This is a genomic window from Shewanella sp. M16 (assembly GCF_018224605.1).
In the GTDB taxonomy this organism is placed as follows: domain Bacteria; phylum Pseudomonadota; class Gammaproteobacteria; order Enterobacterales; family Shewanellaceae; genus Shewanella; species Shewanella oncorhynchi.
Genome location: NZ_JAGTUL010000024.1, coordinates 1 through 57,671, shown reverse-complemented (window position 1 = coordinate 57,671; position 57,671 = coordinate 1). Strand labels below are relative to the sequence as shown.

General features: G+C 46.0%; 43 protein-coding genes, 1 pseudogene and 1 riboswitch (1 of these 45 running past the window's edge). Of the genes and pseudogenes, 16 read left to right on the top strand and 28 right to left on the bottom strand.

Annotation, left to right across the window (positions count from 1 at the left end; translation table 11 throughout):
* The 3 genes and pseudogenes from rpsA to aroA all read right to left on the bottom strand — a co-directional run.
* Window positions 1-501: pseudogene (gene rpsA / locus KFE26_RS15945) on the bottom strand (30S ribosomal protein S1); its annotated part reaches 1,170 nt to the left of the window's first position; the annotation flags it as partial.
* A 98-nt stretch (window positions 502-599) separates the two neighbouring features.
* Window positions 600-1,292, bottom strand: a complete 693-nt coding sequence (gene cmk / locus KFE26_RS15940; protein WP_006081720.1) for a (d)CMP kinase — start codon at window positions 1,290-1,292, stop codon at window positions 600-602.
* Window positions 1,293-1,478: 186 nt separating this feature from the next.
* On the bottom strand, window positions 1,479-2,759 hold the full coding sequence (gene aroA / locus KFE26_RS15935; protein ID WP_212600991.1) for a 3-phosphoshikimate 1-carboxyvinyltransferase: 1,281 nt from the start codon (window positions 2,757-2,759) through the stop codon (window positions 1,479-1,481).
* Between the two features lie 435 nt (window positions 2,760-3,194).
* On the opposite strand from aroA, the gene KFE26_RS15930 reads away from it, so the two are divergent.
* The 3 genes from KFE26_RS15930 (at window position 3,195) to KFE26_RS15920 (ending at window position 7,179) form a co-directional block, all read left to right on the top strand.
* Window positions 3,195-4,385: an amino acid aminotransferase gene (locus KFE26_RS15930; RefSeq protein ID WP_212600990.1), complete on the top strand. Its 1,191-nt coding sequence runs from the start codon at window positions 3,195-3,197 to the stop codon at window positions 4,383-4,385.
* A gap of 375 nt (window positions 4,386-4,760) precedes the next feature.
* Window positions 4,761-6,311: a YjjI family glycine radical enzyme gene (locus KFE26_RS15925; RefSeq protein ID WP_212600989.1), complete on the top strand. Its 1,551-nt coding sequence runs from the start codon at window positions 4,761-4,763 to the stop codon at window positions 6,309-6,311.
* Window positions 6,283-7,179: a YjjW family glycine radical enzyme activase gene (locus tag KFE26_RS15920; protein ID WP_212600988.1), complete on the top strand. Its 897-nt coding sequence runs from the start codon at window positions 6,283-6,285 to the stop codon at window positions 7,177-7,179. Before KFE26_RS15925 ends, KFE26_RS15920 begins: the two co-directional genes overlap by 29 nt.
* Here the strand turns inward: KFE26_RS15920 and KFE26_RS15915 are convergent.
* The 3 genes from KFE26_RS15915 to gyrA form a co-directional block, all read right to left on the bottom strand.
* Entirely contained in the window at window positions 7,176-8,096 is a 921-nt protein-coding gene (locus KFE26_RS15915) for a LysR family transcriptional regulator (protein WP_212600987.1), read from the bottom strand. The genes KFE26_RS15920 and KFE26_RS15915 overlap by 4 nt on opposite strands.
* A 357-nt stretch (window positions 8,097-8,453) precedes the next feature.
* Window positions 8,454-9,545 carry a 3-phosphoserine/phosphohydroxythreonine transaminase gene (gene serC, locus KFE26_RS15910; RefSeq protein ID WP_131524063.1) on the bottom strand — a complete coding sequence of 364 codons (1,092 nt, stop codon included), beginning with the start codon at window positions 9,543-9,545 and terminating at the stop codon, window positions 8,454-8,456.
* 134 nt (window positions 9,546-9,679) lie between these two features.
* Complete coding sequence (gyrA, locus tag KFE26_RS15905; protein ID WP_212600986.1) at window positions 9,680-12,430, bottom strand: DNA gyrase subunit A; 2,751 nt, start codon at window positions 12,428-12,430, stop codon at window positions 9,680-9,682.
* A 385-nt stretch (window positions 12,431-12,815) separates the two neighbouring features.
* Between gyrA and ubiG the strand changes: the two genes are divergently transcribed.
* The 5 genes from ubiG to yfaE all read left to right on the top strand — a co-directional run bounded on the left by ubiG (window position 12,816) and on the right by yfaE (window position 18,659).
* Window positions 12,816-13,526 carry a bifunctional 2-polyprenyl-6-hydroxyphenol methylase/3-demethylubiquinol 3-O-methyltransferase UbiG gene (gene ubiG, locus KFE26_RS15900; protein WP_212600985.1) on the top strand — a complete coding sequence of 237 codons (711 nt, stop codon included), beginning with the start codon at window positions 12,816-12,818 and terminating at the stop codon, window positions 13,524-13,526.
* Window position 13,527: 1 nt separating this feature from the next.
* Complete coding sequence (locus tag KFE26_RS15895; protein ID WP_212600984.1) at window positions 13,528-14,199, top strand: HAD family hydrolase; 672 nt, start codon at window positions 13,528-13,530, stop codon at window positions 14,197-14,199.
* A gap of 502 nt (window positions 14,200-14,701) precedes the next feature.
* Complete coding sequence (gene nrdA, locus KFE26_RS15890) at window positions 14,702-16,990, top strand: class 1a ribonucleoside-diphosphate reductase subunit alpha (protein ID WP_212600983.1); 2,289 nt, start codon at window positions 14,702-14,704, stop codon at window positions 16,988-16,990.
* Between the two features lie 74 nt (window positions 16,991-17,064).
* Entirely contained in the window at window positions 17,065-18,195 is a 1,131-nt protein-coding gene (nrdB, locus tag KFE26_RS15885) for a class Ia ribonucleoside-diphosphate reductase subunit beta (protein WP_028759863.1), read from the top strand.
* Between the two features lie 38 nt (window positions 18,196-18,233).
* A complete protein-coding gene (yfaE, locus tag KFE26_RS15880; protein WP_028759862.1) occupies window positions 18,234-18,659 on the top strand; it encodes a class I ribonucleotide reductase maintenance protein YfaE in 426 nt (141 codons plus the stop codon).
* Between the two features lie 335 nt (window positions 18,660-18,994).
* Here the strand turns inward: yfaE and KFE26_RS15875 are convergent, their stop codons facing one another.
* Complete coding sequence (locus KFE26_RS15875) at window positions 18,995-21,013, bottom strand: NADPH-dependent 2,4-dienoyl-CoA reductase (RefSeq protein WP_212600982.1); 2,019 nt, start codon at window positions 21,011-21,013, stop codon at window positions 18,995-18,997.
* A 165-nt stretch (window positions 21,014-21,178) separates the two neighbouring features.
* Between KFE26_RS15875 and sppA the strand changes: the two genes are divergently transcribed.
* Both sppA and ansA read left to right on the top strand, forming a co-directional pair.
* Complete coding sequence (sppA, locus tag KFE26_RS15870; RefSeq protein ID WP_212600981.1) at window positions 21,179-23,026, top strand: signal peptide peptidase SppA; 1,848 nt, start codon at window positions 21,179-21,181, stop codon at window positions 23,024-23,026.
* Window positions 23,027-23,163: 137 nt separating this feature from the next.
* Window positions 23,164-24,177 carry an asparaginase gene (gene ansA, locus KFE26_RS15865; RefSeq protein WP_006086774.1) on the top strand — a complete coding sequence of 338 codons (1,014 nt, stop codon included), beginning with the start codon at window positions 23,164-23,166 and terminating at the stop codon, window positions 24,175-24,177.
* Window positions 24,178-24,482: 305 nt separating this feature from the next.
* On the opposite strand, the gene KFE26_RS15860 is transcribed toward ansA, so the two are convergent.
* The 11 genes from KFE26_RS15860 to KFE26_RS15810 form a co-directional block, all read right to left on the bottom strand.
* Window positions 24,483-24,764 carry a YeaC family protein gene (locus KFE26_RS15860; protein ID WP_113940384.1) on the bottom strand — a complete coding sequence of 94 codons (282 nt, stop codon included), beginning with the start codon at window positions 24,762-24,764 and terminating at the stop codon, window positions 24,483-24,485.
* Entirely contained in the window at window positions 24,761-25,078 is a 318-nt protein-coding gene (locus KFE26_RS15855) for a hypothetical protein (RefSeq protein ID WP_028759858.1), read from the bottom strand. The genes KFE26_RS15860 and KFE26_RS15855 overlap by 4 nt, the downstream gene beginning before the upstream one ends.
* A 12-nt stretch (window positions 25,079-25,090) precedes the next feature.
* A complete protein-coding gene (locus KFE26_RS15850; protein ID WP_105252564.1) occupies window positions 25,091-26,218 on the bottom strand; it encodes a M14-type cytosolic carboxypeptidase in 1,128 nt (375 codons plus the stop codon).
* A 226-nt stretch (window positions 26,219-26,444) separates the two neighbouring features.
* Entirely contained in the window at window positions 26,445-27,125 is a 681-nt protein-coding gene (locus tag KFE26_RS15845; RefSeq protein ID WP_028759856.1) for a response regulator transcription factor, read from the bottom strand.
* A 223-nt stretch (window positions 27,126-27,348) separates the two neighbouring features.
* Window positions 27,349-29,925 carry a TonB-dependent siderophore receptor gene (locus tag KFE26_RS15840; protein WP_212600980.1) on the bottom strand — a complete coding sequence of 859 codons (2,577 nt, stop codon included), beginning with the start codon at window positions 29,923-29,925 and terminating at the stop codon, window positions 27,349-27,351.
* 746 nt (window positions 29,926-30,671) lie between these two features.
* Window positions 30,672-31,676 (bottom strand): Holliday junction branch migration DNA helicase RuvB, encoded by a 1,005-nt coding sequence (ruvB, locus tag KFE26_RS15835; RefSeq protein WP_028759854.1) that lies wholly within the window; start codon window positions 31,674-31,676, stop codon window positions 30,672-30,674.
* A 47-nt stretch (window positions 31,677-31,723) separates the two neighbouring features.
* Window positions 31,724-32,341: a Holliday junction branch migration protein RuvA gene (gene ruvA, locus KFE26_RS15830; protein WP_006081742.1), complete on the bottom strand. Its 618-nt coding sequence runs from the start codon at window positions 32,339-32,341 to the stop codon at window positions 31,724-31,726.
* Entirely contained in the window at window positions 32,338-32,859 is a 522-nt protein-coding gene (gene ruvC, locus KFE26_RS15825; RefSeq protein ID WP_006081743.1) for a crossover junction endodeoxyribonuclease RuvC, read from the bottom strand. Before ruvC ends, ruvA begins: the two co-directional genes overlap by 4 nt.
* Window positions 32,860-32,979: 120 nt before the next feature.
* Entirely contained in the window at window positions 32,980-33,726 is a 747-nt protein-coding gene (locus KFE26_RS15820; protein ID WP_006081744.1) for a YebC/PmpR family DNA-binding transcriptional regulator, read from the bottom strand.
* Between the two features lie 229 nt (window positions 33,727-33,955).
* On the bottom strand, window positions 33,956-35,734 hold the full coding sequence (gene aspS, locus KFE26_RS15815; protein WP_212600979.1) for an aspartate--tRNA ligase: 1,779 nt from the start codon (window positions 35,732-35,734) through the stop codon (window positions 33,956-33,958).
* Window positions 35,735-35,918: 184 nt separating this feature from the next.
* Entirely contained in the window at window positions 35,919-38,729 is a 2,811-nt protein-coding gene (locus KFE26_RS15810; protein ID WP_212600978.1) for a transporter substrate-binding domain-containing protein, read from the bottom strand.
* A 150-nt stretch (window positions 38,730-38,879) separates the two neighbouring features.
* Here KFE26_RS15810 and cmoA point away from each other — a divergent pair, with 150 nt between their 5' ends.
* The 4 genes from cmoA (at window position 38,880) to KFE26_RS15790 (ending at window position 43,866) form a co-directional block, all read left to right on the top strand.
* Window positions 38,880-39,611 carry a carboxy-S-adenosyl-L-methionine synthase CmoA gene (cmoA, locus tag KFE26_RS15805; protein WP_212600977.1) on the top strand — a complete coding sequence of 244 codons (732 nt, stop codon included), beginning with the start codon at window positions 38,880-38,882 and terminating at the stop codon, window positions 39,609-39,611.
* Window positions 39,608-40,600: a tRNA 5-methoxyuridine(34)/uridine 5-oxyacetic acid(34) synthase CmoB gene (cmoB, locus tag KFE26_RS15800; RefSeq protein WP_212600976.1), complete on the top strand. Its 993-nt coding sequence runs from the start codon at window positions 39,608-39,610 to the stop codon at window positions 40,598-40,600. Before cmoA ends, cmoB begins: the two co-directional genes overlap by 4 nt.
* Window positions 40,601-40,894: 294 nt before the next feature.
* A complete protein-coding gene (locus KFE26_RS15795; RefSeq protein WP_212600975.1) occupies window positions 40,895-42,754 on the top strand; it encodes a M3 family metallopeptidase in 1,860 nt (619 codons plus the stop codon).
* Window positions 42,755-42,957: 203 nt separating this feature from the next.
* Window positions 42,958-43,866, top strand: a complete 909-nt coding sequence (locus KFE26_RS15790) for a LysR family transcriptional regulator (protein WP_105252571.1) — start codon at window positions 42,958-42,960, stop codon at window positions 43,864-43,866.
* Window positions 43,867-44,013: 147 nt separating this feature from the next.
* Here the strand turns inward: KFE26_RS15790 and KFE26_RS15785 are convergent, their stop codons facing one another.
* From KFE26_RS15785 to KFE26_RS15745, 9 genes are all read right to left on the bottom strand, one after another.
* A complete protein-coding gene (locus tag KFE26_RS15785; protein WP_212600974.1) occupies window positions 44,014-46,218 on the bottom strand; it encodes a putative metalloprotease CJM1_0395 family protein in 2,205 nt (734 codons plus the stop codon).
* 5 nt (window positions 46,219-46,223) lie between these two features.
* Window positions 46,224-46,487, bottom strand: a complete 264-nt coding sequence (locus KFE26_RS15780; protein ID WP_212600973.1) for a chemotaxis protein — start codon at window positions 46,485-46,487, stop codon at window positions 46,224-46,226.
* A 102-nt stretch (window positions 46,488-46,589) separates the two neighbouring features.
* Entirely contained in the window at window positions 46,590-47,705 is a 1,116-nt protein-coding gene (gene thiH, locus KFE26_RS15775) for a 2-iminoacetate synthase ThiH (protein WP_212600972.1), read from the bottom strand.
* Window positions 47,702-48,466, bottom strand: coding sequence for a thiazole synthase (locus tag KFE26_RS15770; RefSeq protein WP_212600971.1), 765 nt, complete (start codon window positions 48,464-48,466; stop codon window positions 47,702-47,704). Before KFE26_RS15770 ends, thiH begins: the two co-directional genes overlap by 4 nt.
* A 1-nt stretch (window position 48,467) precedes the next feature.
* A complete protein-coding gene (gene thiS / locus KFE26_RS15765) occupies window positions 48,468-48,671 on the bottom strand; it encodes a sulfur carrier protein ThiS (RefSeq protein WP_212600970.1) in 204 nt (67 codons plus the stop codon).
* A gap of 1 nt (window position 48,672) precedes the next feature.
* The gene (locus tag KFE26_RS15760) at window positions 48,673-49,575 is read right to left on the bottom strand and encodes a HesA/MoeB/ThiF family protein (RefSeq protein WP_409437989.1); all 903 of its coding nucleotides are present in this window, start codon (window positions 49,573-49,575) and stop codon (window positions 48,673-48,675) included.
* Window positions 49,568-51,484, bottom strand: coding sequence for a bifunctional hydroxymethylpyrimidine kinase/phosphomethylpyrimidine kinase (locus tag KFE26_RS15755; protein WP_212600968.1), 1,917 nt, complete (start codon window positions 51,482-51,484; stop codon window positions 49,568-49,570). Before KFE26_RS15755 ends, KFE26_RS15760 begins: the two co-directional genes overlap by 8 nt.
* Before the next feature lie 2 nt (window positions 51,485-51,486).
* Window positions 51,487-53,592: a phosphomethylpyrimidine synthase ThiC gene (gene thiC, locus KFE26_RS15750; protein WP_249195776.1), complete on the bottom strand. Its 2,106-nt coding sequence runs from the start codon at window positions 53,590-53,592 to the stop codon at window positions 51,487-51,489.
* Between the two features lie 201 nt (window positions 53,593-53,793).
* Window positions 53,794-53,892: riboswitch (TPP riboswitch) on the bottom strand.
* 167 nt (window positions 53,893-54,059) lie between these two features.
* Window positions 54,060-55,430, bottom strand: coding sequence for a hypothetical protein (locus KFE26_RS15745; protein ID WP_212600967.1), 1,371 nt, complete (start codon window positions 55,428-55,430; stop codon window positions 54,060-54,062).
* 494 nt (window positions 55,431-55,924) lie between these two features.
* Here KFE26_RS15745 and trhA point away from each other — a divergent pair, with 494 nt between their 5' ends.
* Window positions 55,925-56,608, top strand: a complete 684-nt coding sequence (gene trhA / locus KFE26_RS15740) for a PAQR family membrane homeostasis protein TrhA (protein ID WP_212600966.1) — start codon at window positions 55,925-55,927, stop codon at window positions 56,606-56,608.
* Window positions 56,584-56,730 carry a pentapeptide repeat-containing protein gene (locus KFE26_RS24430; protein ID WP_212600965.1) on the top strand — a complete coding sequence of 49 codons (147 nt, stop codon included), beginning with the start codon at window positions 56,584-56,586 and terminating at the stop codon, window positions 56,728-56,730. The genes trhA and KFE26_RS24430 overlap by 25 nt, the downstream gene beginning before the upstream one ends.
* 55 nt (window positions 56,731-56,785) lie before the next feature.
* Here the strand turns inward: KFE26_RS24430 and KFE26_RS15730 are convergent, their stop codons facing one another.
* On the bottom strand, window positions 56,786-57,349 hold the full coding sequence (locus KFE26_RS15730) for a tRNA-uridine aminocarboxypropyltransferase (protein ID WP_249195775.1): 564 nt from the start codon (window positions 57,347-57,349) through the stop codon (window positions 56,786-56,788).
* Window positions 57,350-57,671: the final 322 nt, after the last annotated feature.

Genomic DNA, 57,671 nt, shown 5'->3' with positions numbered 1-57,671 from the left:
AACGTTGTTACGCTTCTGGTCTAGCTTGATAACTTTGAATTCTAATTCTTTGTACTCTAAGTGAGCGGTGTCGCGAACTGGGCGCACGTCAACTAGAGAACCTGGTAAGAAGGCACGGATACCGTTTAATTCAACAGTGAAACCGCCTTTAACTTTACCATTGATGATACCGATTACAGTTTCAGCATCTTCATAAGCTTTTTCCAGAACGATCCAAGCTTCATGACGTTTCGCTTTTTCGCGAGACAGTTGAGTCTCACCGAAGCCGTCTTCAACAGAGTCAAGAGCTACGTCAACTTCATCACCAACAGCGATTTCTAAAACACCTTGAGCGTTTTTGAATTGTTCAGCTGGGATTGGGCTTTCAGACTTCAGACCCGCGTCAACCAGTACCATACCGTTTTTGATTGATACAACAGTACCACGAACGATAGAACCTGGACGGAATTCCAGAGTTTGAAGGGATTGTTCAAATAGATCAGCAAAAGATTCAGTCATGTTTAGGTTACTTTCTTTATTAAACCACTGTCCGTCCTAGACGTGGAGTCAGTCAAATTATCCGTATCATCCTTAATACGAATACCTATCCGGTGGGCTAACTAGTTAGTGTCGGATAATTTTTGGTTGATAAAGTTAAGCGCAAGCGCTAACACTTCATCAATACCCTTTCCGCTTGTATCTATAATGAGCGCGTCCTCGGCGGGGACTAAAGGAGCCACCGGACGATTCATATCGCGGTCATCACGTTCGATAATTTCACTTAAAAGGCGCTCGATATTAACATCGAAGCCCTTGTCCTGCAACTGATTATAGCGTCTTTGGGCACGCTCTTCAGCTGAGGCGGTTAAATATAATTTTGCCGGCGCACTTGGGAAAACCACAGTTCCCATGTCGCGACCATCGGCAATTAATCCTGGCGCCGTTTTAAAGGCCCGTTGACGACGTAATAACGCTTCTCTCACCCGTGGAAACGCGGCGACTTTTGAAGCGGCATTTGAGCACTCTTGAGTGCGAATGTCGGTGGTGACGTCTTCACCTTCCAATATCACTTGAACCGGATCGGTATCATTGCCTGTTAAAAACTTCACATCGAGATGTGCCGCTAACAGCGTGATCGATTCTTCATTTTCCAGTTCAACGTTATGATGAATTGCTGCGAGCGCAAGAACTCGGTAAATAGCACCACTATCAAGTAGTTGCCAACCTAGATGCTGAGCCAATAATTGACTAATTGTACCTTTGCCAGCACCACTTGGGCCGTCGATTGTGACTACAGGAGCCCGTTCAGACATACATTCCTCCGCAAAAAATAACCATCATCCGTGAGTTCATCAAGTGAGCCCCCGAAAATGAGCGCGCAGCATTGTACAACAAAAGACAAACAAAATCCGTGGATTTTTTATGAAGATTAGCAGCCGCGCAAATACGGCTGACTATTCTTGACATCAATAGTTGTAACAATGACGAAGCAGATTGGCTTAGCCTTGCAGACTCGCAAACTGCTTAAAGTAGTCTGGGAATGTTTTAGAAGTGCAATCAGGATCATTGATAGTAATACCGCAATCGGCAAATGCCAGCATCGAAAAACACATGGCCATACGATGATCATTGTAGGTATCAATTTCTGCGGTGTTAATCACCGCAGGCGGGGTGATTTTAATGTAATCGTTGCCCTCTTCCACTTCAGCGCCTACTTTACGTAATTCCGTCGCCATGGCCGCTAAGCGGTCGGTCTCTTTAATGCGCCAGTTATAGATATTACGAATAACGGTCGTGCCTTTAGCAAATAACGCTGCGGTAGCAATGGTCATAGCCGCATCGGGAATGTGGTTCATGTCTAAATCAACGGCCGTTAATTGAGAGCCACGGGCAATAATATAGTCATCACCCCACTCAATATCAGCGCCCATTTTTTCAAGCACATCGGCAAATTTCACATCGCCTTGAATACTTAAACGGCCCACACCGGTGACTTTGACTTCACCGCCCTTAATCGCTCCAGCGGCGAGAAAATACGATGCCGATGACGCATCACCTTCGACCAGCACTTTACCCGGTGATATATAACGCTGGCCTGCAACAATCTCAAAACGGGCATAGTCATGGTTGATGACAGTTACGCCAAATTGCGCCATCAGGGCCAACGTAATATCGATATACGGCTTAGAAACTAATTCGCCTTTGACATGGATATTCACGCTGCCCTTTGCAAGCGGCGCCACCATCAATAGGGCGGTTAAAAATTGGCTCGATAAATCACCCGCAATCTCAACATCGCCGCCATTAAGACCCGTTGCATTAATCGTCAGCGGTGGGAAACCGTCATTTTTAAGATAAACGACATTGGCACCGAGTTGCCTTAAGGCATCGACTAAGTCGCCAATCGGGCGCTCTTCCATGCGCGGCTCGCCCGTGAGGGTAAATTCGCCTTGGCCTAAGGTTAAGGCTGCGCACAAGGGGCGCATTGCCGTGCCCGCATTGCCTAAAAACAATTCCTGTGCGGATTCTGAGGAAATCACACCACCTAAGCCATCAAGTTCACACACAGTATTGTTTTGCGATAAACGGTAGTTCACCCCTAGCTGCTTAAGGGAGGCCAGCATGTGGCGAATATCATCTGAGTCGAGCAGATTGGTAAGCGTGGTCGTGCCTTGAGCTAAGGTCGCCAACAATAAGGCACGATTTGAAATACTTTTTGAGCCCGGAATATTGATCTCACCGCGGACTTGCACAACAGGTTCAAGACGTAATTGCTTCATGAATAAATCTTCTTTCTCTATAGGGCGTCATCATCACGATCACGCGGACTGAATACGCAAAATGGCAACTTCACGCTACACAGCGTCAAGTTAAGATTACAAATAAAAGGAGATTGGGGCCTTGTTGGTGCTTCGTCGTTATAAAATTACCGATTGTCGCTAAGGATTCAACCGTTTTTTCGAGAAAAATGGCTTTTTGGTCAGATTATTTACTGAGTTCAGTGTAAAAATAACAAAAACGCAAAATTTAAGCGGTTAATTTATGATTTAACCGTATTTTTGGCAGGCTTTTTTGCCAAGATAACTGGCGTGTAATCACAGTTTTCACTTTAAATACTTTACCTTTCCGCGCTATTCTAAGCCCCAAACGATAAATAACGCATATCTGATACAAACAATCACGTTTGCACTATAACCAGAAAGGTAGATGGAGCTATGTTTAACTCACTCATCGCAATGCCAGCAGATCCCATCCTTGGCTTGTTGACTCAGTACCGCGAAGACACCCACCCGCAAAAAGTTGATTTAGGTGTGGGCGTTTATAAAGACCCTACAGGCGTGACCCCGATCCTGAGCTGCGTAAAAAAAGCCGAGAAATTCCGTCTCGATACCGAAACCACTAAAGTGTATATCGGTCCAACCGGCTCGCCACAATTCAACACCTTGATGACTGAACTCGCCTTTGGTGCTGGTCACAGTGCCATCATAGCTAACCGTATCCGCACTGTATCGACACCCGGTGGTACTGGTGCACTGCGCGTGGCCGGCGACTTTATCAAACGCTGCAACCCGAATGCGGTGTTATGGGTAAGCGACCCAACTTGGGCAAACCACATCGGTTTGTTCGAAGCGGCTGGCATTACCGTTAAAACCTATCCGTATTATGACTACGATAGCAAATCATTGAAATTTGATGAGATGCTTGCTGCACTATCGCAAGTGAGTCCAGATGATGTGGTGTTATTCCACGCCTGTTGCCATAACCCTAGCGGAATGGATTTAACTACAGAACAATGGGATAAAGTGGTTGCCCTGACAAAAGAGCAAGGCTTTACGCCACTGATTGACATGGCATACCAAGGCTTTGGTGATGGCGTTGATATTGATGCCTACGGCGTGCGCAAAATGGCGGCAGCAGTCGATAATATGATCCTTTGCAGCTCATGCTCGAAAAACTTCGGTCTGTACCGTGAGCGTATCGGTTCGTGTTCTGTGATTGCCAAAGATGCCAATACCGCCAATGTCGCACAATCTGTGCTGCTTTATGTGGTTCGCTGCCTATACTCTATGCCACCTGCCCACGGTGCCGCGATTGTTGAGACGATTTTAGGATCGGCAGAATTAACTCAAGAATGGCTAGATGAACTGAAAGTAATGCGCGATCGTATTAACGGCAACCGCGCCATTTTAGTGGATAAACTTAAAGCCAATGGCGTAGACCGTGACTTTAGCTTTATCGCCCGCCAAAAAGGTATGTTCTCTTTCCTTGGGGTAGATCCAGAGCAAGTGGCGCGCCTGCAAAAAGAATTCAGTATTTATATGGTGGGTTCAAGCCGCATCAGTATTGCTGGGATCAGTGAAGATAACGTCGATTACTTAGCCCAATCGATCGCTAAAGTGCTCTAAGCGCCGCTGAGTTTATCTGCACCGCTCACTCTGCTGTATTCCCGCAATAAAGGAATACAGCAGAGTTCATTTACCGCCTCAAGTGTTAAATTTTTCAATCATCCCACCCGATCAGTTTTGGCAGTTCATTAACCTCAGTTTCATATCCACAATATGACAAGCAAGGCCACGTCTCACAGTTCAAGCATTTATTTTTAATTGTAAAACCACATTCTAGCGATTTTGACATCGCGGCGTTATCGCAATAAGCCACAAATTGTGACCTCGGTCGGCGGATTTCCATTTCATTAATCAGGACTGCGGCAATTTTCACTTTTTAAAGCCAAAGCCACTGAGTAGATTAGTGGTTATCATAGAACTTGTGGATATTCCGCCATGTTATTACCAGATAGATTAGTGCAAATCGTCACCAACCCGCAGCTTTCACCCAAGCAAAAATCCAACTATTTAGCATTAGAAGCGGAAGCCAGTTTGCCCTACATGCCGATATCGACTGAAGCAAAAGCCGCAATGAATGACGGTATTATCTGCGATATGTTTGAAGGCCATGCGCCGTTTAAACCGCGCTATGTGTTGCCAGATTATGCCCGCTATCTAAAGCAAGGTTCAGAATATTTGGAGCTTTCACCGGCGCAGGATTTAGATGAAGCCCTCAATGCTTTAACCATCCTTTATCACCACGTGCCATCGGTGACTAATATTCCAGTGTATCTAGGTCAGCTGGATGAAATATTAATGCCTTTCACCGAGGGAATGGATGCAGAGGTACTATATCGTAAACTTAAACTGTTCTGGATCATGCTCGACAGAACCCTGCCCGATGCCTTTATGCACGTCAATATTGGCCCGACAGACAACATTGTTTGTCGCACCCTACTGCGCATTGATGCCGAGTTAAAACAAGTTGCCCCCAATTTGACCTTTATGTACGACCCAGCCATCACGCCAGATGATTTGTTATTGCTTGCCACCACCAATATTTGTCACTGCAGTAAGCCGCACATCGCGAATTACCCACTGCACGCCAGTGCGTTTGATGAACTCGGTTTTGGTATTGTCAGTTGCTACAATGCCTTGCCATTTGCGGGCGGCGCCAATACCTTAGTTCGGCTTAATCTTAAAGAGGTCGCGTTAAAGGCCACTTCAATCAGTGATTTTTTTGATGCTGTCTTGCCAAATTACTGCTCACTCACCTTTGAACTTATCGAGGCGCGCTCGGCATTTTTGCATCAAGAATCACACTTCTTTGACAGTTTTTTAGTTAAAGAGCAATTGATTAATGAGTCGCGTTTTGCGCCTATGTTTGGCATTTACGGTATGGCGGAAGCGGTAAATATTCTGCAAACATTAACAGCCAGTGGAGAAGTTAAGTCAGCTAAACACTCGAGATATGGTCATGAAATGGATGCAAATCAGCTGGGCTACCGTATTTCTGCCACGCTCGATGCCATAGTGAAATCAACACCCGTCACGCATGGTTACCATGGGCGAGCACTGCTGCATTCACAGGGCGGCATCAGTATCGATAAAGACGTGACCCCAGGCGTTCGCATTCCCTATGGCACTGAGCCCAATCCCATCGCTCACATTCAAGCCTTAGCGCAACATCATCAGTATTATACGGCGGGGATTAGCGATATTTTGACTATCGATGAAACCGTAAAATCCAATCCTCAAGCCATGTTCCAACTGTGTAAAGCCGCGCTTGAGTTAGGTTTTAGGGAATTTACCGCCAATGTTACCTCTAATGATTTAATGCGCGTGACCGGCTATATGGTAAAACGCTCGGATATTGAAGCGTTTAAGCAGTGCGGCTCACGCCTCAATACCACAGGCTTAGCCGCAGAAGCGGCGGTTAATACGGGGATATTGCAGCGCCAAGCACGAGTCATAGCCCATGAGCACTCCCCTTGTGTCTTTGAATAGGCAAGTAATGGTCAGTCAGCTATTGCCCTTTTCCTGCGTTGACGGGCCTGGCAGCAGGCTCGTGTTATTCCTGCAGGGCTGCAACTATCAATGCAAAAACTGCCATAACCCACATACCATAGGATTGTGCGATGCCTGTGGCGATTGTGTCGCCACCTGCCCTGACAATGCGCTGACATTGATAAACCTCAATAACAAGCCCCGCATTCGCTGGGATAGTGAGCGTTGTAGCCAATGCGATAACTGTCTTGCAGTGTGTCCGAAACAAGCGAGCCCTAAGGTCACGCATTACACAGTTGAAGAAATACTAGGGATTCTGCACAGTCAGCGTCACTTTATTAATGGTATTACCGTGAGCGGCGGCGAAGCGAGCCTGCAATTGCCGTTCATTATTGCGTTGTTTAAAGGGATTAAGGCGACAGAGTCGTTATCACACTTAACGTGCATGCTCGACACCAATGGCAGTTTGAGTCTAACCGGTTGGCATAAACTGCTGCCGTTTTTAGATGGCGCCATGGTGGATCTTAAAGCGTGGCAGCAAGATACCCATAGGTACATTACCGGTCGCGACAACCATGCCGTGTTCAAATCCATTCAGCTATTGGCTCAACAGCAAAAACTGTATGAAGTAAGATTGCTGCATATTCCGAGCATCACGGATTATGAACAGGAGATAGAAGCGCTAGCGACCTATTTGCTTCAGCTAGGTGCGGATACACGGGTTAAATTAAACGCCTTTCACCACCATGGTGTTGTCGATGAAGCACTCAATTGGCCAAGCTGTAAACAAGCCGATATTGAACGCTTGGCCGCAAAGCTTGCAAAGCGAGGCGTTACAAATCTTATCTTGCCCTCTTGCTATATTTAACGACTGCAAAGCAAAATTTGCTCGTACAGCCAGCGCAGCGCGGGATCATTCATACTTTGTCTATGCCAAACGAGACTGTAAGCCACTTTGCCATATTCTATCGGTAAGGACTTGACGGTTAAGCCTTTAGCTTGGCTGGCAATGGATGCCCAGCGGCGCGAGCAGGTAAAAAGCAGTTCACTGTGGTGACACATTAACGCTGCGCTGCCAAAGTCAGGGACTGAAATGGGTACAGCACGTTTTTTAGATTGCTGGGCGAGCAAAATATCAAAAAATGGCGTACTCAGATCCGTATCGGTAATGCCAATATGGCGGTAACTTAGGTAATTATCGAAGCTGATCTGCGGCTGTTTAGCCAAGGGATGGGATGAATTCATCAGGCAGACCATTTCATCGCTGAACAAGGTTTCCCACACCAGATCATCTTGAAGATAATTAGGTTGGCTCAGATCGTGAGGTAACAGCACAAAATCTAACGAGCCTTTGATGAGTCCATCAAAACCAATATTGTCTTTGCTATAAATATCGAGATGGATATGGGGGGCCAAACTGAGAATATGGGCACTTAATTTGGCGGCCAGCAGTTCAAAGGTGCTTTCGCGCATCGCAAGTGAAAAACGCCCCTCAAAATGGGCTGGATTAAACGCATCTTGACTCATGATCTGATTCATATCATTGATCATTTGCTGCACGCTTGGGCCTAATCGTCTTGCCAATGGGGTTGCTACCAGTGAGTTGCCGTTACGATAGAACAGTTCATCGTTTAAACTGTCCCTGAGCTGGCTTAAGGTTTTACTGACGGATGAGGGGCTTAAACATAAACGTTCGGCGCTGGCGGTTACACTCAGGGTATCGAGCATCACATGCAAAGTGATCAAATGCTTCATACTAATCCGCGAAAGCTTGGCCAAATCCATCTGTAACATCCTATTGATTTATCGTGTATACACATCTAAAGATACGTTCTTTTAATTATGATAAACAATAACATACAACTAACCCAGCATCTTACTCAGTAATGCGCGTCAGCTCACAGGCTTTCTCAAAACGAGTGTTCTTGAAGGCATCTGGTCTCAACGTCATCTTGCTTAACGCTATTGTCGATAAATTAAAGCTAACAAAAAAGCGAATGCATTTGAGCATTCGCTTTTGGGATGTCTAACTTGGGATGGCTAACTGATGATCAACATTCAATAAGCATAACGTTGATATTCAGGCAGCAAAGCCTAGACACTAAGCGTCGCAAGCTAGTGAGTAACTCAATACAGCTAAGCCTAGCTATGTTTGTTTGCAAACTCATTCATAAACTTGACCAAAGCAACTACACCATCGAGTGGCATTGCATTATAGAGGCTAGCACGCATACCACCTACGATACGATGGCCCTTTAAGGCAACGAGTCCAGCTATTTGGGCTTGCTTTAGGAACTCACTATCGAGCGCTTCGTTGACTAATTGGAAAGTCACGTTCATTTGTGAGCGGTTCGCTGCAACAACCCCATTACGGTAGAAAGCATTACCATCAATGCATTGATATAACATCTGCGCTTTTTGTTGATTAATTTTTGCAATACTCGCAATGCCGCCAATGGACTTAAGCCAAGCAAAGACTTCAGCGGCGAGATACCAAGCAAAGGTTGGCGGTGTGTTGAACATAGAGTCATGCTCAACGGCTAAACGATAGTCCATGATGGACGACTGCGGTAAACTCGGCAGTTTTAACATGTCATCGCGCACTATCACTATCGACAGACCCGATGGACCTATGTTCTTTTGTGCGCCAGCGTAAATCAAACCGTAGCGGCTGACGTCGATTTCACGTGACATAATGGTTGACGATAAATCGGCAACAATTGGCCAAGGTGAGTCTAATTCATCAAAAATTTCGATACCATCTACTGTCTCATTAGGGCAATAGTGAACATAGCGATAATCGGCATCGATTTTATGTAAATCAGGTAAGACAACCGCATTGAGTCCATTGTGTTTTTCAACAATATTCAAGCTATCAATCTGCGCTTCACCCACGAGCTTTTGTGCTTCGGCTAACGCGGCAGATGACCATTGACCACTGACTAAATACAGGGCTCGGCCATGATTACCTAAAAAATTATTCACAACAGCGGAGAACTGTCCACGACCACCGCCGTGCATAAATAGCACATGGTAATTTGTGGGGATCTGCATCAGTTCACGTAAATCGGACTCGGCTTGTTGTGTAAGCGCGATGAACTCTTTACTTCGGTGGCTGATTTCCATCACGGAAACGCCTTGGCCATTCCAATCAAGTAATTCCTGTTGTGCTTTTTTCATTACCGCTGCGGGTAACATTGCAGGTCCAGCACAGAAATTATAAATCGCGCTCACTGACACTCTCCTTAATCCCAACCATGATGTAGGTATTGATAAAACGAAACCATTCTAAAACGAACAATGCTATCAACATCAATGCCATTAAAAAAACGAGCGTCCAATTGGACGCTCGTTAATATGACACTTAATTACTCTTCGTCTTGCTCATCATCAGCAAGCTCGTCTTCATCTTCGTCCAACTCTTCTTCGTCATCCAGCGCTTCTTCAAGCGCCTCGTCGGCTAATTCACCTTCGATAATGACAGGAACAATCGGTAAACCGTTTTCATCCAGCTCGATTTCATCTTCTTCAGTTTGGATTTCATCGATACGTTGTAGGCCGACCACTTTCTCGTCGCCCGCAGTGCGGATAATCGTTACACCTTGAGTGTTACGGCCAATGATAGACACGCCGCTCGCAGGTGTACGCACTAAGGTACCTTTATCACTGATGAGCATCAGTTCGTCGTTAAGACCGACTTGAACAGCCCCAACAACAGCGCCATTACGTTCGCTCACCTTGATTGAAACCACACCTTTAGTCGCACGGCTCTTCGCAGGATATTCAGACAGTTGCGTCCGTTTACCGTAACCGTTTTCAGTCACAGTCAGAATCGCGCCATCGCCTTTGGGTACAATAAGCGACACGACTTTCTGACCTTCTTCTAAACGGATACCACGAACGCCTGTTGCAGTACGGCCCATAGGACGTAAGGACAAGACTTCTTCACCGGTTTCAGGATCGGTTTTCACTTCGCCTGTTTCAGAATCACGAACTTTCTCACCAAAGCGAACCACTTTACCTTCGTTCGAGAACAACATGATTTCGTCATCACCGTTAGTGATATCGACACCGATCAGTTGGTCACCGTCTTTGAGGTTAACGGCGATAATGCCGTTTGCACGTGGGTTGCTATAAGCAGTTAGTGCGGTTTTCTTCACAGTACCGTGAGAGGTCGCCATGATAATGTACTTGTCCGCCGCGTATTCACGTACTGGCAGAATCGCAGTAATGCGCTCGCCATCGGATAACGGCAGCAAGTTAACAATTGGACGACCACGGGCCGTACGGCTCGCTAATGGCAGTTGATACACTTTGAGCCAGTACATCTTACCAAAATCAGAGAAGCACAAAATGGTGTCATGGGTATTGGCAACTAACAGCTTCTCAACGAAATCTTCGTCTTTCACTTTCGTCGCGGCTTTACCTTTACCACCACGGCGCTGGGCTTGGTAATCGGTCAACGGTTGATACTTGGCATAACCTAAGTGCGACAGTGTTACCACAACGTCTTCTTCGTTGATCAAGTCTTCAAGACTCATATCGACTTCGTTGGCATTGATCACTGTACGGCGCGCATCACCATATTCTTCAAGGATTTGAACTAATTCTTCCTTGATCACTTCCATCAAACGCTCAGGACTGCGCAGAATAAACAGCAGACCCGCGATAAATTCGAGTAATTCTTCGTATTCAGCGATGATCTTATCGTGCTCAAGACCGGTTAAACGGTGTAAACGCAGTTCCAGAATGGCCTGAGCTTGTTGCTCAGTCAGGAAGTATTGACCGTCACGAATACCGTATTGTGGCTCTAACCACTCAGGACGCGCGGCGTCATCGCCCGCTTTTTCCAACATACCTTGAACGTGGCCTAACTCCCAACCTTGCTCAACCAATTTCACTTTGGCATCCGCAGGCGTTGGAGAGGCTTTGATCAGTGCAATAATTGGGTCGATGTTAGCCAGTGCAACCGCCAGCGCTTCCAAAATATGGGCACGCTCACGGGCTTTACGCAGTTCGAATACGGTACGACGCGTCACGACTTCACGGCGATGCAGAATAAAGCATTCGAGCATTTCTTTAAGGTTAAACAGTTTAGGCTGACCATTGGTCAGGGCCACCATGTTAATCCCGAAAGAGCACTGCATTTGCGTTTGAGCATAAAGGTTATTGAGTACAACCTCGCCCACTTCACCGCGCTTAATTTCGATAACGATACGCATACCGTCTTTATCAGACTCGTCGCGTAGACCGCTAATCCCTTCAAGCTTTTTATCTTTAACCAGCTCGGCAATCTTCTCGATTAAACGGGCTTTGTTCACTTGATACGGGATTTCAGTGACGATAATGCGCTCACGGCCATTATCTTCGGTTTCCACATCTGCCAGAGCACGCATGATCGCGCGGCCACGGCCAGTTTTATAGGCATCAATAATGCCTTTACGGCCATTGATAATCGCCGCAGTGGGGAAATCCGGACCTGGAATGTATTCCATCAACTGTTCAATCGACAGTGAAGGTTCTTCAATCAATGCCAAACAGCCTTTCACTACTTCCGTTAGGTTGTGTGGTGGGATGTTGGTTGCCATACCCACGGCAATACCCGATGAACCGTTAATTAACAGGTTAGGTACGCGTGTAGGTAATACAGCTGGGATCTGTTCTGTGCCGTCGTAGTTAGGAACGAAATCCACTGTCTCTTTTTCAAGATCGGCCAGTAATTGGTGCGCTAACTTATCCATACGGATTTCGGTATAACGCATTGCAGCTGCTGAGTCACCGTCGACCGAACCGAAGTTACCTTGGCCGTCTACTAAGGTGTAACGCAGTGAGAATGGCTGGGCCATACGGACGATAGTGTCATAAACAGCAGAATCACCATGGGGGTGATATTTACCGATGACGTCACCGACCACACGGGCAGATTTTTTGTAAGGCTTGTTCCAATCGTTCTTCAATTCACTCATGGCAAACAGAACGCGGCGATGAACTGGCTTTAAGCCGTCGCGCACGTCTGGTAATGCACGTCCCACGATAACGCTCATGGCGTAATCAAGGTACGAATTCTTTAGTTCGTCTTCGATATTAATTGGCGAAATAGATGATGCCAGATCAGTCATAAACTGCTCGTTCCCCTGAAAAATAGCCGACAACGTATAATCCGTATCATTGCCTAGCCCAAAAACGTGATTTGGCATTCTAACACAGTTATTTAATGTCGCCAGACCTATCATTATCGAATTGAGAGTCTGGTGGCTTAATAGATGAAAACACTGTCAATTTGGTCGTTTGTGCGATAAACAAGCGTTGAAATTCACGGCTTACGATGAGGAAAAATCGTCAAAGGGATAAAGTAAAAGGTCGATACGGAGCACAACAATTAACATAAAAGCAGATAACTGCTGAAAATTCACTCAACCACAAGGGCTTAGCTCAGTCGAGCACTTTGTTTATCAAACATAGTCGTTATAATAGCCGCACAATACAGCTTCTTCAGGTAATAGCATGCATCAGAATACCAATGTAGACCCACAGGAAATCGCAAAGTTTGAACGTATGGCCGAAACTTGGTGGGATCTCAACGGCGAATTTAAGCCGCTGCATCTATTAAACCCGCTGCGCTTAAACTATATCGATCAAACCGCTGGCGGTATTTTCGGCAAGAAAGTGCTCGATGTCGGCTGTGGTGGCGGCATTTTGTCTGAAAGCATGGCCCGCATCGGCGCCGAGGTTGATGGCTTAGATATGGGTGATGAGCCCTTAGAAGTCGCCCGCCTACATGCCCTCGAAACGGGCGTGATCATTAATTATGTAAAAAATACTGCCGAGGCCCACAGCCAAGATCATCAAGCCTATTACGATGTGGTGACCTGCATGGAAATGCTCGAACATGTACCCGATCCACAATCTGTGATTAAAGCATGCTGTGACATGGTCAAACCCGGTGGTCATGTGTTTTTCTCCACCATCAACCGCAACATTAAATCCTACGTGCACACCATTTTAGGCGCGGAATATTTGCTAAAAATGCTGCCAGTTGGCACCCACGAGCATAAAAAATTCATTAAGCCTTCGGAGCTGATTGAGCTAGTAGATAATACCGATCTTATCTGTACCGATGCCTTAGGGGTAAGCTACAACCCATTGACGGGCATTTTTAAGTACACGCCTAAGGTTGATGTGAATTACATGATAGCGACGCGTAAGGTTGATTAATATGAGTCTGGCACAGATCAAAGGCGTACTGTTCGATCTCGACGGCACCTTAGCCGATACCGCGCCGGATCTGGTGCAAGCCCTCAATTTAAGTCTTCAAGATGTCGGCATCGCCGCGCAGCCGTTAGCGGCCATGCGCTACGCCGCATCCCACGGCAGTTTTGCCTTAGTCGATGCCGCGATCCCTGATGCGGCAGAAGATCTTCGGTCTCAAGTTCAGCAAGGGCTACTCGCCCACTATCAGCGTATAAATGGCGATCACTGTGCGCTATTTACAGGCATAGCGGCATTACTCGACTGGCTCGAGTTAACTCAGCTGCCGTTTGGGGTGATCACCAACAAGCCTGCGCGCTTTACCCGTCCCTTATTGCGAAAACTGAATTTACACTTGCGTATGCCCGTTATCATTAGTGGCGATTCTACAAAACACCCAAAACCCCACACTGCACCTATGCTGTTAGGCGCACAACAGCTGAACTGTGCTCCAGAATACATTTTGTATCTTGGGGATGCCGAGCGAGATTTGCTCGCGGCCAAGGCTGCTGGCATGTTAGGCGGCGTGGCCCTATGGGGTTATCTGGGCGTGAACGACAAGCCGTTGCAATGGCCAGCGCACGCGCATTTTGCGAGCCCAACTGAGCTACATCAAGCACTAATCGAAGCATTGGCTTAACAACATCAACCAAAAACAGCGCCTACAATGCTCACGAATAAGGCATCCAATACGTAACTTCACTGACGAACATCAGTGTGTCAGCATACTATTTATGACCCACGGAAAAAGTCAGGCGGATAAAAGATCGGCACTCGTGAGCGATCGCGATCTAAAGAAAAGATCGCCTAAAAATCCCCCATGAGTGTGACACGCTAACCTGAAATTGAGCTTCAAGGTTAGTCGTTACTAACGCAAAATTTTATCCTCACGTTATCCACAAGATGTCCCCTGAATTCAGACTTGCAAATAGGGGCAAACCTCACTATCTTGTATCCCATATAATTTAAAACACCATATCTTGTGTATAGGTAACAATCAGACACACTAGAAGCTCGCCGCTTAATTGACTCGTTTTTAACCAGTCAGCTGTATTTAAGGGACGATTATTGATTGTTTTACAAGGATACGTACGGTGATTTTGCTCACCTAAATACATATAAGAACCAAGGCCTATCTCCAAATGAATAGCACTATGACAGTCACAAAACGCTGTGGCGATCGTGAGAATATCGATCTCGAAAAAATACACCGCGTAATTACTTGGGCAGCCAAGGGATTAAAAAACGTTTCTGTTTCGGAAGTTGAACTTCGCTCGCACCTACAGTTTTTCGATGGCATCCCAACCGAAGCTATCCATGAAACCATTATCAAGGCTGCGGCGGATTTAATTTCTCCAGAATCACCGGACTATCAGTTCCTCGCTGCCCGTTTAGCGGTGTTTCATTTGCGTAAGAAGGCCTTCGGTCAGTTTGAGCCGCCCGCATTGTATGCTCACGTGACTAAGTTGGTTGAGCTGGGTAAATACGATCAACACATTTTAAGAGATTACACCCGCGAAGAACTGGATGTGATGGATACCTATATCGACCACTGGCGCGATATGGACTTTTCCTACGCTGCAGTAAAACAGCTTGAAGGCAAATATTTAGTTCAAAACCGTGTGACCCACGAAATCTACGAGAGCGCCCAGTTCCTTTACATTTTGGTTGCGGCTTGCTTGTTTGCCCGTTATCCAAAAGAGACGCGCCTGAAATACGTTAAAGATTTCTATGACGCGGTATCAACTTTTAAACTGTCGCTGCCAACGCCAATTATGGCCGGTGTGCGCACCCCAACGCGTCAGTTTAGCTCTTGCGTACTGATCGAATGTGGTGACAGCTTAGATTCTATCAACGCGACCGCTTCGTCTATCGTGAAATACGTCAGCCAACGTGCGGGTATCGGTATTAACGCCGGTCGTATTCGCGCCTTAGGTAGCCCAATCCGTGGTGGTGAAGCCTTCCACACAGGTTGCTTACCTTTCTATAAGTATTTCCAAACCGCAGTGAAGTCGTGTTCTCAAGGCGGCGTGCGTGGCGGTGCTGCGACCCTGTTCTACCCTATTTGGCACTTAGAAGTCGAATCTCTGCTGGTATTGAAAAATAACCGCGGCGTCGAAGACAACCGTATCCGTCATTTAGACTACGGTGTGCAGTTGAACAAAGTGATGTATCAACGTCTGATCAAAGGCGAGAATATCAGTTTATTTAGCCCATCTGACGTACCTGGCTTGTACGATGCTTTCTTTGAAGATCAAAACGAATTCGAACGTTTATATGTGCAATATGAGCAAGACAGCAACATTCGTAAGAAAACGATAAAAGCAGTTGAGCTGTTTTCACTGATGATGCAAGAGCGTGCTTCAACGGGCCGTATCTACATTCAGAACGTGGATCACTGCAACACTCACAGCCCGTTCGATTCAAAAGTCGCGCCGATCAGACAGTCTAACCTGTGTCTTGAAATCGCCCTGCCGACTAAACCATTGAACAACATCGATGATCCTGAAGGTGAAATCGCGCTTTGTACGCTGTCAGCACTTAACTTAGGTTCTATCAAAGAGTTATCTGATATTGAGCCATTAGCCGACCTCGCCGTACGCGCACTGGATAATCTATTGGATTATCAAGATTACCCTATCAAGGCCGCGCAAATCGCCTCGATGAATCGCCGTACCTTAGGCATAGGCGTGATCAACTTCGCTAACTATTTAGCGAAAAACGGCATGAAGTATTCTGATGGTAGCGCGAACGCTTTAACCCACAGAACCTTCGAAGCGATTCAGTACTATTTACTGAAAGCCTCAATGAATTTGGCCAAAGAGCAAGGTGCGTGTCCGTTATTCCACGAGACCACTTACTCTCAAGGTATTTTGCCAATCGATACCTACAAACGTGGCCTAGATAAAATTTGTGCTGAACCATTGCACTTAGACTGGGAATCACTGCGTAGCGATATCAAGCAATATGGCCTGCGTAACTCGACGCTGTCGGCATTAATGCCTTCAGAAACCTCGTCGCAAATCTCCAATGCGACCAATGGTATTGAGCCACCACGTGGCCTTATCAGCGTGAAATCGAGCAAAGACGGTCAACTAAAACAAGTGGTACCAGATTTCGATACACTGAAAGATAGCTATGAATTGCTGTGGAAAATGCCAAGCAACGACGGTTACTTACAGCTAGTGGGTATTATGCAGAAATTCGTTGACCAAGCGATTTCAGCTAACACTAACTACGATCCTTCACGTTTTGAAGGCCGTAAAGTACCCATGCAAACCCTGCTGAAAGATTTGCTCAATGCTTACAAGTTAGGTGTTAAAACGCTTTACTACCATAACACTCGCGATGGTGCGTCGGATTCACACGATGACATCACCAATTTAGAGAAAGAAGATGACGGTTGCGCCGGCGGCGCATGTAAAATCTAGTCTTTAACTTTAACGTTAACGGTTTTATAGGGATCCCTATTTAGTGGATCCCTATCCATTGGAAAAATAGCACCATGGCCTACTCTACCTTCTGTCAAACACCTAACGATGCCACCCGTGAACCTATGTTTTTAGGTCAATCGGTCAACGTGGCTCGTTACGATCAACAAAAATATGAAGTGTTCGAAAAACTGATAGAAAAGCAGTTATCTTTCTTTTGGCGCCCGGAAGAAGTAGACGTCAGTCGCGATAAGATTGACTACGGTGCATTGCCTGATCATGAAAAACACATCTTTATTTCGAATCTGAAATACCAAACCCTACTCGACTCGATTCAAGGCCGCTCGCCCAATGTGGCCTTTTTGCCGCTGGTGTCACTGCCTGAATTAGAAACCTGGATTGAGACTTGGTCTTTCTCTGAGACGATTCACTCGCGCTCATACACCCACATCATTCGCAATATTGTTAACGATCCTTCAGTGATCTTCGACGATATCGTCGTGAACAAAGAAATCTTAAGCCGTGCGACCGATATCGCCGCTTATTACGATCACTTGATCCAACTGACTCAGATATTCCATTTACTCGGTGCAGGAACCCATGTTATCGATGGCAAAGAAGTCATAGTCAATACCCGCACCCTGAAAAAAGCCTTGTACCTGTGCATGATGTCAGTCAACGCCCTAGAAGCTATTCGTTTCTATGTTAGCTTTGCGTGCTCATTTGCCTTTGCTGAACGTAAGCTCATGGAAGGTAACGCGAAAATCATTCGCTTAATCGCCCGTGATGAAGCCTTACACTTAAACAGCACTCAGCATATTTTAAGCATCATGCAAGGCGGTAAAGACGATCCAGAAATGGGTGAAATTGCTGCAGAATGCCAACAGGAAGCTTTCGATTTATTCTTCAAAGCCGCAGAGCAAGAAAAAGAATGGGCAAAATACCTATTCAAAGACGGCTCTATGATAGGTTTGAATGAACAGATCCTGTGCCAATACGTTGAATTTATTACTAATCAACGCATGAAGTCGGTGAATCTACCGCAACCATACCCAGAAATAACCAATCCATTACCTTGGATGAAAAACTGGTTAGAAAGCGATGCAGTGCAAGTTGCACCACAGGAAGTTGAAGTCTCTTCATACCTTGTCGGCCAAATCGACTCCGCGGTTGATGGTGATGAGTTCCTCGACTTCGATCTATAAGACACTTAAAAGTGACGTTACAAAATGGCATTAAAACAGTGACATCAAAAAAACGGCCACAAAACCTGTTTGCGAAGGCGCCGATCGTGCGCCTTCAAGGTCAACCTGTGTTGCTCTTTACCGAGCAACAAGGCACCTTGCTGCAAGCGCTCGAAGCTAAAAAAGTTAAAATCTTCTCAGAATGTCGCAACGGTTTCTGCGGCGCCTGCAAAACACGCGTCATCAGCGGAAAAGTCAGCTACTTAAACGAACCCTTAGCCGAACTCAAACATGATGAATGTTTGCCCTGCTGCTGTGTGCCAACCGAAGATTTAGAGCTGGACTTGTCACCTGAAGGTGCAGCTGTGGTCACCTATGCGTGTCAATCTCATCAGAATAAAGCCAGTTTGGCTAAGCCAAAACAAACACAAAATGTAGCAAGTGACACACGCACGCAGAAACAGGCAGTGTTTGAAGACTCATAACGGCAAGACTCGATTGTTCAATAAGCTGTTTTAAACAAGATGTGGCGTTAAAACCCAAAATCGCCTTAAAACAAAAATGAGCTTTTAAACAAAGAGTATCTCTTAAACAAAGAGTAGCTTTAAGACAAACTGCCCCTTTCAATACAGCCTTATTCAATCCGCGCCATTAGATACCAAACGTATTAAAACCCACTATTCTCCCTTCTCTCTATTTTCAATGCATTCACACTAAAAAACCTAAAACAAACTAAAACAAAAAAGCCTGAACACAGGTTCAGGCTTTCAGGATCTGAAATAGAATACTTAACGCTTAAAACGTACGACTTATCGACTTTCTATAAACGCATTGCCAGTTCAGCGCCTTGGCGGATTGCACGCTTAGCATCAAGCTCTGCCGCTACATCTACGCCACCAATCAGATGCACAGGCAGGCCCGTCGCTTTCATCTCATCCACTAACGTGCGATTCGATTCTTGTCCAGCACACAAGACGACGTTATCGACGGCCAGCACTTCAGCGGTTTCACCCACGCGAATATGCAGTCCTGCCTCATCAAACTTATCGTAACTCACGCCCGTTTTCATCTTCACATCATGTTGCTTAAGCACAAGACGGTGGATCCAGCCGGTAGTTTTACCTAAGCCCTTGCCCATCTTCGACGTTTTACGTTGCAGTAAAAACACCTTACGATGATCAGTATTGTCGGAATGAGGTTCAGTTAGGCCGCCCGCATGCTGGTAAGTTTTATCTATGCCCCACTGTTGTAGCCATTTATCGGGGTTCAAGGTGCTCGACTGGCGCTCACACAAAAAGTGCGCCATATCGAACCCTATACCGCCGGCGCCAATCAAGGCCACCGTATTACCGACAGTCACTTCACCCGAGAGCACTTTTTGATAATCGACCACCCGTGGGTCATCAAAGCCGGGTAAGACTAAATCACGCGGCACAACGCCTGAGGCGATTACCACTTCATCAAACTTTTCGGTCGCCAACACACTGGCATCGAGGCGAGTATTTAATCTCAGCTCCACCTTATGCAGCTTAATTTGGTTAATGAAATAACGAATAGTCTCGTTAAACTCTTCTTTCCCAGGAATTTTACGGGCGAGATTAAACTGACCACCCACCTCAGATTTCGCTTCAAACAAGACAACGTGATGGCCACGCATGGCGGCATAAACAGAAAACGCCATGCCCGCAGGGCCTGCCCCCATCACCGCAATACGCTTTTTATTTGCAGTGGGTAAGAAGTTGATTTCAGTCTCATAACAGGCACGAGGATTCACTAAGCAAGTTGCGCGCTTGAGGGAAAAAGTATGATCAAGACAAGCTTGGTTACAGCCAATGCAGGTGTTGATAAGCTCCGGCGTGTTCGCCGCAGCCTTATTTACAAACTCAGGATCAGCAAGGAAAGGCCGCGCCATCGACACCATGTCAGCTTGACCAGAGGCGATAATCTGCTCACCAATCTCAGGGGTGTTAATGCGGTTAGTCGCAATTAAGGGAACGGAAACAGATTGTTTGAGCTTTTCCGTCACCCACGCAAAGGCGCCACGGGGCACGCTTGTCGCAATGGTCGGTACTCGCGCTTCATGCCAGCCAATGCCCGTATTTAGAATGGATACGCCAGCTTGCTCTAACCACTGGGCCAGTTGCACCACTTCATCCCAAGTCGAACCGTTATCCACCAGATCGAGCATGGATAAACGGAAGATAATGATGAAGTCTTTTCCGACCTTTTCCCGTATCGCGTTAACAATCTCAATCGGGAATTGCGCCCGTTTTTCAAACGCACCACCCCATTCATCGGTGCGGGTGTTGGTGCGCGCACTGACAAACTGATTGATCAAATATCCTTCAGAGCCCATCACCTCAACACCATCGTAACCCGCTTTCTTGGCAAGGGCGGCGGAGTTGGCGTAATCCTTAATGGTCGAGCGCACTTGACGACTAGACATAGCAGACGGCGTAAAGGGTGTAATGGGTGACTTAATCTTACTTGGTGCTTGGGAAAAAGGATGATAGCCATAACGTCCCGCATGCAAAATTTGCATACAGATCTTACCGCCAGCCTCATGCACCGCCTGCGTTACCACGCGATGCTTACCCACTTGCCAAGGAAAACTCAGCTGACAGGCATGGGGCGTAAGGCGACCACGAAGATTGGGGGAAATACCACCCGTCACAATCAAACCTACACCGCCCAGAGCGCGTTCTTTGTAGAACGCTGCCAGTTTCTCAAATCCGCCCTTTTCTTCTTCCAAACCTGTGTGCATTGAGCCCATAAGCACGCGGTTTTTGAGCTGGGTAAATCCCAGATCTAAGGGTTCTAATAAATGGGGAAACGACATTCAAACATCCTTTTAAAACAAGTGATTTAAATCAGCATACCTTGTGTCAAATCTAAGCTCAACCGTTGGATCGAGGCCATCAGTCAAAATCCTTTACAATTGTGTTTAGCCTGTAGCGCCATTTTCAGTTAGCATTGGCAGATTGGACTTATAAAGGAGTGGCAGATGTCCGCTAACCCATCGTTTTTCAAGAGAATATGTTTGTTTATTTGGCACACCCTGAACGGGACGCGTAAACTCATCCTCAATCTAATCTTTTTTGGACTCTTAGCCGCGATCATTATCTCCATTGGCAGTAGCGAAGATATCCAAGTTGAAGATAATTCGGCACTGGTGCTTAATTTAGCAGGCTCTATTGTCGATCAGAAACAACAAGTCGATCCCTTAGAAGCCGCATTCAAACAAGGCCAAAATGCCAACGCCGATGGTGAAATCCTACTCGCCGATGTGCTTTATGTCATTGACAATGCAGCGCAAGATCAACGTATTAGCGTACTAGTGCTCGATCTGGTCGATCTTAAACGTGCTGGGATCAGCAAACTACAATCTATCGGAAATGCACTCAATCGCTTTAAAGAGAGCGGTAAAAAAGTCATCGCCATCGGCAACTACTACGAGCAAAATCAATATTTCCTCGCCAGTTTTGCCGACACCATTTACCTCAATCCCCAAGGCGGTGTCTCGCTTGATGGCCTGAGTATGTACAACCAATATTTCAAATCGGCCTTAGAAAAACTCAAAGTCAAAGCGCATATTTTCCGCGTGGGGACCTTTAAATCTGCGGTTGAACCCTACATACGTGACAATATGTCAGATGCTGCGCGGGAAGCCAGTAGTGCACTATTAGCCGATGTATGGCAAAGCTACACACAAACGGTTGCTGGCAATCGCAATATCGAACCGAATTCTCTGGTGCCCGACGCAACCACTTATTTGGCAGAGCTCGATAAGGCCAATGGCGATTCAGCCACAATGGCAATTAACATGAAATGGGTTGATAACCTAGCGACCACAGAAGATTTTCGTAAAACCATGCTAGAAACCGTAGGAAAAGCCAGCAGTGGTGACAGTTTCAAGCAAGTCAGTTTTTATAATTACTTGACCTTAGTGACACCATTACCCAACTTTGTAGAGCAAGACAGTGTTGGTATTATTGTGGCAAGTGGCACAATTTTGAACGGCACTCAACCTGCGGGCCAAATTGGCGGCGAAAGCACCGCCGAACTGCTACGTAAGGCACGTTTTGATAAGCACATTAAAGCCTTAGTATTACGTGTTGATAGCCCTGGCGGTAGCGCCTTTGCCTCTGAGCAAATTCGTCAAGAATTACTGGCACTTAAAGCAGCAGGTAAACCCGTGGTTGTGAGCATGGGCAGTTTAGCCGCATCCGGTGGTTACTGGATTTCAGCCAGTGCCGACTATATCTTCGCAACGCCAACGACGCTCACGGGTTCGATTGGGATCTTTGGCATGATTACTACCTTTGAAGATTCATTGGCCAGTATAGGCGTGCATACCGATGGCGTATCGACCTCAGAATGGGCAGGATTATCTGTTACCCGCACACTTTCCCCCCAGATTGAAGCGATTATCCAACGTCATATTGAACGCGGCTATTCGGACTTTATCTCCCTGGTCGCTAAAGAACGTAAGATGACCATAGAAGAAGTCGATAAGATTGCTCAAGGCCGTGTGTGGAGCGGTAAAAAGGCTCTTGAACTTGGCTTAGTCGATGAACTGGGTGATGTAGATGAAGCCATAGCTAAAGCCGCTAAACTCGCGGATATGACGCTATTTGACACCCGCGTCATCGAACAAGAGCTGACACCCGAACAAAAATTCATACAGCAGATGTTTGCCTCAGTATCGAGCTACCTGCCCGCCTCACTAAGTCAGTCATCGATGTTAGAGCAAATGCTACAACAGTGGACTAGCAGTTTGAAAACGTTAACCTCTTTTGATGATCCAAATAACGTCTACATCTACTGTGATACTTGCAATATGATGAACTAAATCTGCTAGCGTCTAGGTTGCAGCTCGCAACTTCAAGATGATGACAAAGACAAAGCCCGGATCTCCGGGCTTTTTTATTGGGTTTATGTCAGTAAAATCGTATAATTCGGCCACTTGAAGCTAAGAAAACGACAAGAATGACTAAACGCTCCATTTATGTTGCCTATACTGGCGGCACCATCGGTATGCAAAAGACCGATAACGGCTTTGTTCCCGTCGCGGGATTCCTAACTCAGTGCGTGCAATCTATGCCTGAGTTTTACCATGAAGAAATGCCGACATTCGTCATCCACGAATACTGCCCGCTTATCGACTCTTCCAATATGGCACCAACCGATTGGCAGATGATCGCCGACGATATACAAGCCAATTACGATAAGTACGATGGCTTTGTGATCCTTCACGGCACAGATACCATGGCGTACACAGCTTCGGCACTGTCATTTATGCTGCAAGGTTTGTCAAAACCTGTGATAGTGACGGGCTCGCAAATTCCTCTCGCCCAGTTGCGCTCAGACGGCCAAACTAATTTATTGAACTCACTCTATATTGCGGCGAATTATCCAGTTGCGGAAGTGTGTTTATTCTTCAATAACAAACTCTTTAGGGGTAATCGCTCGACTAAGGCCCACGCCGACGGCTTCGATGCTTTCGCCTCACCCAACTTCCCGCTACTGCTTGAGGCGGGGATCAAAATCAATCTGCGCGCAGGCAAAATCACCGTCGCCAACGATACCCCATTAGAAGTCGCTCATATCAGTCCGCAACCTGTCGGTGTGGTGACCTTATATCCAGGGATCTCAACACAGATTTTTGAGAACATTCTGCAACAGCCAGTTAAAGCCCTCATACTGCTGACATTTGGTGTGGGTAACGCGCCGCAGGATGCCGCCTTACTCAAAACCTTAAGGCAAGCAGATGAACGTGGCATAGTGCTGGTGAATCTAACCCAATGTTTCCAAGGTAAGGTGAATATGGGCGGCTACGCCACAGGCAATGCATTAGCCAAAGCAGGCGTGATCAGTGGCGCCGATATGACTATAGAAGCGGCCTTAGCAAAACTGCATTATTTGCTATCTAAAAATTTGCAACCAGCTGAGATAAAGGCAGCCATGTTACAAAATCTAGTCGGTGAACTGAGCATAGATTAAAGATAGTGTCTTCTAATCTGTTTGTTGCCCTCAAACGCTAGCAACAAAAAAGCCCATATTTGATGGGCTTTTTTGATTTAAACTCAGACTAGATTTCAGCTCAGACTAAACAGCACTAAATGAATATTTATTTTAAGACTTTTGCGGACCAAGATTTGCATTGAAGTTATTTGATATCAAATCAATGTTAGTCTTGATATCACTAACAAAAGATAAAATGCCAATCCCCTTGCTAACCTCAGACTTACGCCTAATACCTATAATAAAACACCCCTTACATGCCAATCAGTACGGCCAGTCAGAAATTATAAATCCTGCGCTTTAAAGCCGGCAATTGGCTCACCACGGAATTGCTTTTTCAGCTCGGCCTTAGACAGCTCATTAATTTTACCGTCAGATGCAATAGTGAAATGCTCTGTTTGCTCAAGCTTACGTGCTTGATACAACATCACCACCTGCAGAGTCGATTCACGCTGAGTCTCACTCAACACAGTACCATCCTCCCACTTACCCAGCTCTGCAGCACTGCGAAGCCTTTCATAGACTTCAACGGGCATTTGGTCGATCACTTGATTGATATCCGTCATACACTTTTCCGCTTATGTAACACGATTCTGACTCGTGTAATGAGATAACCTACAAAACCAAACACAAAGCATATTCCGGCGATATTCGCACGCATACCTTCGGCGGGTTCCCCACCCCAAAACCAAATCACCACACCAGCAATGAACAAGGTCATAGCAACGAAACTCTGATTCATTAAGCTGCTGGACTTTTGAATATGGCTAATGCGCGATAAGGACTCATTGTCGCCATCGGTTTTTGCTTGGCAATGGGGGCATGAAGGCGCTTTGCTCGACATACGTTTACGACACACCGGACATTCAATTAATGCCATATCAGCCTCGCCCTAACGTAACTTATCAACAACGGCGAGCATGGCAATTAGCGATGCTTCACCTAAATAAATACTGCGTTCTGGTGACCAACCCACAAAAGGATCGGCCAGATTGTTATTGTCTTTAAACGGCATCTCAAGGGTATTTGATAAACACTTGAAGGTCTGGGCAACCCAATTAGACGCTACGGTCAGATTCGCTTGACCGGGCTCATCTTTATCATACCCATACTGAGTTTGAAAATCGGCACTGGCTAAGGTCAATGCTTGACTAAAGTCCGCTTGCAGCTGCGCGAGTTTATCATTATAAGCGGGGACGCCTTCACAACCCGCTAGAAACACATAAGGTAAGCCTTCATCACCATGCACATCATAAAACAGGTCAACACCCGTTTGCTGCATCTTGTTGACGACGTGATATACCTCAGGGCTTTTTTCTAAACTCGGTGTTTGCCACTCGCGGTTAAGATTAATCCCAATCGCGTTAGTGCGCAGATGGCCTCTGACACTGCCATCGGGATTCATGTTGGGCACTATATAGAAATTGGCCTTATCAAGCAGCGCCTTTGCCGTGGGACAGTCATTATCGAGTAAACGATTCACTAGGCCTTCAACTAACCATTCAGCCATCGTTTCACCCGGATGTTGTCTGGCGGTGATCCAAATATTGCGTTTAGAAGGATCGCCATTCCCTACTTTCATCAGAGTAATATCGCGGCCATCTAAGGTCAGGCCTAAATGCTCTAAATTGACATCTGGGTGTAACTGGGCGCCGCTGAGTAAATCTAAATGACGCTCATAGCTGTAGGGTGCAAAGTAAGCGATTTGAATGGCATCGCAATCTAACTCTATGCTAATGCTCAGTTTACCGTCTTGATATTGAGTCGGAATACGGAACCAATGCTGGCGATCATAACTGGCCACCGCCTGATAATCTTCCCATCCCTTGGTATAAGAAGCGGTTCCCGCATTGATAATATTCAAGGTGTAATGGTTACCCACTTCACCTTCAAATCGAAAATTGAACCATTGATAAAACTCACCACCCGCATCAGGGCGGATAGCAAGTTGAATATCGTCTTTATTATCAAGATTGACGACTTGGATATTTCCGCCATCAAAGTTGGCACTGATCCGCATAATGATTCCTAATAGGTTGTTAAAACTAAGGGCAATTTAATGGCGTGCGACAGATATCACACGGCACATTTTATTATATGGCCGATAGAATAAACCAAAACATCCCAAGGGGAAAACGAAAGCCATTAAATTCAGTCAAGACACTTGCAATCGGCCTTTAATTAACCAGTTAACACGCCTAAAATCCACAAAAAAAAGAGCCTTTCACTATAAGTTAATGAAGATATTAAACCATAAAACTATAACCTTGGCCTCGTACTGTATTAATCAAGTTACGCGGCAAGCTGATGTTAGCTAACTTGCGGCGAGTGTTACTAATGTGCATATCCAGATTGCGGTCAAATCGGCCCAAATCTTTCTGTAGCACTGAGCGCTGCAACTCTTGCTTAGTGATGACTTGGCCTTTTCTTTCAAAAAGATATTTAAATAATTTAAACTCGGTTTGGGTCAAATCGACATAGCGGGTACCAATAGTGATCCTATAACTCATTTCATCGAAGTTAATCACTTTAGCCGCCACAGTCGCCATTTGCGGCGAGTGAGAGTGACCGGCACAGAGACGCCGCTCTAAGGCTCGTAAGCGGACAAAAATCTCTTTTATGCTAAACGGCTTACTCAGAAAATCATCTGCCCCCAATTCATAACCAGTGATGCGATCATCTTCATTGTCACGTGCTGAAATCATCAATACTGGCGTTGAACATTCACGCGCTTTTAGCAACTCAAATCCATTCATCTGTGGCATCACTAAATCAAGCACTATGATGTCTGGAGCAAAACTTTCAATGCATGCCAGACCCTCGATGCCATTAACCGCACACTTAACCTCATGCCCTTGCGTACACAAGGCATCAGCTAACCACACGCTAAACAATGGATCATCATCGACCAAGAGTATTTTACTCATCCTTAAAGCCCAAACGAGAATCTATATCATTTATATTACCATGCGAATCGAGACGACTCTAGCGCTATTACATTAGTGAAGAAGTGTGATGTTGAAAACTGTGAACAAAATACGATATTAACAACCAATTAACGGATGATTAGCGACTCTAAACTCATCTCGTAAACTCCCAATAAAAAAGCGCCCTAAGGCGCTTTTTAGAAACTAAGAGTCTGAACTTAGCTTAGAATTTAACAGTTACACCACCGTAAATCACGCGGCCGATTGTGTCATAAACTTGTGGAACTGTGCCGCCATCGCTACCGTTAGAAACACGAGAAGGTTCTTCATCTGTGAAATTCTTAACCCCTAAACTAACTGTAGTCATATCATTTACATGATAAGTACCAGCAATATTATGGTATAGCACTGCATCAACATCGTAGCCTTTAGCAAGATCAGACATCTCACCAATATAACGGTTGAAGTACATTAGGCTCCAATCTCCTTGGCCCGCAGATAGACTGAAATTATTTCGAACCCGAGCATAAGCACCGAAGTTACCGTCTATAGTACCTGTATACGTTTTGCTCTCTTGCTCAAAATTAATCAAATAAGTCGTATCGTTGTTAATTTTCCAATCTAAACCTAAGCCTTCGAAACTATAGGCTAAATTAAAATCGATACCACTAGTATCTTGGCTACCCACGTTAGTTAATGGATTAGTAAAGTTATCCAAATTACCATCAAGCGTGATCTTAAAGGTCTCACACGCAATTTCATCACCAGCATGACAATCTTTTAAACCAGCTTGCGCATCTAAACGAGTAATCGCATCTGATACTTTAAAACGCCAATAATCTAATGTGACAGACATTCCCTCAACATAACTAGGTGAATATACTAAACCAGCAGTGTAAGACTCAGATTCTTCTGGTTTCAAATCAGGATCTGACGTGTAATTCACTAAAATTTGTGGATCTTGCTCATTGCCCCAAGGATCATCTAAATAATCGTATGAACCAGTGTTACCACCGTATAGTTCACTGACACTAGGAGCTCGGAAGCCCGTTGCGGCCACGCCTCGAACCATCAAATCATCGGTCGCAGCATAGGTTAAACCTATCTTCCAAGTGCTTGCTTTACCAAAGGTTGAATAATCGTCTAAACGTAATGCGAATTCACCCGTTAATTTTTCAGTGAAGGGCACACTCACTTCTTGATAGACAGAAATGACATCGTAACTACCATCAGTTGGATCCTGTTGTGCCGCAGTGCTATCACCTGCAATCACTACTGGATCAGGATTGTAATACCCACTCTCGCGGCGATACTCAGTACCGATAGCAAAACCGACTGCACCAGCACTTACATCAAATAGCTCACCACTCAATACACCTGCTACAGTGTGTTGCTCATTGCCGCCATTAGCTTGTTCAAAATAACCCACATCATCAATAATATCTTGAGTTAATGATTGACCATTAAACCAAGCATCTGGATTAGCATAAACAGATTGTTTCATTTTAGTGGCATTAATCGAATTCGCGACAGAGGTTGAAGCCTTATTCTTGCCATAGGTATAAGACACGTCCCAGTTCATACCAGTATGAACATCTAGTGTACCAGCTAAATCACCTGAAATACGATATGTATCAGTATCTTGCTCATATACACGAGCACCAACATCATTAGTCCGACGACGATAGTTAACACGACCTGTTTTATCGGCCTCAATACCACCTGCAACCATAGCATTATCAAGTGTTATGCAAGGTGCACCAGCAGGCACACCTGCGGCATCACATACATTAAGCATGATATCTGCTGGTTGTGCGGCGAGTTGCTGATCGGACTTACGCTTGGTGTATAAAATATCACCTGATAACACCAGATCATTACCCAGTTCCTGGGTCATATTTGCAAATAAGCTATAACGTTTGCTTGGCGTTTGATACCAACTGTCTTTAGTAAAATCATAACCATTTTGCATCGCTCCCCATTCTTGCCCTTGGAGAGTTTTCATTTCCTGTACATTCTTACCATTTTCGTCAAGCACTGGCTGACCATTCTCATCTAGTTCATTACCTAGGAATGCGCCATTAGGGACAAAAGAGCTAGAACCTGGTTTCGTCCAATCACGATCAGATTGGATCACACCACGACGATCTGAATAAGCAGCGCCGAAGGTGTAATTACCTCCATCGGTATTAAAACCGTATAGCGCACTGACCTCACCATTTTCGCCATCGCCTTTGTCTGTACTGCTACCGTTAAAGTCTAATTGGAAACCTTCAAAGTCTTTCTTCGTAATGATGTTAACCACACCTGCAATGGCATCTGAACCATAAACAGCAGAAGCGCCGTCTTTCAGGATCTCGACTCGAGCAATCATAGCAACAGGGATTGAGTTCAAATCCACAGAGCTGTTGGCACCAGAACCAGAGTTCACCATACGGCGGCCGTTCAGTAGCACAAGCGTACGCTCTGCACCCATACCACGTAAGTCAACTTGGGCAACCCCGTCAGCACCGTTGTTTGTGGTTGAACCCACTGCCGCACCCGCCATCGAAGTCTGTACTTGCAACATTTGGTCAACCGATGTAAAGCCTTCCGCTTTAATCGTTGCAGCATCAATAACGGTCACAGGAGATGCTGTTTCCATATCTTGGCGTTGAATGCGTGAACCTGTCACTTCAATACGTTCAACTTTTGCTTTTTCTTCAGCAGCAAATGCGTTTGACGTAACAAATGCACCTGTAGTGATAGATGCAACGATAGCTAAGTTAATAGCTGACGCTACTTTAGTTCTTTTGATCATGTATGAATGCTCCCTAGATCTTACTATTATTTTTATGCTTACAGCTTGTACAGTTATTGCTGTACTAGTGTTGCACCTGATACTGAGGATTCACTTTAACTCCGTCAATGCTCAAAATTTTAACCAATAAAAAACATATTGTTAATTATTGTGATTTATTTGGTTAATTAATTTGACGGTTATTTTTTAATACCCTTTTTTTACACACAAAAACAGAGTTAGTTACTACAAAATATGAATTAGGCAGATCTTAGCACTGTTAACAAAAAATATATCGGCAACATTTTGTACATTTAAAAATGTGACTCAAGTCACACTTTTAAATATTTATCAAAGCTATCTAAAAGAACATCGTATTGATTAACTATTGTTAAATCTGCATATCTAGCAATATCCACAGATAGCCAAAGCGCTAAAATACCGATAAACATAGATAAATTGCATTAAAACAGAGATACACTATGTATCAATTGTGCTAATTATGCATTTTAACAACGTCTAAAATTATGGTTTAACAATTAAGGTACAAATAATTCTACACGCCTTTGAAATGACTATTTGTTACTGATCTTGCTTATTAATTTTGAATATAAGTATTAGCTTCCAATCCCTCTAAACACTCACTATTTCTTATTCTTAAATAAATGACTTACATCTCATACGGACCACATTCAAGAACAAATTTTCTTTATAAAAAAAGCGACCACTTAGGTCGCCTCTTATAGTCTGTATCATCAAACTGATGTTTACTCGGGTTTGATCAACTCAAAATGTTGATATGCCCGTGCGGTTGCAATACGGCCGCGGGGCGTGCGTTGGATAAAGCCTTGCTGGATCAAAAATGGCTCTAGCACATCTTCAATGGTTTCGCGTTCTTCGCCTATGGCTGCTGCTAAGTTATCGAGTCCAACTGGGCCACCCATAAACTTATCGATAATGGCGAGTAGTAACTTGCGGTCCATGTAATCGAAACCTTCATTATCGACATCCAGCAAGTCTAGTGCATGGTCTGCAACAAACTTAGTGACAGCGCCATCATGCTTCACCTGCGCGTAATCCCGCACGCGGCGAAGCAGTCGGTTAGCTATCCGCGGTGTACCACGTGAACGGCGTGCGATTTCAAATGCACCTTCAGCATCAATATCCAGTTCCATCACCTGCGCCGAACGCGTGACTATGGTGCTTAAATCTTTGATGTTATAGAATTCAAGCCGTAGCGGGATCCCAAAACGCGCCCGAAGTGGTGAAGTCAAAGCTCCTGCCCGTGTTGTCGCACCCACTAGAGTGAACGGCGGTAAATCGAGTTTGATGGAACGCGCTGCCGGCCCTTCACCTATCATGATATCCAGCTGATAATCTTCCATCGCCGGATACAAAATCTCCTCCACCACAGGGCTTAATCGGTGGATTTCATCGATGAATAACACATCACCGGATTCGAGATTGGTCAAAAGCGCGGCTAGATCGCCCGCTTTTTCCAGCACAGGCCCCGAGGTGGATTTAATGTTCACCCCCATCTCGTTCGCAACAATCATGGCTAAGGTGGTTTTACCCAATCCCGGCGGACCGTAAATCAACATATGATCTAAGGCTTCATTACGATTCTTTGCCGCTTGAATAAACACCTTAAGCTGTGCCCGAGTGTCATCTTGACCCGTGTATTCATCGAGCATTTTAGGGCGCATCGCCCTATCGATGGATTCATCTTGAGCTTGGATCTGCGGCTGGATGAGTCTGTCTGCCTCAATCATTATTATTCCTTATCGCAGCTTTCATCTTAATTATCATCATTGTTCAATTAAAGCATCGATTTAAGGGCGGCTTTGATCAGAGTTTCTGAATCCATGCCCTCTTTGTAGGCTGCAGAAACCGATTTGCTCGCCTGCGGCGGTTTATAACCCAGCGAAATTAAAGCTGAAATAGCATCTTCTTCGGCGCTATTGACTGTCGGTGCGGGTGAGTAATTGGATTGCAGCACGAACTCACGCTCTGAGCCTGCTGAGGCTTCCATCAAGCTCTTGAGCTTATCGCGCATTTCTACCAGTAACCGCTCGGCGGTCTTCTTACCCACTCCCGGTAATTTCACTAAGGTCACTATGTCATCGCGCTCAACGCAGCCCACAAATTCTCCGGCTGTCATGCCTGATAAAATCGTCAGTGCGAGCTTGGGACCGACACCATTGGTCTTGATCAGTAAGCGAAATAACGCCCTTTCCTGCTTAGTGATAAAACCATAGAGTAGCTGTGCATCTTCACGCACCACAAAGTGGGTGTAGACCATAGTTTCATGATTAACTTCAGGCAGCTCATAAAAGCTAGTAAGCGGCATCTGCAACTCGTAACCAACACCATTAACATCGATCAAAATTTCTGGTGCTTGTTTCTCAACGAGCACGCCCCGTAAACGACCTATCATCTGTACCGTCCGTATGTTCTTGCCGTTGCCCGGCCACTCAATGCAATTAAACTCTGGCTGGTGTGATAATGACACACAGCAACACCGAGTGCATCTGCGGCGTCAGCTTGTGGGGCCGCAGGTAATTTAAGTAGTTGTTGGATCATGTGTTGTACTTGGGCTTTCTGCGCTCGCCCCGTACCCACGACTGCGCTCTTAATTTGAGTCGCACTGTATTCCGCCACAGGTAAATTGGCGACAGTGGCGGCGACAATGGCCGCTCCGCGTGCTTGGCCAAGCTTGAGCGCAGAATCGGCATTTTTTGCCATAAATACCCGTTCAATCGCAAATTCGTCCGGTTGATACTGACGAATAATTTCAGTGATCCCATCAAAAATTTGCTTGAGCCTACCAGGAAGCTCTTCAGACGAAGTGCGAATACAGCCACTGCCGAGGTAAATCTGATGCCGCCCCTGACATTGGATCACGCCGTAGCCTGTGATCCGTGAACCTGGGTCAACACCTAAAATAATTGCCATTACATGCCTTATATGGGATCTGAATGTTCGTCTCAGTTCCTAGGTTAGCGAGTGTCCTACGTTAGCGTGTGCGAGCTGAAATTGACCTACATTGACGCCCAAATCCAGCTCACAGTCAATCTAACCTAGGCTTGCCATCACGTCATCGGAGATTTCCGCATTATGATACACTTCTTGCACATCGTCATGATCTTCAAGGGTATCAATAAGGCGCATAAATTTTTCGGCTGTGTCTAGATCAAGCTCAGCTTTCGTCGAGGCTATCATCGCGATTTCGGCATTATCTGCCACAAAACTCGCTTTATCGAGCGCATCTTTCACCATATAGAAATCAACGGGATCGGTGAAGACGTCAATCGCGCCATCATCATAGCTGACGATATCTTCCGCACCCGCTTCAAGCGCCGCTTCCATCAATGCATCTTCATCGGTTCCCGGCGCATAGGATAACACCCCACGCTTAGTGAACAGATAAGAAACCGACCCATCCGTGCCTAAGTTACCGCCCGATTTACTAAACGCATTGCGCACACCGCTCACAGTCCGATTACGATTGTCCGTCATGGTTTCGACCATCACAGCGGTGCCGCCTGGGCCATAACCTTCATAGAGAATGGTTTCGAGTTGCTGACCTTCCAACTCACCGGCGCCGCGTTTAATCGCACGCTCAACCGTATCTCGGGTCATATTGCCGCCGAGGGCTTTATCAATGGCGACACGTAATCGTGGATTGGAATCGGGATCTGAGCCGCCTTCACGGGCTGCGACGGTTAATTCGCGAATGAATTTAGTAAAGAGTTTACCGCGTTTAGCATCTTGAGCTGCTTTACGGTGCTTAATGTTGGCCCATTTACTGTGACCTGCCATGGGAAGTCTCCTTAACTGAGGTGTCATCGCATAGCTTATCAAGAGCCGAGGTGTAATGGATTGAATAACGGCTATTTAGAATTGAACTAACAGATATGATAAGCAAAGAAATGACGGTTCACTAAAACAGACCGAGGCTCATGCCTCGGTTTTCGGTACGACTAAAAATAACTGACTTTGAATAAGGTCGATTTACAAAAGTCGCCTTACAAAGCCCTCTTACAAAAGATCAGTCTTCCGCTTTAACAGCTTTCTCAACCACAGCAATACCAAGTTCAGCTAACTGCTGCGGATTGGCAAAACCAGGCGCGTTAGTCAACGGACAAGCGGCAGTGGTGGTTTTCGGGAACGCCATCACATCACGGATTGAGCTTGCGCCCGTCATCAGCATGATGATGCGGTCTAAACCAAACGCTAAACCAGCATGTGGTGGTGTGCCGTAACGCAGCGCTTCTAACAGGAAGCCGAACTTTTCTTTGGCTTCATCGTCAGTAATGCCCAGAATACGGAATACCGCAGACTGCATTTCTTGGTTGTGAATACGTACTGAACCACCGCCTAATTCGCAGCCGTTTAATACCATATCGTAAGCATCAGAAACGCGATTTGCTGGGTTAGCTTCAAGTTCAGCTGCCGTTACGCCGCGCGGTGCGGTGAACGGATGGTGAACCGCGTGGAAGTTGCCGTTGATTTTCTCAAACATTGGGAAGTCAACTACCCACAGTGGACGCCATTCACCTTGCAATAAGCTGAAATCTTCGCCCGCTTTAAGACGCAGTGCGCCCATAGATTCGGCAACCACAGTCGCCTGATCTGCACCAAACAGGATTATGTCACCAGTTTGCGCGCCAGTGCGGCTCACGATTTCATTGACTATGCTTTCGTTTAAGAATTTTAGCACAGGTGATTGAATGCCTTCTAAGCCAAGGCTTAGGTCATTAATCTTCATCCACGCTAAGCCTTTAGCACCATAGATGCCAACAAATTTAGTGTAATCATCGATTTGCTTACGAGACAGCGCAGCACCGCCCGGAATACGCAGTGCAGCAACACGGCCTTCTTCATCGTTCGCAGGACCAGAGAATACCGCAAATTCGACTTCTTTGAGTAAATCGGCAATGTCCACCAGCTCTAATGGGTTACGTAAATCTGGCTTATCTGAACCAAAACGACGCATCGCTTCGTTGTAAGTCATGCGCGGGAACTCGCCGAGATCGACGTTCAGCATTTCAAGGAACAGACCACGCATCATCTCTTCGGTCTTCGCCATCACTTGCTCGGACGTCATAAATGAGGTTTCGATATCGATTTGGGTGAATTCTGGCTGACGGTCGGCACGTAAGTCTTCATCACGGAAGCATTTTACAATTTGATAGTAACGATCAAAGCCTGACATCATCAGCAGCTGTTTAAACAGCTGTGGTGATTGTGGCAAGGCAAAGAACTGACCTTTATAAGTACGGCTTGGTACTAAATAATCGCGGGCACCTTCTGGGGTAGCCTTGGTCAGGATCGGGGTTTCTATGTCTAAGAAACCGTTTGAATCGAGGAAACGACGCACAGAACTGGTCACTTTAGCGCGGAACATTAAACGCTGCGCCATCTCTGGGCGACGTAAATCTAAGTAACGATACTTAAGACGTTGCTCTTCGCTGTTGTTCTGGTAGTTATCCATGCTCAATGGCAGTGGATCGGCAGCGTTGATAATCGTCAAGGCTTGACCTAAGACTTCAATCTCACCCGTCTTCATTTGACCATTGACTTGGCTATCAGGACGGGCACGAACTAAGCCTTTGACCTGAACGCAAAATTCGGCGCGCAGCGTGCTGGCGACATTGAACACCTCAGGTAAGTCTGGATCATAGACCACTTGGATGAGACCTTCTCTGTCTCTTAAATCTAAAAAGACAACGCCACCCAAATCACGGCTACGATTAACCCAACCTACCAAGGTAACTTCTTGTCCAACGTGAGACTTATTGACGTCTCCACAATAATGACTGCGCATCTAACTCTATCCTTTATCCGGAAACCGGTGCTTTGGAAATAATCAAAACGAGATAAAAGCGGCATTATAGTCAAATAATACCGATTACCAAAGTACTTCACTCTTAGGCGGTGAAGTATCAAACAGTTTTACGCCCTTGACTAGAGGCGAACGCACTATCTGAGCATGAGCGTTCAAAAAAACATCAAGCTGAGCGATAACAACGCCCACCGCTACTTTTTGCTTGGTACATAAGCTGATCGGCTTTTTTCAACAAACCTATCGCTGTGTCACCATCGCGGGGGTAAATCACCACGCCAATACTGACGGCTATGCTGACACTGACGCCTTGAATAAGCAAAGGGCTCGACAGTGCCTGTAGAATATTATCAGCAACTTGGGTTGCAGCATCGAGATCTTGCACACGATTTAGCAGGATAACAAACTCATCGCCGCCAAATCGCGCAACGGTATCTGATCCACGGATAACCTTGGTTAACTTTTGGGCGACCAGTACCAGTAATTCATCGCCAATAGGATGACCGTGTTGGTCATTGATTTGTTTAAAACCATCGAGATCGATGAATAACAAAGCGAAATGTGCCTGTTCTCTGCGATGAGATAGCAAAGCTTGGGTTAGTCTGTCATCAAGTAAGGCACGATTGGGCAACTGAGTTAAAGCATCATGATTAGCCACATGCAACAAACGTTTTTCTGCCACCAATCGCTGGGTGATCTCACGATTTAAGCGGCGATTCACTAATAACACCGCCACCATCACTAAGCACAAGATTATCACGCCAAACACGATATAACGCAGCCATTGCAGATATTTAGCACTCTCTGTCGCCACAGAAAATGACACCCAGCGCGTATATATTTTTTGCTGATGTTGAGCATCAACCAAAGCCAAAGCTTTATTAATCAGCGGCACCAGCGGCGCAAATTGAGGATAAACACCAATATGACTGTGTTGATCAGCGAGATCACTGAGCAGCGACATTTTCAGTGTCGGATAGTGGCTGGTTTTAAGCTCAGAAGCTAAAGTCACCACTTTATCGATAAACACATCCGCATTGCCATTCGTCACCGCCGCTAATCCGGCCTGCGTATTTGGCACTATGACTAACTTGAGTGAAGGCTCCAGACTCATCAATTGCGCCACTAAATGATATCCCTCAACCACGGCCACCCTTTGACCTGCGAGCTGAGCAATATTAAAAACCGAGACTTGTTCCAGTTGCGACACTAAGGCCCACGGCGATGGCCAATAGGCTTCACTAAACGCTAAACGCTGCTGGCGCTCCGCCGTTTGCGCGACACTGCCGGCTAAACTCACCTCGCCCTTTTGCAACGCCTCGATTAACGAATGCCAATCATCAAAGGCAACGGGCGTGAGCTTAAGTTTGAGTTGTTCCTTGAGCAATTTGACGATATCGCTATTGATCCCCGCAAACTCACCCTGTTCATCCATAAACTCCATCGGTGGCCATTGTTTTAGATAACCGACTTTGAGCTCACCTACGCTTTCCACATAGGCCTGCTCAGCGAGGCTTAAGCTGACATGACGCTCAGCTTGGGTAAAAACATGATCTTTAGGATTGAGCATCCATTTATGTTCAATCTCAGCAAATTCTTGATTGCTAATACTGTTAAACCCATTGGCTATCCTCTGTGTAAGGCCAGCATCATCGCTACGGGTCAGCACATAAATGTTGGTGCTAAATTCGAGATCAGGATACTGGCTAAAGTCAGACCAGCCTTTATTGAGCAGTAAATAATGGGATGTCCATGCACCCGCGGCGATAAAACCGACAACTTCTCCAGACCTCGCCCCCGCCACCATGGCATCCATACTGTCGTAATAACGCAGTGACACTTGAGGTAACGCTTTACGCAAATCCACCAAATAAGGCGCTGTCGGTACCACACCAATACGTTTACCTTTTAAGCTGTCTAAATCGGTTAACTGTTGCTGATAGAGAAAGAGTCGACTCTTCACTGTATATAAATGCCAAGCCTGAGTAAGGCCCGTTTTAACATCATCACTTTCAGGATAACCTATGTGGGCATCGGCGAGACCGCGACGAACATCGTCCACGCTGGAGTTCATATCACCAGAAATAAAATCAACGGCAATACCCGTTTTCTCAGACCAAAGCTGCCATATGTCCACATACAAACCATGGGGTAAACCATCGACCCCTAGGTCCACAAAAGGCTCGACGCCCAGTTGCATCGAAATAACGAGTCCAGCTTGTTGACGTTGATAGCCAAGCCAACGTCGCTCCGTTTGCTGAATAAAGTGCGCATCGAGCGCAGTGAAACCTTTATTGATTTTATCGACTAATGCAAGATTGCCCTTTTGAACTGCGGGTACAAACTGCATCGCCTTAATTTGAAGGCGGGCAGTATTGGGAAAGTTTGCGGCAATCTCTTGGGATGAGTCGGGATCTTTCAAATAGCCTTCTAACCCCGCAAAGACTACGATCTCGCCCGCGGCGACCCCTGCCAATAATTTCTCACGACTTTCGTAGCGTTTAAACACAAGCTGCGGTTCGATACGGTGTAATTCCGCTTCATGGGATGAAGCCGCTACCACACCAATTTGAAAGGGGATCAGTTCTTTGATGGATTTTTTGCCCTGCAAGGATTTATGCAAATACAAAAAAGTACCCACATCCGCAATGGGCACTGCAAAATCAAATTCTTGCTCTCGCTCTGGGGTTTTCCCCATGCCGATATGCACTTGCGCCTTACCTTGCCGCAGTTGATCAAGGGACTCGTGCCAGTGGCGCGCCACAAAAACCACTTGGGTATGGCTGTGTTTAGCCCACTCTTTCCATAAATCAACCAGTAATCCAGTCGGCTCGCCATCGTTGTCGACATATTGATAGGGAAAGCTATCCTCACCCATAACGATGATTAATGGCTCAGAGGACAACGGACTTGCCTGCCCTGTTATGCTCAAAAAACAGCTGCACAAGATCACAATTAAGTGGATCACAAACTTCAAGTTGAGCCCTTAGTACTTGATGTACATGTAACGATTTTGTTATCTATTAAGTATTAGACAAAAATTTATCGCAAATTACTAGCATGAGACTTGCTGCTAATCGCTCTGATTCGTTAAAATGCACAGTTGAATTCCCATGAAAAATCTCAGATGAACGTTTCTCAAGACACTATCTACGCTCAAGCGAGCGAGCATATTAGCGATTTCCAGTTTGATAACCGTGTAGCAGGCGTCTTCAGTGACATGATCCGCCGCTCAGTGCCTGGATATACGCAAATTATCAATACCATAGGCGATTTTGCAGATCGTTTCGTCATGCCAAATACTCAAATTTACGATTTGGGTTGCTCACTCGGTGCCGCGACCTTAAGTATTCGTCGCCAAATCCAAGGCCGCCAATGTCGCATTATTGCTGTAGATAACAGTGAATCTATGGTCGCACGCTGCCAAGAGAACCTGAATGCCTATGTCAGCGATACGGATGTCGATCTGGTTTGCGGTGATATTCGCGATATCGATATTCAAAATGCGTCATTGGTGGTACTCAATTTTACATTGCAGTTTTTACCGCCAGAAGACAGAGAAACCCTGATAGCAAAGATTTATCAAGGTCTGAATCCCGGCGGGATATTAGTGCTGTCAGAAAAAATTCGCTTCGAAGATGCTCCTATCCAAACCTTATTGGAAGAGCAACATTTGGACTTTAAACGCGCTAATGGTTACAGCGAACTTGAGATCAGCCAAAAACGCAGTGCGCTGGAAAATGTCATGAAGCCCGACACCTTAACCACGCATCAACAACGACTCACCCGCCAAGGCTTTAGTCACTTTAGTCTCTGGTTCCAATGCTTTAACTTTGCTTCTATGGTGGCCATCAAGTGATCAGCTTTAGCTCGTTTTACCAACAAATCGCCGATTCGAATCTACAGCACTGGCTCGAAACCCTGCCGAGCATTTTAGGCAAGTGGCAACGGGAACATAAACACGGCAACCTGCCAAAGTGGGAAAAAGTGCTCAACAAGCTGCACTATCAAGCACCCGACCAAGTGGATTTTGTTGATAGCGTGACCGTCGGTAGCGGCGAGCAACTTAGCCCAGGCGAAAAAGAGAAGCTTGAAAACCTGCTGCGTTTGTTTATGCCATGGCGTAAAGGCCCCTTCCACATTCATGGCATCCACATCGATACCGAATGGCGCAGTAACTGGAAATGGGACCGCGTTAAGCAACATATTTCGCCGCTGAAAAACCGCACTGTGCTCGATGTCGGTTGCGGCAGTGGTTATCACATGTGGCGCATGTTGGGCTCAGGTGCCAAACGTGTCGTCGGTATCGACCCTTCGCCGTTGTTTTTATGTCAGTTTGAAGCCGTCAAACGTTTAGCGGGCACACATCACCCTGTACACCTGTTACCATTGGGTATTGAAGAGCTGCCACCGCTCGATGCATTTGACACTGTTTTCTCCATGGGCGTTTTATATCACAGACGTTCGCCTATCGATCACTTGTTACAGCTGCGTGATCAATTGCGCACCGGTGGTGAGCTCGTGCTAGAAACCTTGGTGATAGATGGCGACGAAAATGCCGTACTCGTGCCTCAAGATAGATATGGCAAAATGAATAATGTATGGTTCATTCCATCTGTTGCCGCGCTCATGCTCTGGTTAAAGAAGTGTGATTTCACTGATATCCGTTGTGTCGATACCGATGTCACAGCCCTTGCCGAGCAACGCCGTACCGACTGGATGCCCAACGAATCACTGGTTGAATACCTAGATCCTAACGACATAACCAAAACGGTTGAAGGTTATCCTGCGCCCAAACGCGCCACGATTATCGCGGTAAAAAATCAGCCTAATCTGGATTTAAACTAACCTTTTCAGTCTGAAGTAAGCGGATATCAGTCATTGCGTCCTCAGGGTTTGAGTTAGTAATGGCTGATATCAAAAGCCGAAAGATCACCATTCCTCTAGTTAATCTGGAATATGTAAGTGTTCAGCAGATCATTGTCACTCCTTCCTTGAATAACAATACATTGGCGACTCCCACCCTTATCGTTGACATCCAGAACAGAACAGGGTTTCATGCATAACAATGACTTGAGCTAACTCAATTGGATACTAAGTCAAAGTTAACTCATTCCATCACAGATGCAGAACACATAACCCATGTTAAAACCCACTTTACTGGTTAGCCTGTTTGGCTTGAGCCTTTATGTTACGAATGCCGCCTATGCGGCGCCAAGCCCTGTTCCCCTTTTAGTTGAACAATGCCTGCGCTTGCCAAGTATTAATCTTGCGACTGTGTTCGCCAATGCGCGTTTAACTGCGTCTGAATTAACCTTGGCCCAGCGCGCGCTTATTTTTGAGCAACAGATGTTAGGGCTTAATAATATCAACGACAGGCTCAACTATTACCGTGGGTTTAACTTACCAAGTGAGGAACGCGAGGGTCTACTGCAATGCCAGCTACACCTCGCCGACACCCTGTCGCAACTTCTCAGCCAAACTGAATTGAGCCAACTCGCCTACGCCTTAGCCCAAGGCAATGCAGAACAAATACTGCTGAGCCAACAGCTTAAACAATTGCTACAACAACATTGGCGCGCCGAGGAGAAAGCGAAATTACATACAGCGCAAGCCAGCATAGGCCAAGGGTTAGGCAGTCAACAATTTAGTCTTGCCTTCAATGACAGCCAATGCCAACCTGAAGTGACTCAGCAACATCATCTGCATAAAAAAGACGATAAAAGTGACGAGCCGAAGCCCGACAGTTCAAAGCAGAGCGACTTTTCTGGCACTATCGCCAGTTACTTACTGACGCAAGAAAACGCCGTATGTCGCAAAAATGTATGGCAGGCCTACCAAGCCAGAGCCAGTGAAACCAATCAAACGGCATTAGAGCGAATTGCTGAGCAGCGCCAACAAGCTTCCACTGCTGCAGGCTTTACCGATTACAGCGCATTAGTGCTTAGTTCGCAGCAGTTATCATCCCCTGAATTAGTCAAAGCCTTTCTCGATAGCCAAACCCAAGATCTGCAAGTGGCTCCCTGGGATATTGGGCGAACCCTGTCACAACAAGCATCAGCCAAGGGGCCGACATGGCAAACCTCTGACGTCTTGAGTCGCAGCTTTACTTATCTGCAAGAGTTTGGTTTGCAGTTTGAGACCATAGCAACCGCCAACGCCGAGAAAACACCAACCGTTCCTAATCGGCCGCATATCGTCAGGGTCTACCACCAGCAAAGATTGTTGGGTGAAATCTATGTGGCTTACAACCATAATCCACAGCAAGGTAGTCAACAGCAGACATTGCGTCAAAGTGTACTCGGCCAGCAATTTGGACAACAAGCTTTAGATCTCAAGCCACAGCTGAGTAACTACAAAGACATTGAGCAATTAACCGAGTCTATCGCAGAGGCTGTCACTTCCCTTGCTAAAGCGAGCCATTTCTACCTCAACAATGCCATGGGACAGAGTCAAGATAGCTATTTTGTGGCGAGTCTTTGGTTAGCAGAAGTACTGCGCCATCAACTCTTTCCGCAGTTTGAGCACACCTATTTACAGAAGCGTGAAACACTGGCTAAAGCTTATTCGAAGCAGCTTAAAGTCTTTCGCGCTAAGGTTGCAGTCAACTTTTACCAAAACTCAAGTGCACAAGTCTACCCCGATCTCGGTGCGGAGTTTAATGCGAGCTTTGGTCAAGACTGGCCACAAACACAGGATTATCCTTATAGCTTCAATGCTATCGCCAACGAAGGACCGCTCTACTACCAATCACTCTGGCAAGCATCGCTAGCCCAGCTGGTAGCTCAATCCACATTCAACTGCCAAGACAAACTAAAATTATTCAATGTATTAGTCATCAATGAAGACGCTTTGAGCTTAAGTGACCAATTAAAAGCGGTCATTGGCGCCCCCGTTGATAGTGCTGCGCTGATCCAAAGAATTTCAAATAGCACCGCTTCAGAACATGCTGACAGCTCCAACAATCAAGCTTTCGACGCAATAGGTTCTTGTGCGTTTTAAGTGTTAATGCTTAGGATGTGTTTGTGACTCGCTCGGGCGCAAACACAGCTAATTGTCATTATTCGCCTATCTATCCCCTCAATAACTTAGCGCGACATAGTTAGCAGTATGTCGTGAAAACGACTGACTCTATGATATTTAATTGAAAAAGTCGTAAGAAGTGGCCACTATAAGCCCCAATCTATCGTTTTTTTGAGATTATAATGACTCGAGCTAAATCTACCTTAGAACAATGGCGTATTTTGCAAGCGGTGGTCGATTTTGGCGGCTATGCCCAAGCAGCCGAAAAACTCAACAAGAGTCAATCGTCACTTAACCATGCCGTTGCCAAATTACAGCATCAGTTAGGTATCGAGCTACTCGAAGTCAAAGGCCGTAAAGCCTATCTCACCCCGCAGGGCGAAGTGCTGCTGCGCCGCTCACGGCATGTTACCCAAGCCGTCAACGAGTTAGAACAACTTGCGAGTAATCTCGAACAAGGGTGGGAGCCGACACTCACGATTGCCCGTGAAATTATCTATCCGATGGAAAGCTTAGTGTGTGCCCTCAATGCGTTTCTGCCCCACAGTCGTGGCACTCGAATCATCATGCTGGATTCTGTGATTACTGGCACTCAGGAGCTCATTCTGCAGAGTAAAGTCGATATTGCTATCTGTGCAGGGGTGCCGCCTAAAGGGTATTTATCCGAACCCTTATGTGAACAAGAACTCTACCTCGTCTGTCATCCAAATCACCCACTCGCTGACTTAGGCACAATTGAAGACGATAAACTACTGGCACAATATTTACAGTTAGTGATTAAAGATACAGGAGTGCAATCCAACATTGATATCGGCTGGCTCAAAGCTGAGCAGCGCTGGACAGTCTCTAACTTCCATGAAGCTAAAGTCATTTTAAATCAAGGTATTGGTTTCTGTTGGATCCCCTCTTTCTTAGTCCAAGAAGAATTGGCTTCGGGTAATCTAGTACGTTTACATCTTGAGGGCAGCCAAAAACGTCGCATCATGTTGAGCTTAGTGATCCCTAAAAGAGATCAACAAGGGCCTGCATCAAAACTGCTTGCTTCCTTGATTTTAAAACAGCATGGAATTGAAACGACGAATAGTCATTAACAGCAAGATACCAAACGAGTTATCAATTCGAGTGAACAAAACGATAAGTGCTAACTGCTGATTAAATGCTTAGTTCTTAGTGGTACTGAGAAGTTGTTTCGAAAAAGATGATGAACAGCGAATCATGGAAATAGTTAAAGCCTAATCTTACACACTAAAGTCGACATAGCGCGCTTGTTGATAACCCAAATATTGCGGCTGAATAAATCCCGTCTCCTGTAAGAGGTCATCCTTCACATATAACTCGCTCTGCAAAGACACATTCGTATTCGCGCTAGCACTGATATTTGAAGACTGCTCATTTACATCGTTTGCGGACAAAACATCCGTAGATTGCAAATTGCTAGGCAGCTCATTTGAAGATGCCAGATACGAAGGCTGAATATTGGCTTGCGACGTCATATCGACACGAACTGAAGGTCCAGCACTGGCTTGTGCAACCGCGGCATAATAACGGCTTGCAGCACTATCGGATCTTGAGATAAAACCCGTCGCTAAATCCGCTGAAGTTGAAGCTTCTCCAAATGCTAAAGTTGCGGTCGGTGGCTCAATCGTTTCCACTGTGGTCGATGTAGTGACTGAGTCACTGATATCAGAAGAGGTTTTCGAACCCGTATCAATGACTTTCGTGTTGACCGTTTGCGCCTCGATCGCTTGTTTTAGCTTATCAAGCGCAGTAGAGGCGGGGGTGAATACAGCCTCTTGGGGCTGAGCAATATTACCGGACTCATCAACGTCTCCCGTCACTACAGGTGTATGTTTTTCTAACGGTGGCAACTCTTTGATTTGAGCATCCGCGTCTATTAATGTTTGAGCCGTTTGCAAGTCAACAATTTGTTTTTGTCGCTCCTCTGCCAGCATCACCTTAGCTTCATTCATTTTTTGCAAGGCTTCCGCGGCAACACGGATATCCGCTGATGACGGGTCAACAGGAGCCATTGCTGCGGCATAAACTTGCTTCATTTTGTTTATCGTTGCAAGCGGGTCGCCTCCCACTGGAGAGACATCAATCTGCACTTCGCCATCGGTGGCGTAACGTTGGCCATCAGCACCCTTTTCATACTTAAAACTCGGGCTCTGAGCGTATTGTCCTCCGACGGTTGCGTGGGCATGCTCATGGGCTTTAACCTCTGAATCTCGAGTTTTAAGCTCATCGACTTGCTGTTGCTGTTGAGCCTGCACTTTTTCTTGGGCTTGTATCTCTTGTTCCTGAGCCTGTTGAACCAGTGATTGCTGCTTTGCCTCTTCCGCTGCTGCAATTTGCTGTTTCTGCGATTCTTCTTCCTGTACTTGCTTTTCAAGCTGATTATCATTTGGGGCAAAGACAGCAGCTAAGACTTGTTGACTATCATCTGGATTAGACGCTGTCGCAGGAGCATCTACAGGACCAGCTTGAGCCTGAGCTTCACCGAAAACTTGAGTAAATTGTTCTAACACAGTCGGTTGAGCAACATCATTGCTAGCTGATTGATCTAAGGCTTGCGCAGAGTTTGACTGACCAACAGGCCCTGCACTCGTTGCTACACTCTTATTTACAGCACTCTTATTTACAGAACTGTTAATTGCAGAATCGGACGTAGTGGGATCAACTAACGCAGCTCCAGTAAAGACAGTTTGTGGTCCAAACACTGCCGCTAAATCAGGCATTATTGGAGAAACATCACCCGTGCTAGATGGATTGAAAGCAGGAATATCAGTACCACTAGTGCCAATTGATGGACTCAGAGGCGTAAAAATATCAACGGGAATATTGCTCGTTACACTGAGATTTGGACTTATTGTAGCCAAGGAATTTACCCCAAGTCCGCTGTTACTAGTACTCGCGACTGGCGAAAATACCTGAGTAGAAATAGGTGTCGCAATCTGTCCCCCGCGTACACCAGAAATGGATCTTGGTCCTGTTAACAAACTAAAACTCGCATCGGCATGTAAGCTAGCTCGGTCATTTAACGTATTTACCTGAGGATTGCTCCTTGGCGTTGGTACGGAAAAAGGAGCGACCTCGAGTGCTTGGCTTGCACCATTCACTACAGGAAGTACAGATGCAGCAGTTGATGAAACAGCACTAGAAGCAGCAAAAGACACATTCGGTGATGAGTGGAGAGATTGAGAAACGTTAGCAGCTAATGAAGTAATAGGCGTGGCTTGAACTGGAGCAAATGAAGTTCCAGTAACCTGTAGTTCATGGACACCACTCGCTTCAATTTTTGAGGAGCCTGCAGTGTGAGCGCTGGCTCCTTGATAAGTGCTATTAGCGTGACTCTGGCTTAGATTCGAGCTGAGCATCTTATCATGTGCCGAAAATGAAGAGGATGGCGCTCCAACCTTAGGTGATAGCGCCACAACCGACATGATATTTACACCTTAATATTAATGATCGAACCTATCGTTTCAGAATCAGTTTCAATCACTTCTGTTGATGCTTCCCCTTGTCTTAATGACTCATTAGTGGTAAGTAATGCCGAGGTTTTATCGGGCTGGGCAACATCTTTTGCAGGCTCTGCCGGAGATGCACTTTGCGTCGGTGTCGGTTTAGCCACATCTATTGTTGCTTGAGTGAGCCCAGATTGAGCACTTTGCAAGCCTTGCAGACCGGATGAATAAGCAGATTGGATTTGCATAACGGTATTCCTGCACGCTGTGATTAATGGGTCAATTATTGACCAATTACCTGCAAAAGTACAGGTTTTATCCGCATTCTCACCATTTATTTACGGTCTTATTTATCCTGTGATCCAATTGGCTTCCCAATCCTTAAATACGGGATTAAAACCCTGCCGTTGCATCTGTTCGATGACTTGCTCGACGCTGCGATCATCGCTTATCTCAAATTGATCGAGTTGACTGTCGGGTGCTTGATAGCCGCCCGGTTGTGTCGAACTACCCGCACTGATTTGAGTAATTCCAAGTGGTAAAAGATTATCCCTCAGCTCAGGGCTTTCCCTTGTCGACATACTGATATCAAGCTGATGATTAAAAAGTCTAAATGCACAAATCATTTGTACTAAACCTAAATCCGATAGAATAACTTTTGGGGTGATCCCGCCAGTACAAGGCCTTAACCTTGGCAGCGAAATACTAAAGCGAGTGCGCCAATAGCGACGCTCTAAATAGTCAATATGATATCCCATCATTAACGCATCTAAACGCCAATCATCCAGCCCCAGTAATACCCCAAGACCAATTTTATCGACCCCCGCCGCCGCAACTCTGTCCGGTGTTGCTAAGCGATAGGCAAAATCCATTTTTTTACCTCGGGAATGGTGACGAGCATAAGTCTCGGGCTGATAGGTCTCCTGATAAATCATCACAGCATCTAAACCTAGCGCGACTAACTGGCGATAATGGTCCTCACTCATGGGTTGGACCTCCATCGCCACATGGCTAAATTGCTGCTTTACCAACGGCAACATTTGCTTGAAATAATCGATGCCAACCTTAGTTTCATGCTCACCCGACACCAGTAAAATAGAATCAAAACCTCTGCCTTTGATAATAGCTATTTCAGCCATCAACTCCTGTTCATTCAAGGTCTTGCGTTTGAGTTTGTTACTCATGCTAAAACCACAGTAATCACATTCATTAGCGCACAGATTCGAGACGTATAGCGGTAAATACATGCCAAGATTTGCGCCAAATCGCTGCCGCGTAAGCGCCGCAGATTGTTGTGCCATGATTTCGATATAAGGTTCAGCCGCAGGTGATAACAATGCCAGTAAGCTGCGCAAATCCCCTGCCGGGCTCACTAACGCCCGCTCGACATCTTGGGCTGTGCAAGAATACAGATCGAGTAACAGTTTATCCCGTGGGATGTTGGCAAATTCCGCTACAAAACTCATTGGTTTAAAAATCCCGTCAGAGGACTGGTCTGTACCGCGCCAGTTTGTACTAGGCCAAGCCCTGCTTCAAAGGCTCGCCGACCGCATTGCACCGCCTCCTTAAAGCACTCGGCCATCACTATCGGCGACGCGCTGCTGGCGATAGCAGTGTTGACGAGCACCGCATCTGCGCCCAGCTCCATTGCCCGCGCAGCCTGTGAAGGCGCGCCAATACCGGCATCGATCACCACTGGCACCCGCGCCTGCTCTATGATGATTTTTAAAAAGCTTTCAGTGACTAAACCCTGATTACTGCCAATCGGACTCGCCAGTGGCATAACAGCAGCGCAGCCCACTTCTTCCAAACGACGGCACAGCACAGGATCGGCATGCACGTAGGGCAACACGATAAAGCCTTTCTCACAGAGGATTCTGGCCGCCTCTAAGGTTTCAATCGCATCGGGCATTAGGTACTTAGGGTCTGGATGGATTTCGAGCTTAATCCAATGAGTTCCCAGCATTTCACGGGCAAGCTCAGCCGCAAACACCGCTTCCTTGGCGTTTCTCGCCCCCGAAGTGTTAGGCAATAGCCGGACACCCGCTTGACGTAACGGCGTGAGTAAATCATCAAGCCCCATTTTAAAATCAATTCTTTTCATCGCAACTGTCACTAACTGCGATTTTGAAGCCATTATCGCCTCGATCATCACTTGGCTATTACTGAACTTTCCCGTTCCTGTAAATAACCGCGACTCAAACTCCACATCAGCAATCTTTAACATATTAGCCTCCCGCCACTGCTGAAAAAAGTTCTAATTTATCTTCATGTTGGCAGAGAATAGATTGCCAGCGGTTGCGCGGAACCACCTCAGCATTCAACACGATAGCAACCGAATCGAGGGCTATATCTTGCGCGAGGATCACAGCCGCGAGTGACGCCGGTTCAGATAACGACTGCGGGATATTGTTTATGTGAATTAGAATCATATCAAACCTCAAGACTATCTATATTTGATGATAGATAAGCCCCTTTGGGACAACACACGTCACAATGGGGATCCCGCGTTAATGCAGCCGCTGTCCATGAAAGCGATTTAGCGTCAAAGCGCCAAAAACGCCCCAACAAGGCATTTTTCGGTTCATCGCAACCGCTGTCCACACTCAGCAAAAGTTGCATGACCACCAAAGATTGCATTGACGCCATCACACCCACGCTGGGGCCGAGTACACCTTGGGTACTGCAACTCTGCGACACTCTCGTCTGTGCGGGGAAAATACAGTGATAGCAACCACCAGAGGGGAGCTGCATTTGATCGACTGCTAACAATTGGCCGCTAAATGCTGCGATTGACGCACTAACTAAAGGCAAAGCAGCTTCGATACAGCAGCGATTAATGGATTGGCGAGTCGCAAAGTTATCTGTGCAGTCAAGCACGAGCACTCTTTTACCCTGTTGTTTTAATTGTAAAACCTCAGCGAAGTGATGAGCTGATGTCTCAGCACTAAATGCAGTTTCATGGGCTGTAACAGTGCAATGCGGCGCTAAGCCTTTGAGCTTTTGCTTGGCAACTCGCGCCTTATTGAGTCCAATATCGGTATCGTTGAATAACAATTGTCTTGGTAGATTCGATACTTCAACCTTATCCATATCGATTAACGTCAAGTTGCCAATACCTGCACAGGCCAAATATTGCGCCGCCAATTGCCCTAAGCCGCCAAGACCGATAATAACAACGCTAGCGTCGGCCAGTTGCAATTGCCCTGCCTCACCGGCTTCTGGCAATAAGACTTGCCGAGAATAACGGATGAAATCGGCATCACTGAGTGTATTCGCGCTTTGTGTACCGTCGCAATGAACCACTGGGTGAGAAAGCGATTTGTTTTTACTCATATTTTGCATCCAACTTATGCTTTACATCAAACTCATCCTTTGCAGCCAGTTCTTCAGACAAGCTACATTGCTCCCAAGCTTGGCTCAGCTCTGCAAATGCTGCGACTGGATCCTGAGCCTCGGTTATTGCCCGCACCAGAGCAATATTGCCCACCCGAGTGGCTTTCACCTTTGCCAGATTATCTAAGTCGATGCCGCCAATGGCGACCAAGGGATAATAGTCTTGGAGTAACGCCACATAGTGTTTAAGTTTTGCGAGCCCTTGGGGCGCCGAAGGCATTTGCTTCGTCGTGGTTGGGAATATATGCCCAAGCGCTATATAGGATGGTGAGTATTGATGCGCCAGTAGCAACTCAAAATAACTGTGGCTGGATATACCTAATGCGAGCCCTGCCGACTGAATGGCCGCTAAGTCGGTAACGGCGAGATCTTCTTGGCCTAAATGTACCCCAAAGGCATGGTATTTTATCGCTAACTGCCAGTGATCATTGATAAAAAGCTGCGCATTAAAATGCTTACCTAAGGCAATGGCTGTTTGAATTTGTGCTTCTAAATCGGAGCCAATTAACTCATGTTCGCCTAACTTAGATTTGCCTAAATCAGATTCGGCTGGCGCTGCACTAGTTGACCCGCTGGTATCGGTTTTTATCCGTAACTGCACGGTTTTAACACCCGCAACTAACAAACTTTCCAGCATGATTAAGTCACTCACCACGGGATAAACACCAAGATCGGCATCGAGCACTTTAAAACAGTGGGATAAAATATTTTGAGGTGGCGTCGAGGCTATTCTTACCTGAGCGGTTGCCTGATCTGTTGCGGATAAAACTGTTGCAACTAAATCACTTCTAACATCAAGATGTTGGTTGAGTTGATGACTAATAAAATTGCCATCACACAGATTTATCTTGGCATAGCGGGACAAGTCATTGGGCCACCCCGTACGGGCCAACGGCCCTGGACCTTGCCCTAAACCAATCGCCGAGCTTAAGCCTTGACTCACATAGGCTTTTGCAACAACCACCGCATCTTGCAATACAAAACCCTGCGCTAACACGGCGGCAATGGCCGATGACAAAGTACAGCCGCTACCATGGTTATGACGAGTATTAACCCGCGGGCTTGCCAACCAGAAACGCCCATTTTGATGCAGCTCAGAGCTAGCGCGTACTTGATGGCAAACCAGATAATCCTCGGCAAGCCCATGATCCCAGCCGTTGCTATCGAGAGTGCTAACATGAACGTTAGCCTGAGTTTGAGCATGAGTATCATCAAGAATGTCAGTGCAACCAAAGCTCACATCGCCCCCTTTGGCGAGCACACTGCAATCAAGACTCTGGGATAAAGCCAGTGCTGCTGCAGCGAATTGCGCTTTAGTCGAAACATCACTGTGAGTTAACCGCCCAAGTTCAAGCACATTGGGCGTGATAAGTTCGATTAAGCCTTTGAAAGGATTAAAATCTAAAGCTGATTTGGCAGTACTTTTTATATCCTGACAGTTATCTGCTGCTAATGCATCACCACAGCTGGCGACCATCACAGGATCGACAATCACAGGCACGGTAGGATAGTGGATTTTAAAACTCGCGATCCAATCTGCCAGCAATGCCACTTGAGTTTGATCTGCCAGTAAGCCGATTTTAATTGCTTTGGGTGGCAAGTCTGACAGTAAAGTGGTCAACTGAGCCATTAACATCGCCGCTGATACGGGCTCGACTAAAGTGACCGCCACTGAGCTTTGCGCCGTCACTGTGGTGATCACGCTGCAACCGTGACAACCCAAATCTTGAATCGTGGCCAAGTCCGCCTGAATACCGGCACCGCCGCCGCTGTCTGAACCGGCTATAGTCCAAACAATCGCGGGGCGCTCGGTATTCATGGGCAATTTCCCCCCATGAATACCCAGCATAATTAGGCTTCCTCAGCTTCGGCGACAAGCTTGTCTATCACCTGATAGATCTCGGCGCCCGAGGCAGCAAATTGTGCCGATTTTAGCGCCATTGCCGCTTCCAACTCCTGCGGCGTCTTGATTGTGACTTGCATGGCTTGGGCAGCCGCTTCAACTTGCTCCGCTTTCGCTTGTGCCGCCTCTAAGCCAGCGGCATAGGCGCGCACATCTTGGGTGATTTTCATCGAACAAAATTTAGGGCCGCACATAGAGCAAAAATGCGCGACTTTAGCGGATTCCTGCGGTAAAGATTCATCGTGATAAGCACGCGCGGTGTCAGGATCGAGTCCTAAGTTATATTGATCTTCCCAGCGGAATTCGAATCGCGCCTTTGCCAGCGCATTATCACGAATTTGCGCACTCGGATGACCTTTGGCCACATCGGCGGCGTGGGCTGCAATCTTGTAAGCAATCAAACCTTGCTTAACATCTTGTTTATTCGGTAACCCTAAGTGTTCTTTTGGCGTGACATAACACAACATAGCGCAGCCGTACCAAGCGATCATGGCCGCGCCTATGCCGGAGGTGAAATGATCATACCCAGGTGCGATATCGGTGATTTGCGGGCCAAGCGTGTAAAACGGCGCTTCATCGCAGTGAGCTAACTGCTTGTCCATGTTCTCTTTAATAAGCTGCATCGGGATATGTCCCGGCCCTTCGATAATGGTTTGTACGTCGTATTCCCACGCGATTTTGACTAGCTCACCTAAGGTTTCAAGCTCTGCAAACTGGGCAACATCATTGGCGTCGGCAATCGATCCGGGACGCATACCATCACCTAAAGACAGGGATACATCGTAGGCGACGCAAAGCTCACAGATCTCACGAAAATGGCTGTAGAGGAAGTTTTCCTTGTGATGACTCAGGCACCATTTGGCCATAATTGAACCGCCGCGAGAAACGATCCCAGTAACACGTTTAGCCGTCATCGGCACATAACGCAGCAGCACACCAGCATGAATAGTAAAGTAATCAACACCTTGCTCAGCTTGTTCAATCAAGGTATCGCGTAACACTTCCCAGGTTAAATCCTCTGCCACGCCGTTCACTTTCTCCAGCGCTTGATAAATCGGCACTGTGCCGATGGGCACTGGTGAGTTGCGGATGATCCACTCGCGGGTTTCGTGAATATAACGACCCGTGGATAAATCCATGACAGTATCTGCGCCCCAACGGGTAGACCAAACGAGCTTTTCCACTTCTTCCTCGATGGAAGAGGTCACCGCAGAATTACCGATATTGGCGTTCACTTTCACCAGAAAGTTACGCCCGATAATCATAGGTTCGGCTTCGGGATGGTTAATATTCAGCGGAATAATCGCGCGGCCACGGGCGACTTCAGAGCGGACAAATTCGGCGGTAATCGGCTCGCCGACTAAGGCACCAAAGGCTTCGCCCTTAGCTTTACGATTGAGGATTTCATCCTGTACCTGCGCAAGTGCCATATTCTCGCGGATCGCCACATATTCCATTTCGGGAGTAATAATCCCTTGACGTGCATAGTGTAATTGACTGACGCGTTTGCCCTGCAGCGCTCTACGTGGGCGGACAATGGCACTCGAACCTGCTTCAAAACGCAGATGGTCTAAACCATCATCGGCGAGTCTTTGTTGGGTAAAGTCTGAGGTTGCGCAGGGTAATTGCTCTGTGTCGTTGCGGGCTAGGATCCAGTTTTGTCTTAATTTACCAAGGCCTAGACGCACATTGATGTCGGCCTCAGGATCGGAATAAGGTCCGGCGCAATCATACACACGAATTGGCGGATTTTTTTCCATGATAGGCACCTCAGCTGTACCGCCGACAAGGGTGTCCGTCTGCAGAATTTGCCGCATGCCAACGCGAATATCGGCACTGGAACCTTCGAGATAAATCTTTTGTGAATTAGGATGTTGCAGTGGCGCTAGCGTATCGATAAAGGCTTGGGCCTGCGCACGGGTTTCGCGGCGACTCGGCGCCTGAGGCACGATTGATTGACTAGACTCAGTCGATTTATTTGGGATTGTCGATTCTGGCGCTGTGATTTCTATCGCACTGGCAGCTACAGCTGGGTTTGGGTTTGAACTGGACATAAGCAATCTCACGTTAAAAAATGGAGTTGCTTGTCTGGAGAATTGAGTTGTTGATAGCTGGGCATGGCAATCAATTTTTGTGGCCAACACTGGCTTCAAAAATTGAGCTACCCTGCTCAATAACAATTAAATCTAAACATTAAGGCTTAAAACACTGCTGAGTTAACAGGTGCTCAAGCCGTCTATTTTGGCGATTTAATGTGTGTTATTACGCTTGTTTCCTTCGCAGGTTTTAACCTGATCAGGTTCAACGGATCCCGAATAAACGGTCTCAGCCAAGAGGCACTCCGACAAGATGAGTGCGCAGTATAGACAGAAGCGGCAGCAACAAACAAGGAAAAAAGCAATTAAAAATCTTAACCACCAATCCAAAATAAAGATTCATAATTAATTGTTTTTAATTGATTAAATGAAATGAAACTAAAAAATCTATAATTAGCATGAAAATAAATCATAAAAGAAAGTCACTATTTATGGGGTTTGAGCATCATTTTGTTTAATCGAGATTGAATGGCATCATCAATAGCTTGATTGATTTTTTTGCCACTGCAGTTAATGGGAAAACCTAAATTTTCGGCGTTAGGATTAACTTGAGTGCCGACCTGTACCACGCGATAACAAGTATCTCCTTTACGCACAATACGATTTGGGTCTAAGGGTAAATCTAGACTCGTTGTGCCACCGAAATCATCGGCGTTAGGGACAAATAGCACCTCCATCTCTGGGCTCATTTCACTCATATTCGATTTCCGGGTGAACTTATCGGCCTGTTCAATCACGAGATCATCGAGCGCTTGCTCGCGCTGACGTTCAAAATATTGCTGCGTGAATAAACTCATGCTTGAGCTTGTCGCTATTGTGCTCTCACCTTCTGCTGCGGGCGAGCTCTTAGCGCCAAGCTGCGGCTTTATTTCTGTGGTATCAAGCGTATTAGTTGGTTTTTTTGCCATCGCTTCAGTGGGTTGAACTTCACTTGGGGCAATTGATTGAGTTTTCTTTAATTGAGATTGGCTCGATTGAGTGATGTCCGGTTTAACCGTATCTGGGTTTGCTTTTTCCGACTCTACTTTTTCAGAGACGGCCTTTTCGGGTGCTATTGTTTCAGGCATGACCTTTTCAAGTATTGGCAGAGGCTTCACTTGAGTTTGAGGTGTGGGAACAATTGTAGGCGTAACAGAATTTGTCGCTTCAGTCTTATCCTCGGCCTTGATCTCAGTTTCGGACTCTGAGGTTTCGGCTTTCTCTACCGCGGGAGCATAAATAAAGTAAGCCTTGATCGCTGCCACTTTAGGGCCACGGCTTTCTATTTCCTTCAATCCAAAGGGATTTAGCTGCGGACGCCACAAAATGCAGATAAGTAAAAATAAACACACATGCACTAAGAGTACGAAAAATAACAGACTTAATTCTTTGAAATATGGCTGACGAGCACGCAAAACTGATCTCGTACCCAATCCCTGAGCACTAGTTTGTATTGTCCTAGACAGTTCAGGTTTGGATTCAGACTCAGGAACCAATTTATGTTGATGTTGATGTTTAGCACGGATTTCTTGCAGTACTAAATCTTGGGCTTGCTCTTGGTCTATAGCTTGGGTGTCATGCTTAGAGGCTGAATGACCTGCATCGCTATTGAACGCTAATGTCTCCGCATTAGTGGTAAAAACAGGCGTTTGAGCAGCATCCAGTTCACCGAGGTGATGATCAAATGCGATAAAAGTCTCACCTTCTGGCGATGTGGCCGAAATCAGCAAAGCACTATCGACATCATCTCCAATCGCTATCGCTGTAGGAGATGCTGTCAATAAAGGCGCGGCCTTGGGTTGATGTTGAAAAGGCAAAATCCATCCTTAGGTTTTGTATAGTATCCATTGATTTCAATGATGCTTAACGTGGAACGATTACACTCTAATTCAATATCAATCCAATATCGGGTTGGTGAATATTGAAAGCGAATTATCTATTGATTGCATTTACTTACGAGTGCTCAACGCAGATTAGAGGAGGCAAACAGAGCAAAGTTCAATGCGAATGCAACCTGCTACAAGCACAGTACTTTACGCCAGTGCTTGATAAGTCACTTGCCAGTTAAGACAAATAAGGCTGGGAATTGGGATCATAATCGCGCTAAATTGAATGTTAAATCTCACGTCTTGAAGCGAGTAGCATCATCAATGCGATGCACTGATGGGAGTGCAAGACGGCGTTAAAAATCTAAAAGATGAAAAATAGAAGCCAACCATAAATTTAAGCTTACAAGTGTACGCTTAAATATGGTGATTTATTTTTCTAACTGATAGACTCAGTCATTATCGTTTACGAGTGTGTATCTACCATGTCGAGTCAAAGTGTTACCGAACAGCCAAACACAGTTAAAAACCCGGTAAAATCTGGACCATATAGTATCAAAGAAGAGATCGCTAACAGTGTATCCCATGGCCTAGGTGTCATTGCGGGGATTGTGGCATTGGTGCTCATGCTGCTTAAAGGTCAAGATCACCTAACGCCAATTCAACTTACGGGCGTAACCATTTATGGTGCGAGCATCATAGTGCTTTTCCTATGCTCGACGTTATATCACAGCGTTAGCCATTCAGGCTGGAAACATAAACTGAAGATCGCCGATCACTGCGCTATTTACTGTTTAATTGCAGGAACTTACACACCTTTGATGCTGATAAGCTTACAAGGCACGCAGTCGATAGTGATTTTAACGGCTATTTGGTCGCTTGCAATTGGTGGGATCCTATTTAAGACACTGTTTATTCACAAATTCAAAAAGTTAAGCTTAGTCTTGTATCTCGCTATGGGCTGGCTATGTGTCACTGTGATGGGCGATTTAACGGCGGCGATGTCAGAGGTAGGCTTTAATCTATTGATCTTAGGCGGGTTATTTTACACCTTAGGGGTTGTATTCTACGTCGGTAAACGCATTCCATTCAATCATGCCATTTGGCATTTGTTTGTGCTCGGCGGTGCCATGAGCCACTTTCTGTGTATTTATCTGACTGTTATTTAAATGATTATGATTTAACTGATGGTGATTTAACTGATGGTAATATAACTGGCTCTGATTTAAATGACTGTGACTTAACAGATGGTGATTCAGCTGACGGTGATTTATCTATGGGTCAAAGCTAAAAGTCGTTAATTATCTATTCATGCACTTCCTCGAACACTCTCTCAAACACTGCAATCAAGTACGGCTATTCAATTCAGTAAACAGCGACGCTAATAGCGTCGCTTGTTCTGCTCTGCCACACTGGCGCCAAAGCGCAATAATACATTCTGCGGTACACAACCCCCCTTCTTGCTGATTACGCCGCAATATAAAGGCGGATTCAGGCATAAGTGGCGGCAAACTGACTCGTGCGGCTGTTTTGAGATAGGGACTCTGGCGCAGCATCTTACGCGCCTCCTGCCAGGTCGCATCTAAAATCACCACTTGGCTCGGCATTCGTTGTGCTGCTATGACTGTAGATTGTGCAGGCGCTAACAAGGCTTGGGCGTTCGAGAGCACTGGCTCAGCTAAAACCGTATCTAAGGCATTATGATCAATGGGCCCAGTGTGCTCAGTATCACTTGCTGGAAACAACAGTTTAGCCTGCTGCGATGCCAACATAGCCACTAAATCGTTATCAGGTGCCGTTCTCGACCAGACGATGCTTTTCACCTCTTCAGGGAATGCGGCTAACGCGAGTTGGCCAGTATTCGTTTTGCGGGTTAACTCGCGCTCGTGGGTCAATAAAATAATCTGCATTGCCTTCCTTGCTGCGGCAAAAGAGTGAGAAATAGCCTTAAACATCCACAGACTCAGGCACAGACTCGAAGCATATCCGCTTAAAAGATCAGGTTAAAATAACGGTGTTCAATCGCCAACAAGCCAAGCCAAGCCAAGCCAAGCCAAGCCAAGCCAAGCCAAGCCAAGCCAACTAAGTTTGACGTGAAATAAAATCATAGATTAAAGTTATGATTTAAAAATGGTAAAATTTAAAAACATTCCAATACTATCTGTTTTAGCAGAAAAAATTTATGATATAATGATTATATCTCTTATTTTAATCTGAAACTTCCAAGGTCTA

Bases quoted from the DNA above. Each gene is read 5' to 3' on its own strand.
- cmk (WP_006081720.1), bottom strand. From the start codon at position 1,292: ATGTCTGAACGGGCTCCTGTAGTCACAATCGACGGCCCAAGTGGTGCT.
- aroA (WP_212600991.1), bottom strand. From the start codon at position 2,759: ATGAAGCAATTACGTCTTGAACCTGTTGTGCAAGTCCGCGGTGAGATC.
- KFE26_RS15930 (WP_212600990.1), top strand. From the start codon at position 3,195: ATGTTTAACTCACTCATCGCAATGCCAGCAGATCCCATCCTTGGCTTG.
- KFE26_RS15925 (WP_212600989.1), top strand. From the start codon at position 4,761: ATGTTATTACCAGATAGATTAGTGCAAATCGTCACCAACCCGCAGCTT.
- KFE26_RS15920 (WP_212600988.1), top strand. From the start codon at position 6,283: ATGAGCACTCCCCTTGTGTCTTTGAATAGGCAAGTAATGGTCAGTCAG.
- KFE26_RS15915 (WP_212600987.1), bottom strand. From the start codon at position 8,096: ATGGATTTGGCCAAGCTTTCGCGGATTAGTATGAAGCATTTGATCACT.
- gyrA (WP_212600986.1), bottom strand. From the start codon at position 12,430: ATGACTGATCTGGCATCATCTATTTCGCCAATTAATATCGAAGACGAA.
- ubiG (WP_212600985.1), top strand. From the start codon at position 12,816: ATGCATCAGAATACCAATGTAGACCCACAGGAAATCGCAAAGTTTGAA.
- KFE26_RS15895 (WP_212600984.1), top strand. From the start codon at position 13,528: ATGAGTCTGGCACAGATCAAAGGCGTACTGTTCGATCTCGACGGCACC.
- nrdA (WP_212600983.1), top strand. From the start codon at position 14,702: ATGAATAGCACTATGACAGTCACAAAACGCTGTGGCGATCGTGAGAAT.
- nrdB (WP_028759863.1), top strand. From the start codon at position 17,065: ATGGCCTACTCTACCTTCTGTCAAACACCTAACGATGCCACCCGTGAA.
- KFE26_RS15875 (WP_212600982.1), bottom strand. From the start codon at position 21,013: ATGTCGTTTCCCCATTTATTAGAACCCTTAGATCTGGGATTTACCCAG.
- sppA (WP_212600981.1), top strand. From the start codon at position 21,179: ATGTCCGCTAACCCATCGTTTTTCAAGAGAATATGTTTGTTTATTTGG.
- ansA (WP_006086774.1), top strand. From the start codon at position 23,164: ATGACTAAACGCTCCATTTATGTTGCCTATACTGGCGGCACCATCGGT.
- KFE26_RS15860 (WP_113940384.1), bottom strand. From the start codon at position 24,764: ATGACGGATATCAATCAAGTGATCGACCAAATGCCCGTTGAAGTCTAT.
- KFE26_RS15855 (WP_028759858.1), bottom strand. From the start codon at position 25,078: ATGGCATTAATTGAATGTCCGGTGTGTCGTAAACGTATGTCGAGCAAA.
- KFE26_RS15850 (WP_105252564.1), bottom strand. From the start codon at position 26,218: ATGCGGATCAGTGCCAACTTTGATGGCGGAAATATCCAAGTCGTCAAT.
- KFE26_RS15845 (WP_028759856.1), bottom strand. From the start codon at position 27,125: ATGAGTAAAATACTCTTGGTCGATGATGATCCATTGTTTAGCGTGTGG.
- KFE26_RS15840 (WP_212600980.1), bottom strand. From the start codon at position 29,925: ATGATCAAAAGAACTAAAGTAGCGTCAGCTATTAACTTAGCTATCGTT.
- ruvB (WP_028759854.1), bottom strand. From the start codon at position 31,676: ATGATTGAGGCAGACAGACTCATCCAGCCGCAGATCCAAGCTCAAGAT.
- ruvA (WP_006081742.1), bottom strand. From the start codon at position 32,341: ATGATAGGTCGTTTACGGGGCGTGCTCGTTGAGAAACAAGCACCAGAA.
- ruvC (WP_006081743.1), bottom strand. From the start codon at position 32,859: ATGGCAATTATTTTAGGTGTTGACCCAGGTTCACGGATCACAGGCTAC.
- KFE26_RS15820 (WP_006081744.1), bottom strand. From the start codon at position 33,726: ATGGCAGGTCACAGTAAATGGGCCAACATTAAGCACCGTAAAGCAGCT.
- aspS (WP_212600979.1), bottom strand. From the start codon at position 35,734: ATGCGCAGTCATTATTGTGGAGACGTCAATAAGTCTCACGTTGGACAA.
- cmoA (WP_212600977.1), top strand. From the start codon at position 38,880: ATGAACGTTTCTCAAGACACTATCTACGCTCAAGCGAGCGAGCATATT.
- KFE26_RS15795 (WP_212600975.1), top strand. From the start codon at position 40,895: ATGTTAAAACCCACTTTACTGGTTAGCCTGTTTGGCTTGAGCCTTTAT.
- KFE26_RS15790 (WP_105252571.1), top strand. From the start codon at position 42,958: ATGACTCGAGCTAAATCTACCTTAGAACAATGGCGTATTTTGCAAGCG.
- KFE26_RS15785 (WP_212600974.1), bottom strand. From the start codon at position 46,218: ATGTCGGTTGTGGCGCTATCACCTAAGGTTGGAGCGCCATCCTCTTCA.
- KFE26_RS15780 (WP_212600973.1), bottom strand. From the start codon at position 46,487: ATGCAAATCCAATCTGCTTATTCATCCGGTCTGCAAGGCTTGCAAAGT.
- thiH (WP_212600972.1), bottom strand. From the start codon at position 47,705: ATGAGTTTTGTAGCGGAATTTGCCAACATCCCACGGGATAAACTGTTA.
- KFE26_RS15770 (WP_212600971.1), bottom strand. From the start codon at position 48,466: ATGTTAAAGATTGCTGATGTGGAGTTTGAGTCGCGGTTATTTACAGGA.
- thiS (WP_212600970.1), bottom strand. From the start codon at position 48,671: ATGATTCTAATTCACATAAACAATATCCCGCAGTCGTTATCTGAACCG.
- KFE26_RS15760 (WP_409437989.1), bottom strand. From the start codon at position 49,575: ATGAGTAAAAACAAATCGCTTTCTCACCCAGTGGTTCATTGCGACGGT.
- KFE26_RS15755 (WP_212600968.1), bottom strand. From the start codon at position 51,484: ATGCTGGGTATTCATGGGGGGAAATTGCCCATGAATACCGAGCGCCCC.
- thiC (WP_249195776.1), bottom strand. From the start codon at position 53,592: ATGTCCAGTTCAAACCCAAACCCAGCTGTAGCTGCCAGTGCGATAGAA.
- trhA (WP_212600966.1), top strand. From the start codon at position 55,925: ATGTCGAGTCAAAGTGTTACCGAACAGCCAAACACAGTTAAAAACCCG.
- KFE26_RS15730 (WP_249195775.1), bottom strand. From the start codon at position 57,349: ATGCAGATTATTTTATTGACCCACGAGCGCGAGTTAACCCGCAAAACG.